Annotated in this window: 51 protein-coding genes, 2 tRNA genes and 2 pseudogenes (2 of these 55 cut by a window edge); 27 read left to right on the top strand and 28 right to left on the bottom strand. The window is 59.3% G+C overall.

Annotated features, from left to right (window positions below; all coding sequences use genetic code 11):
- On the bottom strand, window positions 1–247 hold the 5' end (the start) of the coding sequence (locus tag ACSBP4_RS14670) for an O-methyltransferase (RefSeq protein WP_435552625.1). 419 nt of this gene lie to the left of the window's left edge; only the first 247 of its 666 coding nucleotides appear in the window; it begins with the start codon at window positions 245–247; its stop codon lies beyond the left edge, outside the window.
- Window positions 248–317: 70 nt separating this feature from the next.
- The gene (locus tag ACSBP4_RS14665; RefSeq protein WP_373630792.1) at window positions 318–1007 is read right to left on the bottom strand and encodes a phosphatase PAP2 family protein; all 690 of its coding nucleotides are present in this window, start codon (window positions 1005–1007) and stop codon (window positions 318–320) included.
- A 178-nt stretch (window positions 1008–1185) separates the two neighbouring features.
- Here ACSBP4_RS14665 and ACSBP4_RS14660 point away from each other — a divergent pair, with 178 nt between their 5' ends.
- Window positions 1186–1638 (top strand): hypothetical protein, encoded by a 453-nt coding sequence (locus tag ACSBP4_RS14660; RefSeq protein WP_006648970.1) that lies wholly within the window; start codon window positions 1186–1188, stop codon window positions 1636–1638.
- A 33-nt stretch (window positions 1639–1671) separates the two neighbouring features.
- Here ACSBP4_RS14660 and ACSBP4_RS14655 read toward each other — a convergent pair whose 3' ends face one another.
- On the bottom strand, window positions 1672–2472 hold the full coding sequence (locus tag ACSBP4_RS14655; RefSeq protein WP_006648969.1) for an enoyl-CoA hydratase-related protein: 801 nt from the start codon (window positions 2470–2472) through the stop codon (window positions 1672–1674).
- On the bottom strand, window positions 2472–4040 hold the full coding sequence (locus ACSBP4_RS14650; protein ID WP_435552624.1) for a long-chain-fatty-acid--CoA ligase: 1569 nt from the start codon (window positions 4038–4040) through the stop codon (window positions 2472–2474). The genes ACSBP4_RS14655 and ACSBP4_RS14650 overlap by 1 nt, the downstream gene beginning before the upstream one ends.
- A gap of 219 nt (window positions 4041–4259) precedes the next feature.
- Here ACSBP4_RS14650 and ACSBP4_RS14645 point away from each other — a divergent pair, with 219 nt between their 5' ends.
- On the top strand, window positions 4260–4880 hold the full coding sequence (locus ACSBP4_RS14645) for a universal stress protein (RefSeq protein ID WP_435552623.1): 621 nt from the start codon (window positions 4260–4262) through the stop codon (window positions 4878–4880).
- A 40-nt stretch (window positions 4881–4920) separates the two neighbouring features.
- Here the strand turns inward: ACSBP4_RS14645 and ACSBP4_RS14640 are convergent.
- Window positions 4921–6485 (bottom strand): annotated as a pseudogene (locus ACSBP4_RS14640) (HTTM domain-containing protein).
- Window positions 6486–6631: 146 nt separating this feature from the next.
- On the opposite strand from ACSBP4_RS14640, the gene ACSBP4_RS14635 reads away from it, so the two are divergent.
- Window positions 6632–7048: a thiol-disulfide oxidoreductase DCC family protein gene (locus ACSBP4_RS14635; protein ID WP_049964563.1), complete on the top strand. Its 417-nt coding sequence runs from the start codon at window positions 6632–6634 to the stop codon at window positions 7046–7048.
- A gap of 70 nt (window positions 7049–7118) precedes the next feature.
- Complete coding sequence (locus tag ACSBP4_RS14630) at window positions 7119–7289, top strand: hypothetical protein (RefSeq protein ID WP_158413747.1); 171 nt, start codon at window positions 7119–7121, stop codon at window positions 7287–7289.
- 260 nt (window positions 7290–7549) lie between these two features.
- Here ACSBP4_RS14630 and ACSBP4_RS14625 read toward each other — a convergent pair.
- The 8 genes from ACSBP4_RS14625 to ACSBP4_RS14590 form a co-directional block, all read right to left on the bottom strand.
- Window positions 7550–7623 (bottom strand) — tRNA-Thr (locus ACSBP4_RS14625).
- 12 nt (window positions 7624–7635) lie between these two features.
- Entirely contained in the window at window positions 7636–8151 is a 516-nt protein-coding gene (locus ACSBP4_RS14620; RefSeq protein WP_435552622.1) for an N-acetyltransferase family protein, read from the bottom strand.
- Window positions 8120–9343 (bottom strand): phosphoglycerate kinase, encoded by a 1224-nt coding sequence (locus ACSBP4_RS14615; protein ID WP_049964460.1) that lies wholly within the window; start codon window positions 9341–9343, stop codon window positions 8120–8122. Before ACSBP4_RS14615 ends, ACSBP4_RS14620 begins: the two co-directional genes overlap by 32 nt.
- A gap of 102 nt (window positions 9344–9445) precedes the next feature.
- Complete coding sequence (locus tag ACSBP4_RS14610) at window positions 9446–10054, bottom strand: CBS domain-containing protein (protein WP_006648961.1); 609 nt, start codon at window positions 10052–10054, stop codon at window positions 9446–9448.
- Between the two features lie 84 nt (window positions 10055–10138).
- A complete protein-coding gene (locus ACSBP4_RS14605) occupies window positions 10139–10909 on the bottom strand; it encodes a GTP cyclohydrolase III (protein ID WP_006648960.1) in 771 nt (256 codons plus the stop codon).
- Between the two features lie 72 nt (window positions 10910–10981).
- A complete protein-coding gene (locus tag ACSBP4_RS14600; RefSeq protein WP_006181792.1) occupies window positions 10982–11308 on the bottom strand; it encodes a DUF5785 family protein in 327 nt (108 codons plus the stop codon).
- Window positions 11309–11356: 48 nt separating this feature from the next.
- The gene (locus ACSBP4_RS14595) at window positions 11357–13579 is read right to left on the bottom strand and encodes a PAS domain S-box protein (protein ID WP_435552621.1); all 2223 of its coding nucleotides are present in this window, start codon (window positions 13577–13579) and stop codon (window positions 11357–11359) included.
- A 219-nt stretch (window positions 13580–13798) separates the two neighbouring features.
- Window positions 13799–15127 carry a PKD domain-containing protein gene (locus ACSBP4_RS14590; RefSeq protein ID WP_435552620.1) on the bottom strand — a complete coding sequence of 443 codons (1329 nt, stop codon included), beginning with the start codon at window positions 15125–15127 and terminating at the stop codon, window positions 13799–13801.
- Between the two features lie 487 nt (window positions 15128–15614).
- Here ACSBP4_RS14590 and ACSBP4_RS14585 point away from each other — a divergent pair, with 487 nt between their 5' ends.
- Window positions 15615–15785, top strand: coding sequence for a hypothetical protein (locus ACSBP4_RS14585; protein WP_435552619.1), 171 nt, complete (start codon window positions 15615–15617; stop codon window positions 15783–15785).
- 137 nt (window positions 15786–15922) lie between these two features.
- On the opposite strand, the gene ACSBP4_RS14580 is transcribed toward ACSBP4_RS14585, so the two are convergent.
- Window positions 15923–16663 (bottom strand): hypothetical protein, encoded by a 741-nt coding sequence (locus ACSBP4_RS14580; protein WP_435552618.1) that lies wholly within the window; start codon window positions 16661–16663, stop codon window positions 15923–15925.
- Window positions 16664–16971: 308 nt separating this feature from the next.
- Here ACSBP4_RS14580 and ACSBP4_RS14575 point away from each other — a divergent pair, with 308 nt between their 5' ends.
- Genes ACSBP4_RS14575 through ACSBP4_RS14565 form a run of 3 tightly spaced genes read left to right on the top strand, consistent with a single transcriptional unit; the run spans window position 16972 to window position 23106 of the window.
- Window positions 16972–20607, top strand: a complete 3636-nt coding sequence (locus tag ACSBP4_RS14575) for an Eco57I restriction-modification methylase domain-containing protein (RefSeq protein WP_435552617.1) — start codon at window positions 16972–16974, stop codon at window positions 20605–20607.
- 18 nt (window positions 20608–20625) lie between these two features.
- Complete coding sequence (locus ACSBP4_RS14570) at window positions 20626–22488, top strand: pentapeptide repeat-containing protein (RefSeq protein WP_435552616.1); 1863 nt, start codon at window positions 20626–20628, stop codon at window positions 22486–22488.
- A gap of 48 nt (window positions 22489–22536) precedes the next feature.
- Window positions 22537–23106, top strand: coding sequence for a hypothetical protein (locus ACSBP4_RS14565; RefSeq protein WP_435552615.1), 570 nt, complete (start codon window positions 22537–22539; stop codon window positions 23104–23106).
- A gap of 246 nt (window positions 23107–23352) precedes the next feature.
- On the opposite strand, the gene ACSBP4_RS14560 is transcribed toward ACSBP4_RS14565, so the two are convergent.
- From ACSBP4_RS14560 to mct, 3 genes and pseudogenes are all read right to left on the bottom strand, one after another.
- Window positions 23353–27147, bottom strand: coding sequence for a helicase-related protein (locus tag ACSBP4_RS14560; RefSeq protein WP_435552614.1), 3795 nt, complete (start codon window positions 27145–27147; stop codon window positions 23353–23355).
- A gap of 98 nt (window positions 27148–27245) precedes the next feature.
- A pseudogene (locus ACSBP4_RS14555) lies at window positions 27246–27395 on the bottom strand (restriction endonuclease); the annotation flags it as partial.
- A gap of 229 nt (window positions 27396–27624) precedes the next feature.
- Window positions 27625–28797, bottom strand: coding sequence for a succinyl-CoA:mesaconate CoA-transferase (gene mct / locus ACSBP4_RS14550; RefSeq protein ID WP_373630772.1), 1173 nt, complete (start codon window positions 28795–28797; stop codon window positions 27625–27627).
- 163 nt (window positions 28798–28960) lie between these two features.
- On the opposite strand from mct, the gene glmS reads away from it, so the two are divergent.
- The 10 genes from glmS to ACSBP4_RS14500 all read left to right on the top strand — a co-directional run bounded on the left by glmS (window position 28961) and on the right by ACSBP4_RS14500 (window position 40074).
- Complete coding sequence (glmS, locus tag ACSBP4_RS14545; RefSeq protein WP_006648954.1) at window positions 28961–29416, top strand: methylaspartate mutase subunit S; 456 nt, start codon at window positions 28961–28963, stop codon at window positions 29414–29416.
- Window positions 29417–30862 carry a methylaspartate mutase subunit E gene (locus ACSBP4_RS14540; protein ID WP_006181785.1) on the top strand — a complete coding sequence of 482 codons (1446 nt, stop codon included), beginning with the start codon at window positions 29417–29419 and terminating at the stop codon, window positions 30860–30862.
- Entirely contained in the window at window positions 30863–32140 is a 1278-nt protein-coding gene (locus tag ACSBP4_RS14535) for a methylaspartate ammonia-lyase (RefSeq protein WP_049964456.1), read from the top strand. It begins immediately after the preceding gene.
- Window positions 32133–33194, top strand: a complete 1062-nt coding sequence (gene mch / locus ACSBP4_RS14530; protein ID WP_006181783.1) for a 2-methylfumaryl-CoA hydratase — start codon at window positions 32133–32135, stop codon at window positions 33192–33194. The genes ACSBP4_RS14535 and mch overlap by 8 nt, the downstream gene beginning before the upstream one ends.
- 54 nt (window positions 33195–33248) lie before the next feature.
- Window positions 33249–34292 carry an L-malyl-CoA/beta-methylmalyl-CoA lyase gene (citE, locus tag ACSBP4_RS14525; RefSeq protein ID WP_435552613.1) on the top strand — a complete coding sequence of 348 codons (1044 nt, stop codon included), beginning with the start codon at window positions 33249–33251 and terminating at the stop codon, window positions 34290–34292.
- A gap of 267 nt (window positions 34293–34559) precedes the next feature.
- Window positions 34560–35591, top strand: a complete 1032-nt coding sequence (locus ACSBP4_RS14520; protein ID WP_435552612.1) for a glycerophosphodiester phosphodiesterase — start codon at window positions 34560–34562, stop codon at window positions 35589–35591.
- A 334-nt stretch (window positions 35592–35925) separates the two neighbouring features.
- Window positions 35926–37113 (top strand): ABC transporter substrate-binding protein, encoded by a 1188-nt coding sequence (locus tag ACSBP4_RS14515; protein WP_076145975.1) that lies wholly within the window; start codon window positions 35926–35928, stop codon window positions 37111–37113.
- 18 nt (window positions 37114–37131) lie between these two features.
- Complete coding sequence (locus ACSBP4_RS14510) at window positions 37132–38016, top strand: carbohydrate ABC transporter permease (RefSeq protein ID WP_076145974.1); 885 nt, start codon at window positions 37132–37134, stop codon at window positions 38014–38016.
- A gap of 1 nt (window position 38017) precedes the next feature.
- The gene (locus ACSBP4_RS14505; protein WP_435552611.1) at window positions 38018–38902 is read left to right on the top strand and encodes a carbohydrate ABC transporter permease; all 885 of its coding nucleotides are present in this window, start codon (window positions 38018–38020) and stop codon (window positions 38900–38902) included.
- A gap of 2 nt (window positions 38903–38904) precedes the next feature.
- Window positions 38905–40074: an ABC transporter ATP-binding protein gene (locus tag ACSBP4_RS14500; protein WP_435552610.1), complete on the top strand. Its 1170-nt coding sequence runs from the start codon at window positions 38905–38907 to the stop codon at window positions 40072–40074.
- Between the two features lie 533 nt (window positions 40075–40607).
- Here the strand turns inward: ACSBP4_RS14500 and ACSBP4_RS14495 are convergent.
- Window positions 40608–40691: transfer RNA gene (locus tag ACSBP4_RS14495), tRNA-Ser, on the bottom strand.
- 141 nt (window positions 40692–40832) lie between these two features.
- Here ACSBP4_RS14495 and ACSBP4_RS14490 point away from each other — a divergent pair.
- Together ACSBP4_RS14490 and ACSBP4_RS14485 are read left to right on the top strand one after the other, a co-directional pair.
- Window positions 40833–41936, top strand: a complete 1104-nt coding sequence (locus ACSBP4_RS14490; protein ID WP_435552609.1) for a tyrosine-type recombinase/integrase — start codon at window positions 40833–40835, stop codon at window positions 41934–41936.
- A 55-nt stretch (window positions 41937–41991) separates the two neighbouring features.
- Entirely contained in the window at window positions 41992–42666 is a 675-nt protein-coding gene (locus tag ACSBP4_RS14485; RefSeq protein WP_435552608.1) for a hypothetical protein, read from the top strand.
- Here the strand turns inward: ACSBP4_RS14485 and ACSBP4_RS14480 are convergent.
- Window positions 42660–43457, bottom strand: a complete 798-nt coding sequence (locus tag ACSBP4_RS14480; RefSeq protein ID WP_435552607.1) for a hypothetical protein — start codon at window positions 43455–43457, stop codon at window positions 42660–42662. The two genes, ACSBP4_RS14485 and ACSBP4_RS14480, sit on opposite strands and share 7 nt — an antisense overlap.
- Before the next feature lie 53 nt (window positions 43458–43510).
- Here ACSBP4_RS14480 and ACSBP4_RS14475 point away from each other — a divergent pair, with 53 nt between their 5' ends.
- Together ACSBP4_RS14475 and ACSBP4_RS14470 are read left to right on the top strand one after the other, a co-directional pair.
- Window positions 43511–44209, top strand: a complete 699-nt coding sequence (locus tag ACSBP4_RS14475) for a hypothetical protein (RefSeq protein ID WP_435552606.1) — start codon at window positions 43511–43513, stop codon at window positions 44207–44209.
- Between the two features lie 85 nt (window positions 44210–44294).
- Window positions 44295–44981 carry a hypothetical protein gene (locus ACSBP4_RS14470; protein ID WP_435552605.1) on the top strand — a complete coding sequence of 229 codons (687 nt, stop codon included), beginning with the start codon at window positions 44295–44297 and terminating at the stop codon, window positions 44979–44981.
- Here the strand turns inward: ACSBP4_RS14470 and ACSBP4_RS14465 are convergent.
- Window positions 44978–45760 carry a hypothetical protein gene (locus ACSBP4_RS14465; protein WP_435552604.1) on the bottom strand — a complete coding sequence of 261 codons (783 nt, stop codon included), beginning with the start codon at window positions 45758–45760 and terminating at the stop codon, window positions 44978–44980. The genes ACSBP4_RS14470 and ACSBP4_RS14465 overlap by 4 nt on opposite strands.
- 900 nt (window positions 45761–46660) lie before the next feature.
- Between ACSBP4_RS14465 and ACSBP4_RS14460 the strand changes: the two genes are divergently transcribed.
- Window positions 46661–47146 (top strand): hypothetical protein, encoded by a 486-nt coding sequence (locus tag ACSBP4_RS14460; protein ID WP_435552603.1) that lies wholly within the window; start codon window positions 46661–46663, stop codon window positions 47144–47146.
- A gap of 48 nt (window positions 47147–47194) precedes the next feature.
- Here the strand turns inward: ACSBP4_RS14460 and ACSBP4_RS14455 are convergent, their stop codons facing one another.
- The 3 genes from ACSBP4_RS14455 to ACSBP4_RS14445 all read right to left on the bottom strand — a co-directional run bounded on the left by ACSBP4_RS14455 (window position 47195) and on the right by ACSBP4_RS14445 (window position 51878).
- Window positions 47195–50200: a phage/plasmid primase, P4 family gene (locus tag ACSBP4_RS14455; protein ID WP_435552602.1), complete on the bottom strand. Its 3006-nt coding sequence runs from the start codon at window positions 50198–50200 to the stop codon at window positions 47195–47197.
- A 356-nt stretch (window positions 50201–50556) separates the two neighbouring features.
- Window positions 50557–50733: an AbrB/MazE/SpoVT family DNA-binding domain-containing protein gene (locus tag ACSBP4_RS14450; protein ID WP_435552601.1), complete on the bottom strand. Its 177-nt coding sequence runs from the start codon at window positions 50731–50733 to the stop codon at window positions 50557–50559.
- Between the two features lie 404 nt (window positions 50734–51137).
- Window positions 51138–51878 carry a hypothetical protein gene (locus ACSBP4_RS14445; RefSeq protein WP_435552600.1) on the bottom strand — a complete coding sequence of 247 codons (741 nt, stop codon included), beginning with the start codon at window positions 51876–51878 and terminating at the stop codon, window positions 51138–51140.
- Between the two features lie 104 nt (window positions 51879–51982).
- On the opposite strand from ACSBP4_RS14445, the gene ACSBP4_RS14440 reads away from it, so the two are divergent.
- Window positions 51983–52201: a hypothetical protein gene (locus ACSBP4_RS14440; RefSeq protein WP_435552599.1), complete on the top strand. Its 219-nt coding sequence runs from the start codon at window positions 51983–51985 to the stop codon at window positions 52199–52201.
- Between the two features lie 24 nt (window positions 52202–52225).
- Here ACSBP4_RS14440 and ACSBP4_RS14435 read toward each other — a convergent pair whose 3' ends face one another.
- From ACSBP4_RS14435 to ACSBP4_RS14415, 5 genes are all read right to left on the bottom strand, one after another.
- Window positions 52226–52828, bottom strand: coding sequence for a uracil-DNA glycosylase (locus tag ACSBP4_RS14435; RefSeq protein WP_435552630.1), 603 nt, complete (start codon window positions 52826–52828; stop codon window positions 52226–52228).
- Window positions 52829–52935: 107 nt separating this feature from the next.
- Window positions 52936–53184 (bottom strand): hypothetical protein, encoded by a 249-nt coding sequence (locus ACSBP4_RS14430; RefSeq protein WP_435552598.1) that lies wholly within the window; start codon window positions 53182–53184, stop codon window positions 52936–52938.
- Window positions 53181–54257: an Mrp/NBP35 family ATP-binding protein gene (locus tag ACSBP4_RS14425; protein WP_049964448.1), complete on the bottom strand. Its 1077-nt coding sequence runs from the start codon at window positions 54255–54257 to the stop codon at window positions 53181–53183. Before ACSBP4_RS14425 ends, ACSBP4_RS14430 begins: the two co-directional genes overlap by 4 nt.
- A gap of 111 nt (window positions 54258–54368) precedes the next feature.
- Complete coding sequence (locus ACSBP4_RS14420) at window positions 54369–55184, bottom strand: aminoglycoside N(3)-acetyltransferase (protein ID WP_435552597.1); 816 nt, start codon at window positions 55182–55184, stop codon at window positions 54369–54371.
- A 70-nt stretch (window positions 55185–55254) separates the two neighbouring features.
- Window positions 55255–55578: a hypothetical protein gene (locus ACSBP4_RS14415; RefSeq protein ID WP_049964446.1), complete on the bottom strand. Its 324-nt coding sequence runs from the start codon at window positions 55576–55578 to the stop codon at window positions 55255–55257.
- Between the two features lie 93 nt (window positions 55579–55671).
- On the opposite strand from ACSBP4_RS14415, the gene ACSBP4_RS14410 reads away from it, so the two are divergent.
- The 3 genes from ACSBP4_RS14410 to ACSBP4_RS14400 form a co-directional block, all read left to right on the top strand.
- A complete protein-coding gene (locus ACSBP4_RS14410) occupies window positions 55672–55995 on the top strand; it encodes a DUF5783 family protein (RefSeq protein WP_049964445.1) in 324 nt (107 codons plus the stop codon).
- A 67-nt stretch (window positions 55996–56062) separates the two neighbouring features.
- Window positions 56063–56914 carry a translation initiation factor eIF-2B gene (locus ACSBP4_RS14405; RefSeq protein WP_373630756.1) on the top strand — a complete coding sequence of 284 codons (852 nt, stop codon included), beginning with the start codon at window positions 56063–56065 and terminating at the stop codon, window positions 56912–56914.
- Window positions 56915–57026: 112 nt separating this feature from the next.
- A protein-coding gene (locus ACSBP4_RS14400) for a TIGR00341 family protein (RefSeq protein WP_435552596.1) crosses the window boundary here: on the top strand, window positions 57027–57458 show its 5' end (the start). 861 nt of this gene lie beyond the right edge of the window; 432 of the gene's 1293 nt are visible here — the first part of the coding sequence; the start codon lies at window positions 57027–57029; its stop codon lies off the right edge, out of view.

Here is a 57458-nt window from a genome sequence, read left to right as displayed (position 1 = left end):
TCTCGCCGTCCGCTGGCAGGGCCTCGGCGAACCAGTAGGCCGAGTAGCCATAGCCCGAGCCGAACTCGAAGACCCGCTCGGCGTCGGTCAGTCGGGCCAGCAGTCGGAGAAACGCGCCGACTTCGGGGCCGACGTGGGGAAAGCCCTCGGCGGCGGCGTACTCGTCCATCTCGAGCAGCGTTTCGTCGGGGTCGGGACCGACCGCGCGGACGAACCGGGCGATCTCATCGGAGAGGACGTCGGTCATACACGCGAATACGACCGCCGGACACTATAGTAACCACTGACAGTCTCCGAGAAGGCGACACGCGACGCGGTCAGTCGTCGGTGACGGTGACCGGTTCCGGCCGCGGCTCGACGCGTTCGAGGAAGGCCCGGATCGTCGGCGTGGCGAGGTAGCAGCCGTACGCCAGAGCGAGGCCGACGACGAGGTCCGTGAGCCAGTGGACGCCGAGGTATACCGTGGCGGCGAGGATGGCACCGGTGGCCGCCCAACTGAGCCGTTTGTAGCCGCTGGGTGCGTAGAGGGCCGCAGTTCCGGCGAGGCCAGCGTGCAGGCTCGGGAACGCCTTTTCGAGGGTGTCGACGTTTTTCATGACGGTCTGAATCGGGCCGGTCGATTCGTACAGTACCGGTTCGACGCCGTCCAGGTAGTAGCCGGTGACGCCGACGGGCACGAAGTAGAAGAACGGCATGGACACGACGAGGACGGTCGTGTACGTGGTGACGTAATCGAGTGCCCGGGTGCGGCCGTGGCGGTGTTTCAAACTAATATAGGTGGCGAGAAGCAGCGCTGGGTACACGAGAAGATAGACGATGACGAACAGCGCGGTCAGGAGAAGGTTCGGGTCAGGTTGGAGTACTGCGACGGCGTTTCCCTCAACGGCGTACATGAGGTCTGTACGGAGCGGGTAGGGTGACTGTTCCGATGCCATACCGACGATGCTCGAAACGACGAGTACCATCGCGATGTAACAGACATCGCGGCGGTCGAGTGGAGGGCGCATCGACATGTGTGTTGAAAACCATTTCTCAAATAACTATTGATGAGTTATCAGTATTTTATTCATATATTTATATATTGCAATCTATATGGAGTCTAGTTTACTGGGTTCGGGCAGCCCCGCGACTCGAGCGACGCTGACAGTATCCTTTTTGACGTTCGGCACCGTCAGCTCACCCAACATGTCCGCCGACCATCCCCTCGCAGACGCCGTCGACAACCTCGTCTACGAACCGGTACAGGTCGATGAGAACGGGATCGAGCTGACGGTGAGTGCCGTCTACGAGGTGGCCACACCGGGCCGGCTCGACTTCGGCGGCGACGAACTCGCAGACGCCGACCTCGAGCCCGTCCCCACGGAACTCGAGGCCCCCGACGACGAGTACGGCTGGTGGCACCTCGATGGGGGCCAGTACGTCATCCAGCACAACGAGTTCCTGACCGACCTCACGGAGCCGGTACAGCTCCAGCCGCGCAACGAACTGCTCGCCCGGGGCGGCTCGCATCCGTCGATGCAGGTCCGGGATCACCTGCCCCTGATCCCGCTGACGGTGGCCGGCGGCGGCCTCCGGCTCAAGGAGAACGCGCGGGTCTCGAGGCTGGTTCCGCTGGGCGGGTCAGCCCGAGGCGAGTGACTCGAGGGGGAACTAAAACCCGAAGCCGACTCCCTACTGTCCGTCGAACTCGGGCTCGCGGTCCTCGAGGAAGGCGGAGACGCCCTCGGCGTGATCCTCCGTCTCGAAGACGATGCCCTGTGCGACGGCCTCGTCGGTCAGGGCCTGCTCGAGCGATTTGTTCAGCCCTTCACCGACGAGTCGGTTAGCATGGCGCAGGGCGATCGGTGGCCCGGAGACGATTTTTTCGACGAACGCGTCGGCCCGGTCGTCGAACTCGTCGGCGTCGTAGACGTGGTTGACCAGCCCGAGATCCGCCGCGCGCTCGGGGCCGAAGATGTCGCCGGTCAGGACGAGTTCCTTGGCGACGTTCTCGCCGACGATCCGGGGCAGCAGATAGGAGGTTCCGGCGTCGACGCTCAGGCCGACCTGTCGGAAGACAAAACCGAAGGCGGCGTCCTCGCTGGCCAGTTGGATGTCACACGCGATCGCGAGGTTCGCGCCGGCACCGACGGCGGCCCCGTCGATCAGCGCCACCGTCGGAATCGGGAACTCGACCAGTCGCCCGATCAGTTCGTTCGTCGACCGCTCGAGGCGGCGTACCCGATCGTCCGCGGGGACGTCGTCCTCGATGGCCTCGGTCATCCGCTCGATGTCGCCGCCGGCGGAGAACGAGCCGCCGGAGCCCTGTAAGACGACGACGCGGGCGTCGCTGCCCTCGATCTCGTCGAGGGCTTCGGAGATCCCGGTGCTGATCTCCTCGGAGAGCGCGTTTCGTCGGTCGGGCTGGTTGAGCGTGATCGTCGCGGCTCCGTCCGCCTCGAGATCGAGGAGGACCGCGTCACCGAGCGCCATCAGTTCTCACCCTCCTGCTCGCGAAGTTTGAACTTCTGGACCTTCCCGGTGGTCGTTCGGGGGAGTTCGTCGACGAACTCGACCTCGCGGGGGTGTTTGTACTCCGCGAGGTTAGTCAGACAGTACTGCTTGATCTCCTCCTCGGTCACGTCGCCGTCGGGCGTGCGGACGACGAACGCTTTCACGGTCTCGCCGCGGCGCTCGTCGGGGATGCCGGCGACGGCGGCGTCGGCGACGTCCTCGTGTTCGAAGAGGAGTTCCTCGACTTCACGCGGGTAGACGTTGTACCCGCCCGTGACGATCATGTGTTTCTCGCGATCAACGACGTAGAAGAAGTCGTCCTCGTCGTGGTAGCCGATGTCACCGGTGTGGAACCACGTCCGGCCGCCCTCCTCGGTGAATGCTTCCTCGTTGGCTTCCGGCAGGCCGTAGTAGCCTTTCATGACGTTCGGCCCGGCGACGACGATCTCGCCGGTGATCTCGCGCAGATCGGCCTCTTCCTCGTCGATCGGTCCCTCCTCGACCGGTGGGATCTCCTCGAAGTCCTCATCGACGACCTTCGAGTCGACGCCGGGGACGGTCTTTCCGATGCTGCCGACGCGTCGGCCGTCGATCGGGCTGTTGAAGTGGGTAATCGGACTGGTTTCGGTCAGGCCGTACCCCTCGTAGATCTTCGGCTCGTAGAGTTCCTCGAACTGGCGCAGGACCTCGACCGGAATGCCCGAGCCGCCGACGCCACAGAGCCGTACCGACGACAGGTCGAACTCCTCGGCGTTGGGTTGGTTGATGACGTCGTTGTACATCGCCGGCACGCCGTGCATAATCGTCAACTGCTCGTCCTCGATCAGCGAGACGGCGTCCTGTGCGTCCCACTCGGGCATCGGGTAGAAGGCACCGCCGTTGAACAGCGTCGCGTTCATCGTGACGGTCATCCCGTAGATGTGAAACAGCGGGAGGACGCCGAGTCCTTTGTCGTCGGCGCGGATCCCATCGGGAATGAGCTTCGCGGCCGAGTTCGCGTTCGACGCGAGGTTGTTGTGTGTGAGCTGGACGCCCTTCGGCTGGCCCGTCGTCCCGGAGGTGTACGGCTGGACCGCCACATCGTCGTCGGCCCGGTCCACGATATCGGGATCGCCCGGCTCGAGGAACTCCTCGAGCGTGACCGCGCCCTCGGCCTCGCCGCCGATGCTGACGACGTGTTCGACGCTCGTCTCGTCTTGGACCTCGTTGACGAAGGGGACGAGGTCGGCGAGCGCGACGACGACCTTGGCCTCGCTGTCGCCGAGCAGGTGGCCGATCTCGCGGGACTTGTACTGCGGGTTCATCGGGACGACGACCCCGCCGGCTCGCAGCGTCCCGTGGAACCCGATCAGGAACGGCGGCACGTTCGGCAGATAGAGCGCGACACGGTCGCCCGCGCCCAGTCCGCGCTCCTCGAGCGCGGTCGCGAAGGCACCCGTCTGCCCCCAGAACTCCTCGTAGCTCGTTTCCGTCCCCTGATAGCCGATCGCGGTGTTGTCGCCGTGTTCCTCGACGGCGGCCGCGAGATTAGTGACAAGATTTGTCATAGTCCGTGCGGTACGTTCGCGCGTACCGTAAAAAAGATTTACATCGTTCGGAGAGCGCGCCGGGATCGCTTACCATCGATAATCGATCTGAGTACTCCCGATCGCTGATACGCCCTCGTCGTTTCGAGGGGGCAACCAGCGGCCCGTGTGGACCGTCACCGGCCCGTGAGCATCGACTCGAGGGTATTTAGGGCCGCGTTCCCTACCCTCGCGGTGTCGATGTATCAGGACATCCTCGTTCCGACGGACGGGAGCGACGGTACCCGCCGGTCGATCACCCACGGGCTGGCGATCGCCGACCGGTTCGATGCGACGGTCCACGCGCTATCGATCGTCCCCGAGGGCCCGCTCGGAACGCTACAGACCGACGAGGCGATTCCCGCGGCCGAGCGCGCGGTCGAGCGCGTCGCGGCCGAGGCCGACCGCGAGGGCGTAGCGGCCGTGACGGCCGTCGAACAGGGGGTCCCCCACGAGACGATCCTCGAGTACGCCGACGAGAACGACATTGACATGATCGTGATGGGGACGCAGGGCCGGACCGGGCTCGACCGGGTCCTGGTCGGGAGCGTCACCGAACGGATCGTCCGCATGGCCGACGCCCCCGTGGTGACCGTCCGACTGACCGACGACATCCGTATCGACGACGCCGAGGAGGCCGCGGACATCGCCCGCAAGACCGCCGCGAACGAGGGATACGACGGTATCGCGCTGGCCGACCAGCCCCACCGGACCAGCGCCTCGTGGATCGTGCCGCTCGAGACTGACGCGGGACCGGTTCACGTCCACGTCGACGCCGTCTCCGGCGAGGCCCGCGTCGCGACGGGACCGGTCGACGAGTAGCGTCGGCGTCCCCACTGGACCACCGGTACAGCGACCCGTCTCAGTCCTGAACGAACGCGCCGTCGCAGTCGTACTCGCGCAGTTTGATGCTGGTGACCGGTTCGGTCTCGTTGTACGGTTCCGACTCCTGGGCCATGTAGTAGAGTTCGAGACGCTCGATGTCCGTCCGATGGTCGTCGTTCCACCGCTCACAGAGGTAGTTCGATACGTACGACTGGTGGTTCTCGTTGTCCCCGCTCTCCATGTTCGCGAGGTATTTCCGCCACCGCGTGGTCGGGTAGACGTCCTCGTGGCTCGGAGGTGGGTTCCAGTTGACCGCAGACCGGTGCATGGCGTCGACTCGAGAGCCGTTCTCGAGGTCGGCCGGCGCGTGGAACCAGCCGTCGGTCCGAAGCGGTTCCGGGGCGAACATCCGCCACGACTGGTCGGTCTCGGTGGCCTCGAGGGCCGTTTCGCCGGCGTCGGGCACCTGCGTGTATCCCAGTGCCTGGGCGTTCGAGAGAACGACGAGGACGAGAAAGACCGCTGGAACGGCCGTCGATAGCAGCGACCGGCCGCGGACGATGCCGGCGGTGAGGAACCGATGCGACGGCACGACGGCGGCCCCGACCACGTCGGCCATCGACCGCTCGGGACGGCACCGCCGCAGTCGTTCCACCGCGTTTCGGAGCGGCCCGGCAAGGCCGGCTCGGACGACCGCCGCCGTCAACCGATCCCAGACGCCGGCGGGAAGAAGGGCACGAGCGCGGCGACGACGACCAGGGGAAACAGCCCGATCCGCATCGTCACGAGCATTCCGAGGTGCATTCCGGCGAATGCACCAGCCAGCGCCGCTCGCGGCCATCCGGTCAGGAGGAGCAACAGCGGCGTACAGACGAGCAACGCCACCCACAGATACGTCATGAGCCGCAACAGTTCGGGATAGGCCGTGAGGACGTCGCCGAGCAGGTACGTGAACATGTAGTCGAGGCTGAAGACGTAGGCGACTGCCTCCCCGTCGAACCACAGCTCCCCCCGGCTCTTGTGGATGGCGTTCGAGACGTACATGACGACGACCTGGAGCAACAGCGCCATCGTCGCCACGTTCGCGACGGTCGCCCGGGCCGCCTCGGGACGGCGCGCGTCGACGGCCCAGCGCTCGCTCAGCGGGAGGAACATCGCCCAGAACACGAGGAGCCGAAGCAGCACATCCCCGCCGTTGAGGACCATCGGGTTCCGGGCGTGCAGGGAGACGAGCAACAGCCACGAGCAGACCGTCGCGAGCCGTGTCCGGTAGCCGACGGTCATCGCGAGGGCGACGCCGCCCGCTAGAACGAACAACAGCGCGATCGCCCACGCCTCGCCGGAGAGGGCGTGCAGCGAGTACACCTGCGAGTAGTCCGAGAACAGGGCCCGGCGCGGAAGGACGCCGGCGTCGGTGTAGAACGCCTCGAGGTTTCGAGCCCGGAGCGCGAGGTCGGCGAGCAACAGGAGTCCGAGCGCGATCCGAAACGCTGCCAGCGCTCGCGCGTCGATCGCGAACCGGCGTTCGATCCCGGCGGCGACTCGATCGGCACCGCTCGAGAGTCGCCGGCGGACGGCAGTGATGGAGGGGTGTCGGGACATCGTCGTGGAGAGACGTCCGGGCGTCTCGTCCGGCACGGAATATGCTTCGTGCAAGCTGAAACAGCTATTTGTGCGATTACTTCTCGTTCGAAGACGGGGCCGATCGGAACGCTGAACTGGCCCCGCTGCCTACTGCGTTCCGTCCGATGAGTACCGAGGTCCCGGACGAGAGTCCGATCGTCCTGTTCGATGGGGTCTGTAACCTCTGTAACGGGGTCGTCCAGTTCATCGTCCCCCGGGATCCGGCGGGGAAGATCCACTTCGCGTCCCTCCAGTCCGACGTCGGTCAGGACCTGCTCGCGGCTCACGACCTGCCGACGGACGCGCTGGAGTCGATCGTCCTGGTCGAGGGCGACGACTGTTACGTCAAGTCCGCGGCCGTGGCTCGGATCGCGGCCCACCTCGGCGGCGTCTACGCCCTCCTGTCGGCACTGCGGTATCTCCCGCGCCCGATCCGGGACCGCGCCTACGACTTCGTCGCGGCCCGTCGCTATCGCTGGTTCGGGCAGAAAGAACAGTGTCTGCTGCCGACCGGTGACGTTCGAACCCGGTTCCTCGAGTAGTCCGTCGGGGCGTCGCCGACCGCCGCGTCCCGCGGACAGCTTTTAGTCGTCCCCGCCCGTACCCGCGTGTGTGTCACCCGACGAGCGGGCCGATTGGCGCCTCGATCGGACGACCGGTCGTCCGACTCGAGTCGCTCGGGCCCTGGTCACCGCCGTCTCGGCGGAAGCGCTGGTTTTGATCCTGCTCGGACTGGCGATGTTCGCGGTCCTCGCGACCGGTCGCGCGCTCGGACTGTGGTAGGCCGCCGGCGGAACCGACGGCCGAGACGCCGCGAGACGGCCGTCTCTCGGCTCCGTGGGGCACTGCTCGGTCGCGTCTCGAGCGCGTGACATTCGACGGGAGCCGATAGCAACCGACGGTCCGAACCGGGTCGGTGGCGGGGTTTGAACGCGAGGTAGAAAGCCAGGCCGGGGATTTGAACCACGGTCGCAGCAGCGCAGCTCCCTGCTTCAAATCCCAGTCGACGTGGCTGCTGCTCACGAAATCGTTCGCAGCAGCCAAGCCAGGGCGGGGATTTGAACCCCGGAAGTCTCGATTACAAGTCGAGTGCATGAACCGCCCATGCTCCCCTGGCGCAGGCCGTGGGTTAGCCGTCCTCCTTTGAGTGTGTATCGTTTTCGTCGCGGTCCGCGAGCGAGCGCGTCATCGACACGCGGAACGGATCGTAGCCGTGACGGCGGTAGAATCGGCGGGCGGCCTCGTTGTCGGCCATCACCTCGAGCAGCAGTTCGTCGACGCCGCGGTCGGCGAGCGACGCCTCGGCGGCCTCGAGCAGGGCGGTGCCGATCCCCTGCCCCCGATAGGCCGGCCGGACGTAGATGTTCGAGAGCAGGCCGCGCGTGGTGTCGAGTTCGAGGGTGCCGCGTTCGACCGTCACCGAGACGAAGCCGACGATCGCGCCCTTGAGGCGGGCGACGAACAGGCCGTCGCTGACCAGATAGGCCCCGAGCGTCTCCCGCATGGCCTCGCGGTTGGCCTCGGGGCGGACCGCCGACTGGTACCGGCGCTGGTCGTGGGCGAGGTCGACCCAGAGGTCCGTGAGAGCGTCGAGGTCGGCCCGCGTGGCGAGTTCAATCGTCGGCCGCTGGTTGTTGGGGGGCATTCTCGAGTGCGGTCACGGCGGGCAGCGATTCGGCGGTGAGCATCCGGAGGGCCGCGCCGCCGCCGGTGCTGACGTGTGAAAAGCCCTCGACGCCGAGTTGGCGAAGCGCCGAGGCGGTGTCGCCGCCGCCGACGATACTCGTGGGAATGTCGGTCGCGGCGTCGTAGAGCTGTCGTGTCCCGGTCTCGAAGCGGTCGTCCTCGAAGACGCCGGCGGGGCCGTTGAGGATGACGGTTTCGGCGTCCTCGAGGACGCGCCGGTAGTACTCCAGGGTCGACCCGCCGATGTCCATGGCGGATTCGCCGTCGCCCGGCGGAAGGGCGTTGACGCCGAGTTCGTGGCGGCCGCCGTCCCGGTCGACGGCGACGTCGCGGGGCAGCGCGATCCGGTCGCCGTGGGCGTCGAGCAGATCCGCGGCGCGGTCGATCTCGTCCCAGTAGCCCTGGTCGTAGATGAAATCGGAGCTGGCGTCGCCCAGGTCGACGCCGTCGGCGATGAGAAAGACGTTGCCGACGACGCCGGCCGTGAGGACGTGATCGGCCAACCCCTTCTCGAGGACCGACCAGGCGACGTCGATGGAGTCGGAGACTTTCGCGCCGCCGAGGACGTAGACGCGGGGTTCGTCGGTCTCCTCGATCGAGCCCAGTACGTCGAGTTCGGACTCCATGACCCGGCCGGCGTAGCTCGGCAGGACCGTTGGGAGCCCGACCAGCGAGGGCTGGGAGCGATGTGCCGCCGCGAAGGCGTCGTTGACGTAGGCGTCCAAGACCGGCTCGAGGCCCTCGACCAGATGGGTCCGGGCGGCCCGCTCCGGCTCGAACTCCATGTACTCCTCGCTGTAGAAGCGGGTGTTCTCGAGGACGACGCAGTCGCCGTCCTCGAGGTCCCTGACGGCCTCGCGGGCGGCGTCGGTGAAGGTGGCGTCCACGTAGTCGACCGGCTGTCCGAGCAACTCCGAGAGCCGTTCGGCGTGGGACTCGAGGGAGACGAACTCGTCGCCGCCGGGTCGGCCCTGATGGGCGAGGACGGCGACCCGACCGTCCCGCTCGAGCAGTTCCGCGAGGGTATCGACGTGGGCGCGCAGGCGGGCGTCGTCCGCGAGCGTGTCATCGTCGTCGATCGGACTATTGACGTCGACGCGAACACCGACGGTAGTCCCTTCGACGTCCAGGTCGTCGAGGGTCGCGATCATTACCGGTCAGTCCACTGCGGCACCCGAAAGGTCTTTCTATCGGAGAGATAGTCTGCGTTGACTGATGACACACCACACGCAGTTGTGAATTCCGAGAGCGGCCTACACCGTCCGACAGTCCGAACAGACCAGTTGGCCGTTGGCGTCCCACAGCGCGTCCGCGAGCGAGCCACAGGCCTCGCAGACGCCCTGGGTGGTGTACTCGTCGCCGCCGTTGGGGAGGACGGCAGCCTCGCCCTCCCCGGCGGGGGGCGCGGTCGCGGGCTCGGCGATGCCGCGGTCGCGATCGATCGGCGGCTCGCTCGAGCGGGCGGGGGTCATCGTCGCCTGGAAGGAGCTGGCGGCCGCGATGACGTCGCGCTGGGTGACGAGCCCGACGATCCCGTCCGGGCCGTCGACGACGACGTTACGGATGTTCTGGCGGGCCATCGTGGTGGCGACGTCGGTCAGCGATCGGGCGGGGTCGACCGTAATGACCGGCGTCGTCATCACCTCGTCGACGGTCGTCGCGGACGGTTCGCCTTCCCCGGCGATCAGTTCCAGGACGTCCCACTCGGTCACGATGCCGACGGGCTCGGAGCCCCGGACGACCAGCGCACAGCTGGTCCGTTCCTCGCGCATGAGCCGCACCACGTCGAGTACGGTATCCGATTCGCTGACGCCGACGTACTCGCTCGTCAGCACGTCCCTGACGGACAGTTCCGATTCCATACGTGTATGGATCACACGGACGGGCTAAAAGCTACCTCCACCACACTTAAGAAAATCGGGAGCGAAGTTCTCTAACTCCCGAACTCAGGCGTTCTCCCACTCGAGTTCGACCCGCGTCCCGTCGGCCCGACAGGTCTCGAGGGCGTGTTTGGCGTCGTAGCCGGCCTCGTGGGCGCTCTTCCCGCGACCGACGCCGACCTGCATCTCGACGCCGACGGCGTCCGCGACGTGTGTGACCGCCTCCTCGTAGTCGGCGGTCCCGAGATCGGGGCAGACGACGATGACGTTGTCGCCGCCGACGAAGAAGGAGAGGCTGTCGTGGGCGTGGCGCATGTGGCGCATGAGTTCCGCATAGCCCTGCTCGATCTCGATGAAGGTGTCGAAGGCGTTGAGTTCGTCCGTGTAGTTGCCGGTCGCGTTGATCACGTCGAAGTGGGCGATCTGGACGTCCTCGTCGGCCCGGAACTCCTCGTCAATGGCCCGTCCCTCGAGACACTCCCGACGGTCCTCGTCCTGTGCGCTGCCGGCGTCTTGCAGGCGTTCGGTCGCGTCCGACAGCGCCTGGACGGGACTGCGGCCGGTCGCGACGCCGAGACTGAGCGTCACGGGGTATCGGTTGCCGACCGACTCCTGGAGGAGCGCGTGGTCCTCCATCGAGCAGCCGTTCGTGACGGCGATGATGTTGTCGAACCGGGTGAAGAAGGTGTAGCCGTCGCGGTTGCCGACGAACTGGGAGATGTCGGCATACAGTCGGGATTGCATGGTCTGGAGGTCCGCTTCCCGGCGGGGCTCCGGGGTCACGGTCCAGGGGCCGTAGTTGTCGATCTGAACGAGCGTTACCTGCGTGTTAGTCACTGTGAACGTTCCTTTCGAACGCCGTCGTATAAGTGATACGTAATCCAGATTCGTGATGGCTCGGGCGCCCGATCAGGCGTGGACCTTCTCCGGGTCCTTGCCGTGTGGGTGGTACTTCCAGAAACCGCCCTCGCGCATCGCCGCGCCGACGGCCTTGTGCATGTCGACCATCGTCTCGAACTCCGCGGGTTCGACGTACTCGAAGATGTCGCTGAGCGCGACGACCGTCTCGTGGTTGATTCGGACGGGATAGTCGCCGTACTCCTCGACGAACTCGTCGCGCACCATCGGGAAGTCCTCCTCCTCGTCGACCTTGTCCGCGATGATTCGCATGTCGAACTTGCGCATCCCCTCGCTGCCCTCCTCGCCGTCGGGATCGACTGGCCAATCGTTGCTCATACCTCGACGTGTGTGGGGGTCCCGCAAAAGGATTTCTCCTCGTCGCCGTCACCGGCCGACCGAGTCGACATCGACCAGCTCGAACCGTGCGCCGCCGGCCACGCTCTCGGTCGCCGTCGCCGTCCAGCCGTGGGCCGCCGCGATCCGCTCGACGATCGCGAGCCCGAGGCCGGTCCCGTCCCCGTCGCTCGAGTAGCCGCTCTCGAAGACCCGCTCGCGTTCGTCGGGCGGGATTCCCGGGCCGTCGTCCGCGACGTAGAAGCCGTCCCCGCCCGCGAGGTCGCCGACCGTGATCGTGACGCCGGAGCGGTCCCCGTCGCCGTCGGGGCCCGCGGGGCCGACGTCGCTGTGATCCACGGCGTTGCGAAGCAGGTTCTCGAGCAACTGCTTGAGCCGCGCCCGATCGGCCCGAACGACGGCGTCGGTGTCGACCCGCAACGCGGCCGTCCCGGTGTCGACGTGGTCCCAGCAGTCGTCGACGATCGCCGCGAGATCGATCGGCTCCGGGTCGGGCTGTGGATCCCGATCGCGCGCGATCGTCAGGATGTTCTCGATCAACACGCCCATCCGGTCGTGGGCCCACGCGACCTCCTCGAGGTGGGTCTCGTCACAGTCGCAGGTCCGGCGGGCCTGCTCGAGGCGGCCCTGCGCGACGTTTAGGGGGTTCCGGAGGTCGTGGGAGACGATGCTGGCGAAACGCTCGAGGCGCTCGTTCTGGGCTTTCAGTTCGCGCTCGCGTTCCTTGCGGTCGCTGATGTCCCGCAGGACGCCGACGGTCCCCTGAAAGCGGCCGTCCTCGTCGGAGGGCAGGATCGAGATGTGGTTCTCGTTGGGGCGTCGCCTGCCGTCTCTCGTGACCGTCTCCATCTCGAAGGAGGCGTGATTGCGGTCCGGATCGGCCAGCAGGGCCCTGATCTCCGCTTCGGCGGTGGCGATGTCGTCTTCGTCCATGATCAGCGAGACGTGTTCCCCAACCAGTTCCTCGGGTCGGTAGCCGGTCGTCGTCACCTCGCCGTTGCTCGGCGGGACGACCTTCGTGATGTAGCCCTCGGCGTCGAGTTGATAGGCCTCGTCCGGGATCGTCTCGAGGATCGTCTCGTACTCCTCGAGTTCGCGTTTGCGCTCGGTGCGGGCGGTGATATCGCGGACGACGCCGGCGACGCCGCGGTACGCGCCGTCCGCGAGGGGCAACAGCGAGACGTTGTCCTCACACCGAATCCGCTCGCCGTCGCTCGTCTCGATGGTGATCTCGTAGGTACACTGGCGGCCCTCGGTATCGGCGGACAGCAGCGAGCCGACGGTCGCTTCCCCGCGCTCGACGGACTCGTCGTCGAGCAGGAACGAGATCGGCTCGCCGACGATCTCGTCTTTCTCGTAGCCGGTCATCTCGGCGTAGGCGTCGTTGACGTAGGTGTAGCGCCCGTCGTCGCCGACCGTGTAGACCGGATCGCCAAGCGCCTCGATGATCGTCTCGTAGCGCTCGAGATCGCGTTCGCGTTCCTTGCGGTCCGTGATGTCCCGAACCGTACAGATGAGATCGCCGTTGCCCGTCGTCGACAGCGAGTGGGCCTCGACGAAGGTGGTGCCGTCGGCCCGGAGCCCGGTCGTTTCCCCATACCACTCGCCCTCGGCCATCACCGTCGGGATGATCTCCTCGTGGGCGGTCGCGACCTCGTCGTCCGGGTAAATCAGTTCCCAGTGTTCGCCGATCAGCTCCGCCGGCTCGTAGCCATAGAGGTCGGCGTAGGCCCGGTTTACGTAGACGAATCGGCCGCTCGAGTCGAGGATGCTGACCCCTTCCTGTGCGGTTTCGACGGCGTGGAGTTGTCGCTCGCGTTCCCGGCGGCGCTGGGCCGCCTCGACGGCGTCGACGACCGCGTCGGCGAGGGCTGCGTCCCGCTCCGGGTCGTCGGCCTTCCGCACGTAGTCGGTGACGCCGGCCGAAATCGCCTCGCTCGCGATCGCTTCCGAGCCCGAGCCCGTAACCAGCAGAAAGGGGATCGAGTCGACTTCCGAACGGGCGTCCTCGAGCAGCGCCAGCCCGTCGGCGTCGGGCAGGTCGTATTCGGAGACGATACAGTCGATCTCGCGGTCGACAAGGTACTCGAGGGCCTCGCTGGCGCTGGTGGCACTGAGCGTGTCGATGGCGACGTCGCGTCGGTCCAGCAACTCGGCGATCTTCACGGCCCACTGGGGTTCGTCGTCCACGTAGAGAACGCGAATTCCGTCCATCGAGACGCTCCCGTTCCGGGATTCGTCTCGAGCGTTCATCCACTGTCTCTGGGGCGACGACTCTGATATAGATTCTGGTAGATTCGCGGACATCCCATCGGTCGCGACGGGCCACGTAGCCGTTCGTCTTCCGGGGGATCGCTCGAGCCCTGCCGTCCGGACTCCGTCCCGGTGGTACGCACTACCCTCCCGGAACTCGCTTCCACCCACCGCTCCGACTTCCGCCCGCGGTTTCGGAGCAGCGTGACTGCGGGGTCGTTACTCGAACACGTACGCCGACCCACCGCCAGCGAGATCACCGTCACCGTTCGGGTCCTCGTCGCCGGCGGCACCGATGAGGGCGGTCCCACCGCGGTTTGCCAACGCTGCTGCGAGCCCGAACCGGTCGTTTTTGTCGCCGTCGTCGGCAGCGAGTTTTACCTGTTGCGACCACGATCCGCCGGCGTCAGTGAAGACGTACGCCGAGCCGGCACGTTCGCCGTTGGGGTCCGCGTCGGGGTCGGCACCCGCCAGCGCGATCCTGCCGTCGGACGACAGCGCGACGCTGTGAGCGAACTGATCGTTCTTGTCGCCGTCGTCGGCGGCGAACTTCGCCCGTTGGGTCCAGGAGTCCCCATCGGCGGTAAACACGTACGCCGACCCCGCTTTTTCGCCGTTCGGTTCCGCGTCGACGAACGCGCCGATCAGTGCGGTCGTCCCCTCGTCGTCGATCGCCAGCGAACTCCCGAATCCGGTGCGGTCGTCGCTCTCGTCGGTCGCGAACTTCGTCTGCTGTTCCCACGACCCGTCCCCTCCGGTGAACACGTACGTGGCGTCCCTTCTGAGACAGCCGACGAGGGCAGTCGCCGCGTCGTCAGCGATCGCGACCGACCAGCCGAACCCGTCGCCGCCGGCACCGTCGTCGGCAGCGAGTTTCGCTTGCTGGCTCCAGTCGCCGTCGCTCCGGGCGAACACGTACGCCGAGCCAGCACCGTCGTTGTACCTGTTCGTGCCGTTCGGATCCTCGTCACCGTAGGCGCCGATGAGCGCCGTTCCACCGTCGCCGGTCAACGCCACTGCGCGTCCGAACTTGTCGTTTTCGTCGCCGTCGTCGGCGACGAGTTTCGCCCGTTGGGTCCACTCGCCGTCGGCTTGCGTGAAGACGTACGCCGCCCCGACGCCATGTCCCACGAGGTCGGCTCCGATGAGCGCCGTCGATCCGTCGTCGGACAGCGCCGTCGAGATACCGAAGAGATCCCCTTCGGCCCCGTCCTCGGCGGCCAATTTCGCCTGTTGTGACCAGTCGCCGTCGCTTCGGGTGAACACGTATGCCGCTCCCCCTCGCTGGCCATTGGGTTCCTCCTCCCCCGACGCTCCGATGAGCGCCGTCTGTCCATCGGCGGCCAGCGCGACCGCCCCGCCGAACCCGTCGCGGCTATCACCGTCGTCAGCGGCGAGTTTCGCCTGCTGTGACTCGGGCGGCGACGCGGGCTCGGCCTGTCCCGTCGGTCCGTCCTCATTACTTTGCTCTCCCCCATTGCAGCCAGCAACGACGGGAATACTGACCGCACCTGCCAGTTGCAGTATCCGTCGTCGGTCCCAACTCATGGCTCGCATTCGTCAATAGCTTCTCAAAAAAGTGTGGAAAGACCAAATACTCTCCCCAAGCGACCTGTTTCCCTTCTCACGGCGGCTGGGTCCACACACGCCTCCGGGAAGTGTCGGTCCCGCCAGTCCGGCCCCGGTCGAGGGAGCGGGGTCGACAGCGACCTCGAGACCCGCAGCCGTTGCGTCGACCTGTCATCTCGAGCGACCGACTCGAGTCCGTCGGCGCGTCTCAGACCACCTTCGCTTTCACACAGTTAGCAGTAGATATAAGTCCGAACAGCTAAACGTACTAACTGGAAGTCAGGCTCCGAAACAGGGGGCGCATCGAAATGCCCCGGGTGTCACAGCACCCGAGACTGGCTTCCAAACCCGCAAGGGTCCGAAGCCATGATTACGTTACTACTTCCGGGATATAAACGTCCCGCACGACGCACAAATCGCCCGACGCAAGGAGCCTCTGCCACGCGCGCCGCACGCGGTGATCACGATGGCTAGGGACCGCTCGAGCGACCGGGAGTCGGACGACGACTGGTCGCTGCCGGACTGTCCCCGCTGTGGCGAGCCGGTGACGGTGTCGGTCGTCACCGGCCCCGACTCGAGTACCCTCCAGCCCTGTGGCTGTTCGGTGCCGCCGGCGACGTTCGCGGGCTTCGAGTAGCGGGTCGGCTCGAGCCTCGGCGGTCAGCCGGCCGGTCGGCCGTCGCGGGCGAATCCACCATTCGACACACCACCTCTCCGTCGGCATCGTCGGTCGGCCGGTCGGTCCGTAAGCGGGGCTCGAGACGACTACGATCTTTAGTCGAACTGCATTTGTACGTAGTCAGGAAGCGACCGTGCAGCAAACGGTGGAATGAACTCGTTCGTAAGAAAGCGGCGTATCTCGGCAGTCGTTCGATCCGGTTCGCCTTCGATTACGGTCGCTCGTTTCGCGGTGGCACTGATGGCGTCTTCCAGATCGACCTCGGCGATAGCGTCTTTCGTTTCACCGGTTCGAACGTCTTTCGCCCAGAGAACCCACCGAAATCCGTCCGTTCCAATCGCGACGAGGTACCGCTTCTCCCGGCTCTCGAGATACTTCGCGAACGTATTCGATTCGACGTATTCCTCGATATCGCTCGTCGCGTTTCGCTTCGCACCGCTCGCTTGCTCCTCGTTCGCAGCTTTCGCCTCGAGAATACAGTCGATCTTCGGCGAGACGTTTTTCAGCAGATAGTCCGGCCGTTTAATCTCGATCTTGTGGTAGGTACTCGGCCGCCGAACGAAGTGGGGTCCAGTTCCGGTATACTTCTCGGAGATCGGGTTCCAGTACCCGAGCCCGTGGAGCAGTGGCTCGATGAGGTACTGTTCCGTGAAGTCTTCGGGGGATTGCTGTACCTTCGGACCCGATAGGGTCGTCGGCTTCCGACAGAGCTTCCGCAGCTCGCCGCCTTCACCCAATTCTCGAAATTTCTCGGGGAACCTCTCGAGTTGTTGCCGGACGCGTTCGGCGAGAACCGTGTCCGCGTCGAGCCCCATCGACGAACGGTCGTCGGTCATTCGTCTCTGACTCCCTCGATAGGTACCGAATCGCTCATTCCGTTCGGGTACGAATGGGTCGTGTCCGCATGCAGTGGCCCCAGTCCTGTTTGTCGGATCATATTACTCATCGTCTGAATTGTCGCACCACTAAAACGGTGTGAAAACGCGTCCGGATCGGTCCCTTCCTGTGACCTCGATCAGGGGAGATACGAACGTCACAGACGAGCATCAACTCTCCGTACCTCGGTGGCCGTCAGTTCTCCGTGAATCCATCGATCGAGTTGGGGGACAGTACTTTCATATGACCCTACTGTTTCCATTGGCGTATGACTATCCAGCCAATTACCGCGACGGACATCGCGGGCTGGGATTCTCTCGAGGATATCGCTGCAACCTTCGAGAAACGGAATCTGAAGCCGCAGCCGGATCTCGGCGACGATAACACGCTCGTCCTCCAACTCGCCGACGACGAGTTCATCACGCTGGTCGAAGCCGGCCCCGGGGAATCTGCGACTGATTTCAAGCCGAAAGACGTCGATCGCCGGCACACGAATCTCGTCGCGACGAACGACTTCGAGGAGTTCACGTTTCTCACGCGTGTGCGGACGTTCGGTCAGCAACACGGCCAGATCAAACACCAGAAGCTCTCGTTCGCCAAGTCCCAGTTCTCCAGTGACGGTGGCGAAAAGAACACCATCCTGCAGAAGCTGAACGAGATCGAGTACGGCTCCTCGACGGCTATCTACGGCGACCTTTACGACACCCAGCAGATCGTCGAGCAGTTCTACGAGCAGTTCGAGAGCCTTCGGACTGATCTCGTCCAAGAGGTCGCGAACGTTCCCGAGGACCGCGGGGATGCGAAGCAGCGATACGTGCAGGTGATGCTCGATCGGATGATCTTTCTCTACTTTATCCAGGAGAAGCGACTGCTCGATCGGGATCCCGAGTATCTCCACGAGCATCACGACCGGATCGTCGCCGACGGCGAGGACGTCTACGAGGAGTTTTACCACCCGCTCTTTTTCGAACTGCTCGCGGAGGGGAAACAGGATCCCGAGTTCGGGAGCCTCCCGTACCTGAACGGTGGGCTGTTCAGTACGAATCCGGTCGAAGAGGAGTTCCCGGACGCGAAGCTCGGTGATTCAACCGAGGAGACCAACGACCTGTTCGGTCGCATCCTCGAGTTCCTCTCGGACTGGAACTGGAACGTCGACGAGCGGTTGGACATCGTCGATCCGAAGAACCTCTCGCCGGCCGTATTGGGCCACATCTTCGAGCAGACGGTCAACCAGAAGGAGATGGGCGCGTACTACACGCCGGAGGAGATCACCGGGTTCATGGCCCGGCGCTCGATCCATCCCTATCTGCTCGATCAGTTGAACGAAGCCGTCGACGCCGAGTACGAGGAAATCGACGAGGTGTTCGGCCTCTCGAGCCCCGCAACCGAAGCGGCGCAGGGCGAAGCCGTCGCTGACGGCGGGACGATCACTCAACAGGCTCCGACGGAACAGGTCCAGACCGACCACGTCGAGACGCTGTACTTCGACATCCTGCAGGACGCCCGTGTCCTCGATCCGGCCGTCGGCAGCGGTGCGTTCCTGCTCGCTGCCCAGGACGTATTGCTGGACATCTACCTGCAGTGTCTCGAGTACTTCGAGGAACTCGAGGCCGACGGCATGGGTTGGGAGTTAGCCAGTCAGACGCGCGACGAACTCGAGGCCATCCAGGACCGGCAGGGGAGCAAGTCGCTGTACGCAAAGCGCGAGATCATCCTGCACAACCTGTATGGGGTGGACATCGACGACGGCGCGGTCGAGATCTGCAAGCTCCGGCTGTGGCTCTCGATGGTGGCCGACATCGAGGACGAGCCCCACGAGGTCGAGCCGCTGCCGAACACCGACTTCAACATTCGGCAGGGGAACTCGCTGATCGGCTTTACCGAGGTCCAAGAAGTCGCGAACGAGGACGGTGACGCGGCGCTGTCGAACTACGGCGGTGGTGTCGGAACGAACGTCAAGGAACTGTACGACGACGTGATCGATGCGATCGAGCGCCATCAGGACGCTACGAGTGCGAAAGAAGCGACGAACGCGCGGAAACTGGCGGAATCACGGATCGACACGCACAGCGAAACGCTAGACGAGAAGGTACTCGAGCAGTTCCACGAGGCCGGACTCGAAGATGTCGATCTCGAGGATCTAGCGGAGTTTCATCCGTTTCATTGGGTACTCGAGTTCGCACCCGTGTATCAGGATGGCGGATTCGACATAGTGATCGGTAATCCACCGTGGGATGTACTTACCGTAGATCGGGAGCATTTCTTCCCAAAATACGATGAGTTGTTTCGGACGCGGCCACCAAAAGAGAAGGACGAAATGCAGGAGAACCTGCTCGAAGATCCAGAGATACAAGCAGCATGGGAGAAGTTCCAACAGGAGATGGAGGTTAGGGCAGAATACTACAATTCGTCTACTCAGTATGAGTTACAAGAACCTACCGTCGGTGGGCAAACAGTTGCCACTGAGAATGAACTCTCCTTATTCTTCTTTGAAAGAGCAACGCAATTAGCAGGAGGTAGCTCGTATGTAACGCAGATTATGCCAGGCAGTTTTTTCCTTGGGGCAACTGGGAAAGACCTTCGTCAATACCTAATAAACGAGTCAAGATTAGAGCATTTTATTCAGTTCCAGAATAAGCAGATATTTGATGGACTCGATGATCGATACCGTTTCTCAATCTGTACATTTAAGAATAGTGGATCGACCGATGTGGTTAACGGTGTATATAGCACTGGGGATACATCGATATTAAGCGAGTTCAATAAGAGATCAGTTAATATACCGGGAAGGGTGTTGAAAAACTATTCACCGGAAGCAGGGATCTTCCCTTATTTCCGGTCACAAGAACTGATTGATGCACTATCAAAGATTACTCAGTATCCACCTATCGGAGAGCAAGTAGATGATACTTGGTTTGCCTCTCTCTACATGAAGGAACTTGACCGGGCTAATGACTCTGATCGTCTCATTGAAACGCCTGAAGAAGGAGACTATCCAATCTATGAAGGGAAGAACATCCATCAATTCGCATATGATAACACGATCGAGGATGATTTAACTCCTATTTCATTCTGGGGTGTTTCTGAACACGAACCTGAGCGAAGTGCCAAGCACAGAGTCCGAATGAAGAATTTCAGATCCCGTGATTCGGCTACTAGCCTTAAGAAATCAATATATAATGAATTTGGTGGGTCAGGCTCTCAAAAGTCGTTTGTAAATAATCTTCTTGAACAGCACAGTCGTTGTGAACTATCAAAGGAAGACGTGCTTCTAGATTGCACTGAATACCGGATCGGCGTTCGGAATATCGCAAGAGCAGATGACGAACGATCGCTAATAGCAACTGTTCTCCCAAAAGATATCGTGACAGTCCATACTATCTGCACAATACGGCCATATATTATAGATGTCTCTGAGGACGATCTCAGTAACTATCCGATGCATAGTGCCTACAAACGGGCTTTCAGTGATAAAGAGCTATTCGTGTTAGTCGGACTTCTGAACAGCGTTCCATTCGACTACTTGATGAGAACTAAAGTGGATAGTCATATCGTCCAGTACAAATTCAATGAATCGCAGATGCCTCGCCTCACGGACGGCGACGACTGGTTCCACTACATTTCCTCCCGCGCCGCCCGCCTCAACTGCTACGGCGAGGCGTTCGCCGAAATGCGTGAGCGCCTCGGTGGGATCGACCCCGCGACCGACGAGGCCGAGCGCCGCGAGCTGCAAGCCGAGATCGATGCGGCCGCGTTCCACGCCTACGGCCTCGAGCGCGAGGACACGAAGTTCGTGCTGGACGACTTCCACCGCGTCGAGAACCCCCGGCTGATGGACGAGGCGTATTTCGAGATGGTCCTCGAGAAGTACGACGAACTGGCTAAAAAGGGCCCGTACTCATAGCTCTCGAGGGACTTGAACATGAATCCAGACAATGATCAGTGTCAATTCGTGTTCGAACTTGAGGACTCAGAGAAATCAGAACACGATGTCGACGGGTGGGAATGTCCTCATGAAGTAGCAGAGGCGAGTAAAGACCGCTGTCTGTTTCATCTCCGGGAGAATAACCGAGAAAAGGTGGATGAAAAGCAAGTGGCTGATGCGTTTCTCGAGTGTACGTCATCAGCTGGTCGCCGATCGAAAGAATTCGTCGGAGCACGGATTGACTTGCTCAATATCGACTTCCAACAAATAGATTCTCCAGATAACTATCCAATTGACCTTCGACATGCAGTGATAGATACGTTCCAAGCCAATCATACGCGGTTTGAGCAACCTCTTCTTCTTTCGGACGCCTATGTATATGTCGCTGACTTCTCACATGCAGAATTTAGCGGTCCGTGGGATATTTCCTCGTCGTGGTTCGGTGCGCTAACTTGTATTCAAAGCCTGTTCAATCAACGGGTGAGAGTTAGAGACTCTACATGTATCTTTGCGCTATTTGACGATGCGACTTTTCAACGAGGAGCTACATTCCAGCAGACTCGATTTTACTCAGGTGCGAGTTTCCAGTCATGCAAATTTGCAGACACAGTTAATTTCGAGTCATCTAGTTTTGAGAGTCTTTACACCAATGTCGACACTACCGAATCTGAAGATGCTTATCGGAATGTACGCAATCTCTCAATCTTCCCTTTGATGCTCGGTCGCAGGTCGGTAGACCCAAAAAACCAGACCGACCAATCTACTATCAAAGAACAAACAACACAGGAACAACGAATATACTTCTCTGAGCGGGATTTCGTTAGGGAAGATTTCACTCATATTAATGATAAGACATTCAATGGTGGTGATTTTCGATCAGCACAATTCCAGAGTCGAGCAAGTTTTGACGGGGCGGAGTTTGATCATGCAGACTTTGGGAACGCAGTCTTTGATCAACGGGTGTCTTTTATAGAAACCCAAATTTTTGCCACAATTAATTTCCACTCTGTGGATTTTCATACTGTAGATATGAAATTCGATCCGATTAATGTTCTCAGTGTATTGGGTGATTCAGCCTCACGTACATTTTCTGATCTAGAAAATAAAGCACGAGTATACCTGGATTCGAGTACAGTTAGACGAGGGCAGTTCCGACAGCCTTCGTTAGGAGATGTGTATTTCGATATCAGTAACGGCTGTATTGGTGATGTTGATACGGTTTCTGACGAAAATTCGTTCAAGTATCTAATCGTCAACCGAACCGATTTCGATGGGTTCGATTTCACTGCGTACCGAGACGATCTTGAAGAGATTGATTGGGAAATTGATCGCAGTTCTGTTACAACAGTCGTCGATGCTATCGACCAAGATCAAACAGTGCGTGAAATCACCTACCTAAAAGCTAAACAGGGTGCGTCTCAGATCGGAGATAGCAAAGCCAAATCTGAATTTTTCCAACGAGAAATGAATTTCCGATGTTCACAATACGCGATCAGTCCTAATTCTCTTGATTCAGAGTTGGACTTTTTCTTGGAATCTTTACGTTCGGCCCCACACATTTTATCAAATCAAATATATCGTGTGACATGCGGATATGGGGAAAAACCACATAGGGTTGTTCTCTCGTATGTAGTCCTCTTAATTTGGTTATCTATGTTCCTAATGATACCAAACCTAGCTGAAGGAAAACCCGCGCTGTTCGTTGAAGGAGTTCAGACTGTAGGGTACATGTTAACTTTCGGAACCTCGGGATCAGTTCCCAGTTCGATCAGCCCACTGGTTGCGATTTTCCAAACGTTTGTAGTCCCATCGTTCGTCGCACTTTTGGTGTTCACACTCTCACGATCTATCCAACGGTGAAGTAACTAATATATGAAAGACAAATGAGAATGAAATACAAGTCATAATATGGTCTCTAACGCCCAAATCGGCGAACTCATCGTCGGAGCCTACCACAAACTCGTCACCGATGCCGAGGTCGTCAGCTACAACTCGAGGTCCAAGAAGGACGGCGCGCAGATGGAGATCGACGTCGTCGCGATCGACTCCAGCGACGGCACACAGGCCGTCTACGCCTGCGAGGTCATCACCCACCTCAACGGCTCGGCGTACTCGGGCACGCCCGAGACGGACAAGTGGAGCGACTTCGGCAACGACAGCTACCAGTACTCGCTCGAGAAACTCGAGTCCAAGTTCCGGTCGGACTACGACTACGTAACGCGGGTGTTCGACGACGCCGACGAGTACGTCCTCCAGCTCTGGGCCCCGTACCTCTCGGACGGCTATCTCACCGACGGACTCGAACAGCTCTCCGCCGAGTTCGAGGAGGAGCCTGGAATCGAAACCGGAATCGACCTTGTGGTCAACGAAACCTACACCGAACGCGTCGACGAACTCCGTGCGCTCGCGTCCGAGGAGACGAAGTCCTACGGCGAACCCGCGTTTCGGTTCCTGCAGATCCTCGAACACTTGCGGTAACGAAAGTCGAGCGTTTGCTGGAGGTCCCTACTCATCATCTCTCGGAATTAGCCGAGGTATTTTGTTCACCATCGTTCTATGGAAGGATGAACGATGGACCTCGACGAACTCCGCCGTGAAATCGACCGTCGAATCGAGGAGCGATCAGAACTCAGTGAGGGTGCTTACGAGGTCGGGGCAGATTTAGCCCATCTTCCCGACTGAGAAGCGCCCTCTTCTCGGGCATCGTTTGGACGAGTTCGTTCGTCAGCGGCCGACGACACCCCAACACATCAACCGCGCCCGAACCTCGCTCTCGGCGACGAGCGTCTCCTGATACTCCGTCGACCCCTCGACGTACTCCTCCAGGAACTCCTCGACCGTCTCGAGGAACTCGTCTACTGGCCAATCGGGCAACGATTCGTACCCGGCGTTATCCCGGAACCAGTCGCGGAGGACGCGGTCCTCGTCGGCATTCTTGAGTCCGACATCGCTGAGGCGATCGCGGAGGTCCCGCGATCGTTCCTCGATCGTCTCGTACTCGCCGCTTGGGTCCCGCTCGTCACCGTGTTGTGGTTCGACGTATTGCTTACAGAAGCTGATGATCGTCTCCTGTTCCTTCGAGTGCTGGCCACCCTGCAGGTACGCGCCTTCGACCTGACTCTCGCGAATGTCGTCCAATCGGTCCGCAACGAGGTCCTCGATCCGGTCGCGATCGGAGAGAATCCGCGAGGTCTCCGCGTCGGCGATCGGTTCACCCTCGACGTCGGGCGTGAGTTTGAGCGTCCCGACGAACCGTTCGTTCACCTCGCCACCGAACGGCTTGTAGTAGAACCCGCGCTGGACCCGACCCAAGGGAGCGTCTTCGCCTTCGAACCAGAGGTGTGCGAGTCCGAACACGCCCGGTCGCGGTCCCTTCTCGTGATCGGTGGCGTTCGTATAGAGCAGGTCCCGTTCGCCGGGCGCGGTTTCGAAGTACTCCTCCGCGAATTCGAAGTCGTCGGCCTCGAGATCGAACTCCTCGTTCAGTTCGTTCTTTAGCAGGTACCGTTCGTACGCTGCTCGTTCGTCGCTCCCGGCGTTGCGCAACAGCGGGTTCTTACTCGTGTCGTCGAGTTCGTTGATATCGTTCACTTCGCGGGAGCGCTTCAGTGATTGCTCGATCTCTTCGACCTCGAGTTCGCCGATCGTCTTCTCGGTCTCGACACCCGCCTGCTCGAGGATCTGATCTTCGTTCGGATCGAGAATGTTGTTCTCCTTGCCGACGATCAATGCGATGTCGTTGATCTTCGCCTGTAATCGCTCGAGGAGCTTGATCGCCGCTTCGATGTCGCCGTCGGGATAGAAGTTGTGGACGTACTTCTCCGCAGTACTCCCGATCCGGTCGACGCGCCCGACTCGCTGGACGATCCGCATCGGATTCCACGGCAGATCGTAATTCACGACGACGCTGACGTCCTGCAGGTTCACGCCTTCGCTCAGCGTATCGGTCGCAATCACGTACTGGAGTTCGGTCTCGTCGGACTCCGAGAGCGTCTGCTGATAACCGGCCGCCTCGGGTGCAAACCGTTTTATGATCGCCTGCTTGTTCTCGTCTCCACCTTTGATGACCGCGCTGTTCCGTTCTGTCAGTGGCGAGTTTGGATCGTCCCGTAACGTCCGGTAGACGTAATCGGCTGTCGCCCGATACTGGGTAAAGACGAGGACTTTCTTGTCGTACTCGTTCAAAATCTCTCCCAGCCGATCGATCTTCGGATCCCGGAACTCGCGAAGGCCGAAGACGCTCTCGTAGAACTCTCGAGTCGCTTCGTCGACGGTACTCAGATCGCTATCCGGATAGAGGATCGGATTGAGATCGTCCTCCGGAACGTCGGGGAGTACGCTGGCGTCGTGATCGTGAAGCCAGCCCCTCGCTTCGACGGCGTGGTCCCGCACGATGTCCGCGTCCCGGGCAACGTCACCGATGAACTGTGCGAGGAAGTACGCGAGGAGCGTCAGATCCTCCTCGATGTACGTTTTCACTTCGCCGACCGTGGCGTTGGCGAGTTCGTCTTCCGTGGTTCCATCGTCGTCCCGAACGACGCCGGTATCGAAGCCGAACTCTTCGAGCGTCTGCTCGAGTTCCGCCGCTGCGTCTTCTCCCTCGACGAAGTCGTCGAGTGTCGCGCTGTTATCGCCCTCTTTGAACGTCCGAAGTGCGCTGATGTCTTCGTCTTCGGGAAGTTCCTCAAGCAGTCCGAGCAGTCTTCGTTCGCTTTGATGGAGGGTTTCGAGCGACTGGACGAACGCGTAGGTAGACGATTCGAGTCGTTTCAGTAGATTGAGTTTGTAGAGTGCTTTGAGAGTACTCCCTGATTGCGGGTTTTTGACGGTAATGTGGGGCAGATGGAGTACGTCCATTACGTCGGGGAGCATTCGATAGATCGGTTGATAGGCTGCCGGGAGCGAGTACTCTTCCTTCGAAAGCTGCGGTGGTTTGAAACTCATCTCGAAGTCCTCTTCGTCCAGAATTTCGTCTTTGACGTGTTTCCGTGTGCGGAGGACCATCACTTCGTTCAGTATCTTCGAGATCTCGAGTGACTGGCGCTGCAGGTTTTCAGTCAGCTGTTGTTGGCGCTCTTCGTCGACTTCCTCTTTCCCTGCAGCGATCCGTTTTCGTTCCGCTGCGAGATCGATGTATTCGTCGAACGAATCGAAATCGAGACTCGCCTTGTTTCGTAGTTCTTCGGTACTCGTGAACAGACTGATGAGATTCTTGAGATCGGTCGCGGAGTTGTTGATCGGCGTTGCCGTCAGCATGATCATCGTCTTCCCGCGTAGTTGACGGAGATTGGCGTGCCGTCTCGTCCCCTTGTAATCGTTGTCGTGATCGGGATCGGGCCGCCACTTCCCGTAGTTACGGAACCGATGAGCTTCGTCGATCAGAACGACGTCGAACTCGTCCCGAAGCGTCTGGACTTCTTCGTAGGGGAGGTTCTGGAACTTGGTAATACTCATCACGTCGAGATAGGTACCGTCGACCTCGAGACCGAAGAACGAACTACCGTCCTCGTCCGTTGCGTTCTGAAGCAAATCCGTCCACTGTTCCGTGAGGTTTGCAGGAACGATCAGCAGACATCGGTCGCCACGCTGCCGGTAATCGTAGAGTAGCTCCGAACCGATAAACGACTTGCCGAGACCGACACTGTCGCTGATGATACAGCCGTTGTATGTCGAGAGTTTCTCCTTCGCACTCTCGTAGCCGAGCCGCTGGAAGTAGTAGAGGGGGCTATCACGCGTGCTAACGTTACCGTTGAGTTCGTCGTACGCGAGGAGTTTATAGAGTTCAAAGGGCTCGAGATAGGTTCCGAGTTCGCCAGTATTTTGCGCAGCCTCCGACTCGGTTTCCTGCTTTTCTTGCCACTCTTGATACTTTTCGCTCGATTCGATGATCTCGAGGATGTCCTCACTGAATTCCTCAGCGTTGGCCCACTGGTTGTCGTACCACTCCTCGAACGCTTCCGCTTCCCGCCGATCCTGACTCGTCATGTTCAGTTCGACGTTTCTTCGCTGCCCGCTCGCTGAAAAATTCGAGGATCCGACAATCGTCACTGCCCCTCGTTTGTCTTCCACTTGATCTCTCGCTTTCTCGGATTCAGGTGGCGCTCTGAAACAGGCCCCCTTCGCATGGAAATACCCCGATTCGGGAATACGGACTCGAACATTGATGAGATCTTTCGCAATGAAGTCCCGAAGTCGATCTAACCGTTCGATCTGAGCCCGATTCAGACTCTCGATGTCTTCTCTGAGTTCGTCTTTAAACTGATCTCGAAGCGAAAATCCTTCCTCAAGTTCTGAGGCGGTCTGTTGATCCGTCTTTCGTCCCATCAGAATACGCATCGGGGATCGGCCGAGCGTTTCGGGATCGGCGAGTTGTTCGAGATCTTCCGAAACCAGATCGAAGCCGGAGAGGTAGAAGTATCCCGTCGAAATTCGAATCTCTTCGCTCAATGGAACGACCTTCTTGTACGTCTCCTCGAGAGTCGAATCGGTATTGTCGACGATTGGATCCAAAGAGAGCATCTACTGATCCCGTATCGTTATCCCATATTGATAAAACATTCTGCAGATCTGAACTACTATATTTCGAGGAATAAGGCACTAAGACTACTCGATTAATCGTCGTACAGGTCCTGCAGTTCCTCGAGGGCCTCGCTCGCGGCGTCGTCGCAGTCCCACTCCTCGCGGTCTTCGATCCGCTCGTCGAGATAGTAGCCGGAGAAGAGATTCGAGTTCGCGTACGGGCGGTCCGACAGCGTCGCCTGACTCATGGCTGTCCCCTTGAATTGTCACCTGAAGAAACCTCCGGTCGCTGGAGTCGCTCGAGCGCCACCGGTCGCGAACGGCGAGTCAGACACGGACGAACTCGAGGGGGAGTACACCCGGAACTGGACGGAAGCGATGACCATGGGAAACGGCTGACGAACACGCAGCCCGACGGAATGCGAGTAGTAGCGACGTATCCGACTACGTCAGAAACGGATCGATCGGTGTGCGGCCTCAGTCGTCGGCCGTCTCTTCTGCCTGCTCGCCCAGCACGTCCTCGCGGTGTTCGTCCAGCAGCGGCGCGCGACCGCGGGGCTCGGGCTCGGTCTCGCTCATCTTGATCGGATTGCCCGCGATCTCGACGTCGGTGTCGGCCCCGGGCTGTTCGACGGGCACGAGCATGTCGCGTGCGTGGACGTGGTCGTCTTCGAAGATCTCCTCGGTGGTCTGGACGGGCGCGGCCGGGACCCGGCCCTCGAGCTGGCCGACGAGTTCGTCGTTGGTCTGCTCAAGTGCCCACTCCGAGATCTCGCCGCGGAGGTGATCGCGGCTCTCGAGGCGTTCGGCGGTCGTGGGGTACTCCTCGGCCAAATCCTCGCGACCCATGATGTCACAGAGTTCGGCCCAGTGGTTGTTGTTGAACGCGGCGATGACGGCGTAGCCGTCGTCGGTCTCGAAAGCGTTGTAGGGAAAGAGCGTGGGATGGGAGTTGCCCCGTCGGGTGGGGGCCTCGCCGGTGTAGGACTGCTGGTAGATGGCGCGCTCGGTGAAGCTGAGCATCGAGTCGTACATCGCGGTGTCGACGTACTGGCCCTCGCCGGTCTGTTCGCGGTGGTTCACGGCGGCGAGAATCCCGATGCAGTTCAGCGTCGCGGTGAAGAGGTCGCCGACGCCGGGACCGGTCTTGGTCGGCGGGCCGTCGGGCTGGCCGGTGGTTTCCATGACGCCGCCAAGCGCCTGCGCGATGAGGTCGAAGGAGGGCTGGCCCTGGCGGTGGGTTTCGCCGGTCCGCGGGTCGCCGAAGCCCCGAATCGAGGAGTAGATGATGTCCTCGTTGTACTCTGTGAGGGTCTCGTAGCCCAGATCGTACTTCTCCATCGTCCCGGAGCGGTAGTTCTCGACGACGATGTCGGCCTCCTCGACCAACGAGAGGAAGTCCGCACGATCCTCTTCGTCGCCTAAGTTCAGCTCGATACTCTTCTTGCCGCGGTTGACGCTCTGGAAGTAGCCCCCGTAGGCTTCCTCGTCGGGGTCGTCGACGAACGGCGGGTTCGACCGGATCATGTCGCCGCCCGGCCGCTCGATCTTGACCACGTCCGCGCCCATGTCCGCGAGCAACATCGTGCAGTACGGCCCAGCCAGCACCTGGGTCAGATCCAGCACGCGAAGGTTCGAGAGTGCGCCCATGTCTGTACGCCCCCCTTTCCAAACCAGTACCAAAACCCTTACCATCGATTATGTAGTTGGTGGCAGGTACCGAGGGCTGAGTGAGCATCACCCATTGGGACGGTCTTAGGATCTTTAAGGAGTATTATCATGGAAGATCATTAGGTTTATACACCGGTCGCTCATGAGTCCGAGTACGATGTCCCAAACGGTCGTCCTCGGCGTGATCGGCTCCGATGCCCACGTCGTTGGCATCACAATCCTAGAGCAAGCCTTCAGCGCAGCCGGCTTCGATGTCGTGAACCTCGGTGTCCAGACCTCCCAGGAGGAGTTCGCCGAGGCCGCTAAAGCCCACGACGCCAGCGCTGTACTCGTCTCCTCGCTCTACGGACACGCCGAGCAGGACTGTCAGGGATTCCAAGGCGTTCTCGAGGACGCGGGCGTCGACGCGGTCACCTACATCGGCGGCAACCTCGCCGTCGGGCAAGACGAGTTCGAGGAAACCCGTCGGACCTTCCGCGAACTCGGTTTCGACCGCGTCTTCGATTCGGAAACCGATCCCGAGGACGCGATTGCCGCGCTGCGCGAAGACCTCCAGATCACACCGACGGAGTCGGAACGCGCTACTATTAGTTCCTAGATGATACGAGACGAACGTATTCCGTCCGACGAGCTACGGCGTATCGACGAGGAAATTCGATCTAACTGGCCGACGGGCGAAGACGTCGACTTCGAGGAGGCCATCGAGTACCACGAATCGCTGCCCGACCACAAGCGATTCGCCGACGTCCTCGAGTCGGCCGACAAGCCACTTCTGCAGCCACGAGCCGGCGTCCCCCGGCTCGACGATCAGATCGAACTCCTGCGATACCTCCACGAGGAGGGACAGGCGGATCTCCTACCGACCACGATCGACTCCTACACCCGGGACAACGAGTACGAGAAGGCCCAACAGGGGCTGGACAAGGCCCTCGAGACGGGCGACGACACGCTCAACGGGTTCCCCGCCGTCAATCACGGCGTCGACGGCTGTCGACAGCTGATCGACGCGGTCGACGCGCCGATCGAGGTGCGCCACGGGACGCCCGATGCCCGCCTGCTGGCGGCGATCACCTTCGCCGGCGGCTTCCAGAGCTTCGAGGGCGGCCCGATTTCCTACAACATTCCGTACACGAAGCGCCACGGGCTCGAGGAGACCATCGAGAAGTGGCAGTTCGTCGATCGACTCGCGGGAGCCTACACCGAACGGGGCGTGCGGATCAACCGCGAGCCGTTCGGCCCCCTTACCGGTACCTTGGTCCCGCCGTCGATCGCGATCGCGGTCATGCTGGTCGAGGGGAAACTCGCCGCCACGCAGGGCGTGCGCTCGATCACCCTCGGCTACGGGCAGGTCGGTAACGTCGTGCAGGACGTTGCCGCCCTGAACGCCTTGAAGAAGCTGGGCAACGAGTATCTGCCCGACGAGGTCGTCGTCACGACGGTCTTCCACGAGTGGATGGGCGGCTTCCCGCCGGACGAGGCTCGCGCCAACGGCGTGATCAGCCTCGGCGGCATGACCGCCGCCATCGCCCAGCCCGACAAGGTCATCACCAAGTCCCCACAGGAGTTCCAGGGCGTCCCGACCAAGGAGGCCAACTCGGCCGGCCTGCGCACCACGCGGCAGGTCATCGACATGGCCATCGAGCAGAAAATCGACATCGATGGCATCGAGGAGGAACAGGACCTCATCGAGCGCGAGACCCGCTGTCTGATGGACACCATCTTCGAACACGGCGACGGCGACGTCGTTCAGGGGACGCTCAAGGCCTTCGACTCGGGCGCACTCGACGTGCCGTTCGCACCCAGCGACAGCGCGAAAGGAGCCGTCCTCCCCGCACGCGACGATGACGGTCGCGTCCGCATCTTCGAGTGGGCCGACCTCGAGATGGACGAGGACATCAAGGAGATTCACAAGGCCCGACTCTCCCGACGTGCCGACACCGAGGGCCGCGATCAGTCGTTCCGCATGGTCGCGGACGACGTCGACGCGATCAGCGACGGAAAGCTCATCGGCCGACCGCAGTCACAGCCACAGGGTGACGTCTAAATGGAGATTACAGGAATCCACGCCACGCCCGGCTACTCCGGGTTCTTCTTCGACGATCAGCGCGCGATCAAGCAAGGTGCCGAACACGACGGGTTCACCTACGAGGGCGAGCCCGTTACCGACGGCTTCGACGAGATTCGCCAGGCCGGCGAGTCGATCATCGTCGACATCGAACTCGCCGACGGGACCGTTGTCCGGGGCGACTGCGCCGCGGTCCAGTACTCCGGTGCCGGCGGGCGCGACCCGCTGTTCAAAGCCGAAGAGTACGCCCCCGTCATCGAGGGCCCCGTCGCCGACGCACTCGAGGGCCGGGACGCCACCGACTTCCTCGACAACGCCGAGTCCCTCGAGCAGTTGGAGGTCGACGGTGACCGGCTCCACACCGCGATCCGCTACGGCGTCTCGCAGGCCTTACTCGCCGCCGCGGGGTCGGCCACGGGGAAGACAAAGACGGACGTGATGGCCGACGCACTGGGCACCGAGCCCGCCACGGAGCCGGTGCCGGTCTTCGGCCAGTCCGGTGACGACCGGTACAACAACACCGAGAAGATGTTCGTCAAGGGCGTCCCCGTCCTGCCCCACGCCCTGATCAACAGCGTCGAGAAGATCGGCGAGGACGGCGAAGTGCTGCTCGAGTACGTCGAGTGGCTGGTCGAGCGCTCCCAGGAACTCGGCCCGGAGGGCTACGACCCCCGCTTCCACATCGACGTCTACGGCATGATCGGCGAGATCTTCGGCGCGCCCTACGACCGCGACGAGGTCGTCGACTACTTCGCCGACCTCGAGGCAGCCGCCGCGCCCTACCCGATCCAGATCGAGGGGCCGATGGACGTCGGCAACCGTGCCGACCAGATCGACGCGATGGTCGAACTCCGCGAGGGACTGAAAGATGCCGGCGTCGACGTCGACATCGTCGCCGACGAGTGGTGTAACACCTTCGAGGACGTGCAGGCGTTCGTCGATTCGGGGGCCGCCGACCTCGTGCAGGTCAAGACCCCCGACCTCGGGGGCATCCACCGCAGCGGGCAGGCGGTCCGCTACTGCGAGGGAACCGATACCCGCGCCTACCTCGGTGGGACCTGCAACGAGACCGAAACCTCGGCGCGAGCCTGCGCCCACGTCGCGCTCGCGACCAACGCCGCACAGGTGCTGGCAAAGCCCGGCATGGGCTTCGACGAGGGCTACATGATCGTCGAAAACGAGATGCGACGGACGATCGCCCGCCGGGAACGCGAACAGTTAGCGACCGACACTGACGAGGTGACTGCAGATGACTGACTGGACAGATCCGGACACGTTCGCACAGGCGCTCGAGGAAGTCGAGACCAAGGAGAAGGGCAACTGCTTCGAGGACTTCGAGGAGGGCGATATCATCGAACACGACCCCGGCCTCACGCTCACCCAGTTCGGCAACGAACAGTGGATGAGCCAGACCCTGAACCACGACCCCGCCTACTGGCGCAGCGACGCCGCCGCGGCGCGTGGTTTCGACGAACCGCCGGTCCACCCGGACTATCTGACCGCCGCGACACTGGGGATCACCGTCGAGGACCTCAGTGAGAAGGGCGGCTACTTCCTCGGGCGGACCGACGTTCGATTCCCCGAGGCACCCGTCTACACGGGCACCGAACTCCACGTCGAGAGCGAGGTCGTCAACACGGCGACCTCGAGTTCCCGACCGGAGTACGGCATCGTCTCCTGGCGCACCCGCGGTACGGACGCCGAGACCGGTGACGTTCTCTGTTCCTACGAGCGGACGAACATGATTCCGCGCCGCGAGCCGATGGCCACGGACGGGAGCGGCGCTGCGGCCGCCGAAGACGAGGACGAACCCACACTTCCCGACGAGTTCATCGCACCCGAAGGAGGCTACTTCGAGGACTTCGTCGCGGCCCTCGAGGACGCCGACGACGAGAACGCCGCCGTCGCCTACCGCCACGAGCGCGGTCGCACGCAGGACGACGTGACCGTCGCCTCGCTGCCGTTGTCGACGCTCAACACTGCCAAACAGCATCACAACGTCGACGTCATGTCCGACTCGCCGTCGGGCAACATCGTCACCTACGGCGACGTGACCCGGTCGACGGCACTCGGCCATGCTCGCTCGGACGAGCAAACGTGGCGCGAGGTCGGCTTCGACGACGAATCCTTCCACACGTTCGTCGCCGTCGGCGACACCGTCTACGCCTTCACGCGCGTTCTCGAGGCCGAAGACGACGCCTCGAGCGACGCGGCCGGCACCGTCCGGTTCCAGCACATCGCGTTCAACCAGAACGACGAACCCGTCTACTCGGGGACGCGGACGGCCGAGATCCGAAAGCGTTCTAACTAACACGATCGATTATCACAAACGACCGCGGACAATCACGAACTCAGATACGAACACATGACTGACGACATCCGACTCTGCCGTACGTTCCAGACTGCACCGGCCGCCGTTCCAAAAGACGACTCCGCGAAGTACCTCGTCTCCGCGCTCGAGGCCGAGGGCTTCCAGGCACCCGACTGGCTCGTCCCCGACATGGAGGACGGCACCGCGCCGAACATGAAAGCCGAGGGGCTCGAGAACACCATCGAGAAGGTTCCCGAGTACGACTTCCCCGGCGAGATCTGGCCCCGCGTCGAGTGGAGCTACGAGGACGCGGAGTACCGCGAGAAGGGCCGCGACCAGATCGACCAGCTCGTCGCCGAGATCGGCGACGAGATCGACGGCGTCGTCGTCCCCAAGGTCGGCCGCCTCGAGGACGTCGAGCGCGCCGCCGAGGTCGTCGCCGAGGCCGAGTCCGAGTACGGCTACGAGGACGGCTCCATCGGCCTCTCGATCATCATCGAGACCGGCCGCGCCCGCTCGGATCTGCGTGAGATCGCCAAGTTCGGCGAGGACTCCCGGCTCACTGGACTGGTCTTCGGTCCCGTCGACTACGCCGCCGAACTCGGCGGCCGCGACCTCGGCGACGGCATGCCCCGCTGGGACGGCCTGCTCGAGGCGCTCTCGAACGAGGCCAGCGCCGCCGGTCTCGTCTCGATCGGCGGCCCCTTCGACGACCTGTTCAAGGAACGGGCCGGCCTGACGTTCTACAACGCCGACGACTACGCGGATCAGGTCGAACACGAGGCCCAGCTCGGGCTCGACGGCTCCTGGTCGCTCTATCCCAAACAGACCCTGCAGGCAAACACCGTCCACATGCCCACGCCCGAGGAACTCGAGCGCGACGTGAGCAAGATCGAGCGCTTCAACGCGGCCAAGGCCGAGGGGACCGGTGCGGTCACCCTCGACGGCCAGATGGTCGACGAGGCCACGTTCAAGAACTTCCGTAACACGGTCCAGCAGGTCCGCGCGATCCACGAGATGCGCCCCGGCCAGACCGAGGAGTACTACGACGAGGACCTCCTCGAGCGCACGCTCGATCTCGAGCTGTCCTATAACTGACCGGTTCAGTAGCACCGTCGGTCGGCGACTAACGCCCACCGGACGCTACCAACGCCGACCGCGAACCGTTCGTCGTCGCTGGTATCGACCCGAGCGGCCGCTGTCTTCCGTTTTGTCTCGACTTGAGTTGCCCTGCAAGGCGACACGGGGCCTAGCCCAAGAGACGACTACATACCGCTCTGTAGCCCACATAGCAGCCGCTATACTCGAACCGTAGGATGACAGGCTATGGTCGAACGCGTCGGGACGGACCGATTGTCATGTCGGATGTCAATTCCCGATCGGATGCACGGTGCCAACGATCGAACGGACCCACCGGTCCGAACGGGGAGTTCGACGACACCGGCTTCTCGAAGCCGGCGTCGGTCGGTCCTGATCGGGACGGCGGGAATCGCTGCCGCAGCTGGGGTCGGTATTGCGTATGCGCTGAGTGGGCTGACTGATGACGATCACGAGACGGACAGTCTCTCGTGGGAGAGCGATCCGAATCTCATTGCCCACCGCGGATTCGCCGGGGAGAACCCCGAGAACACGATCGCGGCCGTTGACGCTGCGACAACCGACACCGAAGCAACCGGGCAGCGGGCGGATCTCATCGAAATCGACGTCGTCCCGACGGCCAACGACGATGTGGTCGTATTCCACGATGACGGGCTGTCCGAACGCGACGACGGCGACGGCCTCACCGATGCGAGCGGCATCGTCTGGGAAACCGACACTGAGACCGTTACCAGTGCGGAGGTACTCGACAGCGGTGAGACGGTCCCGCTCCTCACGGAGATTCTCGATGCGATCCCGTCGACCGTCGGCGTGAACATCGAACTGAAAAATCCCGGCAGTACGGAGCTTCGGTTCGCTGAAAAACTCCCCAGTAGCGAACTTGCCGAACAGAAAGAGATCTGGCGACCGTTCGTCGACCGCGTCCTCGAGATCGCTGACGAGTACGACAACGAGATCCTCCTCTCGTCGTTCTACGAGGCCGCGCTTGCGATAAGCCATGAGCTATCTACCTATCCGATTGCACCGCTGTTTTGGGGCTCGATGGACGACGGCCTCGAGATCGCTCGCACCTACGACGCGTCGGCAATTCACCCTCCGATATCGATGATTCAGGGGACGCCGTTTTTCGATAAATCGAATCTGCCGGACATCGATCTGGTTGCACTCGCCCACGAGGACGGACGAGACGTGAACGTCTGGACGGTCGACTCGACACAGCAGGCCAAACACCTCGCAGCCGCCGGCGTGGACGGCATCATCGCCGATTACTCGGATCTGCTCGCGGGGGAGTTCAATTGACTGAGACGGGTTCAACTCGTCGTGTCCGGGAGACGCTCTCGAAGTGGGTTGCAAAATATGGGGAGGTTGTTCTTTCCGGAATAGAGATCTACGTAGTTATACCACTAGTTCATATCAGATAATAGTACTCTTAGCAGGACCTATTAGAGTACTTTCACCTACGTTCTCTCGGATGAACGATACTGAGGACGCGACAGATGGGATTTCACGTCGGGGCACGCTCGTCAAGAGCGGACTTGCACTGGGTGCCCTTTCCAGCCTGGCAGGCTGTCTGAGCGGAGGCGGAAATCAAGAGATCACACCGATTGCCGACGAACTGACCGTCTGGCACGCGATGGGCGGGACGAACGGAGAGACGCTCGACGGAATCGCCGCCGATTTCGAGAGCGAATACGGGACATCGGTGAACATGGAGTTTCAGGATTCCTACGAGAACGTACTCACGAACACGCTCGCAGGGTTCGACTCCGGAAGTGTCTCGGACATGTTGCAAGTCGACAGCCTGTTCGCTCAGCAAGTGCTCGATACTGGAAGGGTACGACCGGTTGAGAACATTCTCCCGGATGATTTTGATACGGACGATTTCCTCGATAACGTCGCGGAGTTCTTCACCGTCGATGGCGAACTCGCGTCGCTGCCGTTCAACAACTCGAACGCGATCATGTACATCAACCGTGATGCCTTCGAGGAAGCCGGGCTCGACCCTGACGACCCACCGCGCACGCTCGCAGAGGTGCGGTCTGCCTCCGAGCAACTCGTCGATCAGGATGTCACCCAGTACGGGATCACTTGGCCGAACCACGTCTGGTTCGTCGAAACGTGGTACGGCTTCGAAGGCGAACTCATGACCGACGCCGAAAACGGGCACGCGGGCGACCCTTCGACGTTCCGAACGCCGGACTCGATCCACGATCTCTTCGACTGGTGGAAGGGGATGGCCGACGACGGTCTCTATACGAACCCGGGAATCGAGGCGTGGGGCGAGGCAACGTCGCTGTTCATCGAACAGGAGACCGCGATGGTCCTGACGAGTACCGCGTCGGTCTCGGGATTGATCGCCGACTCCGAGGACTTCGAGGTCGATGCAGCCCCCTATCCGAGTATCAGTGAGACTCGCGTCGGACCGGTTATCGGCGGTGCGTCGTTTTACGTCCCCGAGGGACTCCCCGAGGATCGCTACGAGGAAATCGGACAGTTGCTCCAGTACATGGCCCAACCCGAGGTACAGACCGAGTGGCACAAAGGGTCTGGCTACTACCCGATTACCCAAAGCTCGGTCGACTCGCTCAGAGCGGACGGCTGGTTCGAGGAGAACCCGATGTACAACGTCGCACTCGAGCAACTCCAGAACGGTGACGCTGATGATCCGGCGACGAAACGGGCCCTGCTCGGACCGGCACGGAACGTCCAGACTACCATTCAGGACAAATCGGTCGACATCATCAACGCCGACGATATCGGGTCGGAGATCGGCGCCATGAAAGACGAGGTCGAAACGATTCTCGACGACTACTACAACTGATCAGCGGGTCCCATTATCATGTCCACGCGAGAAATATTCGATGGGCGGCTCGAGGCAGCGCTGTTGCTCTTGCCGACGATCATCGTGTCGGTCGTGTTCCTGTATTATCCGACGGCACTGGCGGTCCGAACCAGTTTCTTCGACTCTGGGTTCGGTCGACAGGACGAGTTCGTCGGCTTCGAAAATTACACCACGCTGCTTACCAGCTCGGACTATCACTCGAGTATCCTGCTGTCGGTACTGTTCGCCGCGATCGTTGTCGTCGGCGTGATCTCGTTTTCGCTGTACGTGACGTTTCTCATCCACGAGGTGGAGTACGGCCAGACTGCGTATTTGCTCTCCGTCATTTGGCCGTACGCGCTCCCGCCGGCAGTCGGTGCGCTCGTGTTCTTGTTCATGTTACATCCGACGCTAGGCGTCTTAACCGGGCCAATCGAGGCGCTCGGGATCGACCTCGACTGGTTCAGTAACGGGTCGCAAGCGTTCGTCGTCGTGGCCCTCGCGGCGATCTGGAAGCAGATCGGCTACAACGTGATCTTCATGATTGCTTCGATGAACACGATTCCCGACGCACTCACCGAAACCGCTCGACTCGATGGAGTGAGTCGGTTTCGTCGTCTCGTCTCCGTCTACGTCCCGATAATGACCCCCACGCTGTTCTTCCTCGTGATCATCAACACGATTTACGCGTTCTTTAGTACGTTCGCGCTCGTCGATCTGCTGACCAGCGGTGGTCCCTCGGGCGCGACGAACATCCTGATCTTCGATCTGTATCAGGAGGGGTTCTCGTTCTTCAATTTCGGCATCGCATCCACGAAATCGGTCGTCCTCTTTCTGGTCGTTGGCATCCTCATGTACGTCCAATTTCGTGTGACTGACAAGTACTCGTACTACGGTGGGTAGAATGGACGGAGTCATCCAATACACGAAACGCCGAATCGATGCAGTGATCGGACGATCCCCCGAGCAGACGGAACAGGGGAGCAACGCTGGCGTCCATCTACAACTCTGGGTGTTGGTGTTGCTGGTGGTGTTTCCCATCGCCGTCGCCCTCATCGTGAGTACGAAACAACAGGGGATCGTCACGAGCCTCGGCAATCTCGCTCCCGGAACGTACGCGCTCGAGAACTATCGGGAGGCGATCGTCGACTACAACTTCGGCCGGTTCATGTGGAACTCGCTGGTGATGTCGACCGTCGTCGTCGCTGGGAAGCTCGTCATCTCAGTCTGTGCGGCGATGGCGATCGTCTACTATCGGGTTCCCTACAAGGACCTCGTGTTCTTGTTCATCCTATTTACGCTCCTGCTACCCGTCCCGGTTCGGTTTATTCCGCTGTATCAGTTGATCAACGACTTCGGGTGGGGAAACAGTTTGCTCGCGATCACCGTTCCGTATCTCGCCAGCGCGACGGCGGTGTTCATCCTTCGACAGCACTTCCTCTCGATTCCGACGTCGATCGTCGAAACCGCCAAATTAGACGGCGTCGGACCGATAAAATTCATGGTCTACGTGCTGATCCCGATGTCGAAAGGCGTCCTCGTCGGCGTCTCCATCATCATGTTCGTCTACGCGTGGAATCAGTACCTCTGGCCCCTGGTAATTATCAACTCGGAGGCCAATCAGGTTGCACAGGTCGGCTTGCAGTTGCTTCAGGGCGACGTTCAGGGTGGCCAACTCTCCTGGTCACTGGTAATGGCGGGATCGATTCTAACCCTGATTCCGCCGCTGGTCTTGATGATCATCTTCCGGAAACCGCTCCTCGAAACGTTCACCATCCAACAGAAATAACAATGACAACAATCAAACTACGGAATCTCCGTAAGGAGTTCGACGATGTCGTCGCCGTCAACGGAATCGACCTCACCATCGAAGACGGGGAGTTCCTCGTGATCGTCGGTCCGAGTGGCTGTGGCAAGAGTACGACGCTCCGGCTCCTCGCCGGGCTCGAGCAGGCAACGGACGGCCGGATCGGTATGAACGGCCGGGACGTCACCGATACCGAGCCGAAAAACAGGAACGTCGCGATGGTGTTCCAGAACTACGCGCTCTATCCACACATGACGGGGCGACGGAACATCACCTTCGGAATGAAGTCGACCGGATCGTTCACCGACGAGGATATCGACCGGCGAGTCGAGGAGGTCGCGGAGACGCTCGACATTACGAATCTCCTCGATCGAAAACCCCAAGCCATGTCCGGCGGCGAACGCCAGCGGATCGCACTCGGTCGCGCGATCGTCCGCGATCCGGACGCGTTTTTGATGGACGAGCCGCTCTCGAATCTGGACGCGAAACTCCGGATTCAGATGCGCGCCGAGCTAACGAGACTCCACGCGGAACTCCAGACGACGACGATTTACGTCACACACGACCAGACGGAGGCCATGACGCTCGGCGAACGAGTCGTCGTCATGAACGACGGGCAGATCATGCAGGTCGACTCGCCACAGGTGCTGTACGATTTCCCGGAGAATCGCTTCGTCGCCGAGTTCATCGGCGATCCGGCGATGAATATGATCGATGTCACGGTCGAACACGGGACCGCGGTCCACGACGCCTTCGAACTGCCACTTCCCAGCGATGGTGGCGAAGACGGGATCACCGAAACGAGCCCTGCCGCTCGGCAATCGAAAGAGCAGCGGGCCGCGATTCTCGGTATTCGCCCGGAGGACTTCTATCTGGCACGGGAGTACCCAAATCTCGGCGACGAGAGGTTCACAGCGACGGTCGACGTCACCGAACCGCTCGGAGATAGCCTCCTCATACACTGTTCGGTTGGCGACGCCGCTTTCAAAATCCAGGCCGAACCGCGAACGTCGCTGCAGACGGGTGACGAGATTACGGTCACGTACGATCCGGAGCGACTCCACCTCTTCGACCTGGAGACCGGTGAGGCAGTCTATCACTCGGCGAACGCTCCCGCGTCACCCGAGCGAGTCGAACAGGCCCCTCGAGGGTAGACGGCCTGTGAGTCGCCCGTTCGGAGTACCCGTACACCGACTACAGTTCAGTTCAATACCGTGGTTGACCGCGATTTTCGATGGAGAGTACGGTTGGACTGGCCGCGACCTCGACGGATCGGACACTCCTCACGAAACGACGATGGGGATGGGATTTACCGCTCGCGACGTTGCTCGCGGCAAAATATGGCGGGGATGGGATTCGAACCACGCCCGAGAACCTGCTCGCTACGCTCGCAGAACCTCGGTCTGATTCAAATCCCACCGTTTCGTTTTCCGCTCGCGAGCTCCTCGTGGTTCGAAAGACGCTGGGCGTCTTTCGTCATCACGAAACGGCTTCGCTCGTCGTATCGTACTCGTGCGAAGACGGTGGGGATGGGATTTGAACCACGCCCGAGAACCTGCTCACTACGCTCGCAGAACCTCGGTCTAATTCAAATCCATCTTGACGCTTTGCTCCTCACGTCCGTTCATCTTGAGAACGGAGTTCTCACGGGCGTTCGCTCGCATTACTCGCGAACGCGTCGCAAAAGCGGTGGGGATGGGATTTGAACCCATGAGGCTTGACAGCCACCTGCTCTCAAGGCAGGCGCGTTGGGCCGCTCTGCCACCCCACCGGGTTGACACTTTCCGAACCCCGTCACGTCCTGCGATTTCACCGGCTTCGACCGACGAAACCATGACGACCACTCAGACCATCGCAGTTCGATTGAACCGACCTGTAAATGCCGGAATCGCCGTCATCGGGGTGTGTACCGATGTCTAACCCCGAGAAAGTTGAAGGTGTCGTTCTTATTCCCGGTCCCTCGCGCAAATACCTCAACGAACGGCAATTAATCGCCTACAAGGGGTTTCGGCAGAAGTACATCAAATGGCTCGCTCGGATGGGTAACGACCCGGAAAAGCTCGAGGGTTACGCTCACGACACCGCGAGAAACTACGCGAGTATCACCGACAAGTTCCACCGATGGGCTTGGGAGAATCGAGGTGGTTACACTCTCGATCTCGAGCATGATGACGCCGACGAATACCTACAGGAACAGGTATTCTCTGATAAGGAATACTCCGGATCACATCTACATAACGTAAAGCTCGCTCTCAAAGCGTACTTCCGATTCCGAAATGACACCGATGAGTGGCAGTCTGAAATCTCTATCAGTTCCCCATCAGGTGCTACTCAACCGAAGGATTATGTGACAATGGACGAACGGAAAGCACTTCGTGAAGCTGCTCTCGAATTCGGAACTGTTCCCGCCTACGCTGCTCTATCGCCGGAAAAACGGTCGGAATGGAAAAGATTCCTTGCACGTCGATACGGGAAACCGATCAACAAGATATCACAAGACGATTGGGACCGTGCAAACGGATTCAAGTATCCCAGTATCGTCCACACGTCTCTCGATGCAGGGTTACGGCCCGTTGAAGTCGGGCGGGCCAAAACGTACTGGGTAGACGTAGAGAACGCCGCACTCCGAATCCCTGAGAGCGAATCCTCGAAGAACGAAGACAACTGGACTGTTAGCCTCCGGCATGAAACAGCAGAATATCTGGCACGATGGCTTGAAGAGCGTGAAATGTACGATAAGTATAACGAAACGGACCAGCTGTGGCTCACTCGCCATGAGAATCCCTACAGTTCGTCGTCACTCACTTACTTGATCAATAGCCTCTGTGAAATCGCCGAGATCGATCGAAATCTATCGTGGTACGCTATCCGCCATTCTACCGGGACATATATGGCTCGGGAAGAAGATCTCGCAGCAGCGCAATCTCAGCTTCGACACAAGCGAGCCGAGACGACGATGAAATACGATCAGGCTCCAGTGGAAGACCGACGTAACGCGCTTGACCGGATTGGATGATGTGACATCACACGAATATACAAGATTTAATTGGAGTCACAGATAGTACTATAATATGGAATCTCCTTACCATTTTGAGATATACGAAAGAACGAATGACCTACAACCGGGCTTTGTTACACAAAATTTCGGCCCTGAAAATGGTGTTTCTCGGGCTGGAAAAGCTAAGATCACCAAAGCTGGAGGATATAATGGAGATATTATTATTAGGGCTGAATGTGCCTTTGAAAGGTATGAGGAAGTGGGTATCCTTGATGAGGATGATAATAAAGTAGACGAATTCAAGATAGAAATAGGAGAATACCACAATCTGAGCTTGGAAGAAGTTGACAAATCAGATCGCTCGAGAAGAAGAATTGAAAAAGGGGATAAAAGAAAAACAGTTGTCTTTGCAATAGGCGACTATATACTATTTAACGCAGATAGTGACGTGGATGTAGATGATCTATTGTCTCTTTTGTCACAAGACTCGGAAAAAGTCCACCTAAAATCAGATGCTGAATTTTCGTCTGGATTAGAATCGGTCCAAAAAGATGCTGAACCCTTTGAAATGGAGTTAACAGGAGGACCTGACCAAACCCAACGACTTGAAGACTCCAAGGCGGTAGTCCCTTCTAAGAATAGGACTGATGTGTATATTAATCACGAAGAGGATACAATATCTGTGGACGGGAACTTAAGCGAGTTAGAAGCCGTGAAAGAGGCTATTGATGCTTTCCAGCATCAGTGATATGGATCACGTGACATCCGTGACTCCACAATTAAGTCTGCTTCTAACTCATACGTTTTGCAAACATTTGCTACTAATTTTTCGACCCATGGCTCCGCCTTGGGAGAGACTCTAATTGTGTCAATGACTGTTTCTAGATCAACATCAACTGTCCTCCCAGGATCATAGTGATCGCCGTCTAAATCCTCGCTTCGAATATCTTCTGCTGTTATCTCTCTCGATTTTCCCTCTTCTTGCCAAGGAAGATCTTGAATAATGGCTCGCACTTCAGATTCATGCCTAAAACTCCCTCTTTTATATATGAAAGGAGAAAGTGTATCGCCTAATCCTTGCCATCCTGGAATATCATCCTCTTCATAGTTAATGTAATCCACTTTACTAATATATACTTCTTCTTCAGTGTCTAGACCATCGATTAGGTCATCAATAGTAGATTGGATACATATTCCTTGGTTAGACCTAAGATAAATATCCCACATCGCTGCGGATTCTCCGCCATTAAGATGCCAACAATTCAAAAATGTATATTTTTTACAAAGTTTCCGAAATTTCGGTAATAATTGAACCGACCAATTTACCGACTTTTCATGAAATATGTCCTCCCGTACGTTTTCCTCATGTGTCTGGGGTAAAGAACCCTCAAAGGGATCATCGAAATTATCTGCTCTTGAAAAGAAAAAGTATTGGTTTTCCAACATTGATATGAACTGTGTGAAATCCATATATCTCCAAATTTTATTTGGGTCATCCGGACTTGGAAGAGTGCATTTTGGATGAGGAGTGTAGCCCATAGGTGCATCACATTATGCAACAGATATAACTATTTTCCAATCAAGGTGAAGCTATGAACTCTGGAGTAATCTACCTGGCCGAATCAGATAAGGAGCTTCCTGAAATCCGAGAGCAAGTCACTTTACCGGACAACCATGACTACGAGAATCTCTTAGAAGCAGTTGAAGTTGAAAGGAATGTAGAATTAGACTCTTATTCTCAAAATGCACAACAGGGAACGATAGCAGCAGAAAGAGTTATTGAAACGGACGATACTAGAATTAACGAAGACTCAATATCAGAATATACTATAGAAGAGAAGACAGTGGTGTCCACTGACTTTCTTCATTTCCCCGGGAAGTTTTTTGCAGTCTCGAGCAGCAGTGGGAACTTCGCCATTGACGTAGTCAATCAACACACAGGCGCATCTATAGCTAATTCTAAAGTGAATATTGAAGGATTCATTGAACAAAAACTGGATCAACAAATAGATATCGATCCTTGGAAAATTGGTTTCTACGGTAAACATGGGTCAATAGAAAATGGTGTTGTACACGGCGATTCTGTCCTTAAAGATGAGGACATAGGGGATGTGCTAGATATAGCAGACAAGAATCAGATTGGTCTTGATTACGAGTATTCAGGGGAGCAAATAAGAATGTTTGCCTCTGAGAGTGGGTACATAGAGGTTTATCAACCCAACGATTTTACATCTAGTCAGTTTTGCGAATATGTGGACAACGAGATCCTCCCAGTGTTAAAACGCGAATGATATCCAAAGGAAACAGAATAACATAAGAGTTATACTATCTGCGAATGATTTTCAAGCAGATTATTCCATGCCTGTCTCGACCGCGATGTATGAGATTGAGGGTGGATTTGACGGGGAGGACCTCAAATCCAATTTATCAGAAGTGCAACTAGAGCGGAGATCTGAACTTGCAGACGGACCTCTGCGCACACGGTTCATGGAAATAAATGAGACAACAAATGGAATTTCGTGTGTTATCCAGTATGAGATTGAAATTGAGCGATCTGGTTGGGATGGTGTTGAGTATGAACGTGAACGTCACCAGGCCCGAATTAGATTCACAGATGTGATTGGTGAGGGGGGTGTCCTAATTGTAGCAAAAGGTGATCATCAAAGTATAATCGCATCCCGTTTGATTGACTTCTTTGGGGTTGGGCCGAATCCATCTGCAGCTGGTACGGCAGATAGTCTGGGAATAGCAAGAGTGGAAATCTCAGAAGAGAATTTAAAGAACATTCTTAGTGATGATGGCAATGTAGAGTCCCGCGCAACATATGATTCAATTGATGAGAACACATCTAGCGCATCTTTAGCAGGAGCATTAGGTGACTCAAGTCCTGCTAGTGAATTCAATGAAAGAGGGAATAAACGATGGGTCATATTTGAGTCCCTTTCGTTTGAGAGAAAAGTTGGCATCACTGTGAAGAACGATGCAGTAGTCTTTTGGGGGGATTGGAATGATGCAGAGATGGAAAGGTACTGGTCTCGAATTGTTCTTCCCAATCTCGATTAGGAGTATAAGGTGACGAGTTTGTACGTCATGTCAATAATTTCGTCAACCTCCCCCTCCTCATAGTTTCTTACAGTAACCTTTTGATCATCATATTCCAATTCGATATTTTCATTGGAGGTCTTTAGTCTGTGAAAGTTCATATTGGAAAAAAGGTGGTTGAATTCCGGTGGTTCACCTGTATCACAGCTAAGGGAGTAGGTCCCTCCATCTAGATTCTGTGGGATAGAAGCCTCAATATCTCTCAATAAGTCGTACTCTCTAAATAGTAGATCTTTCAGCCGATGGTATGGCAGTTCTGCTGTTACCTCTACCCGGATAGTATTGACTATCCGTTCTGAGTTACCACTTCCATCTGGTCTATGATCAGAAGTGCTTGTAGGTTCTAGCGAAAAGTGTCCCTGCGAACTTTCTTCGTGGAATAATCTAACGTCAACATCAAAATCATTGTTACCGCGTGTCTTGGGAAATTCAAAATGGTCTTTCATTCCTGTAGCTTGAACTCCAAACTCTTCCCAGAGTTCATCACTCAGCTCCTGGAGTTCGACTTCTTTATCATTCACATCATATGCGCGTGTTAATTTTGAGTCGATAGTAAAATCTCCGTTAAAGAGGCGTTTTTTCACATGGTTTGCATAGTACTTAGTTTTTAGATTAGCATCATCTGGTAAAGCCCACTGTATAAATAAAGTTGCAATTGCACCAACTAGTGTCGCAATGAAGGTGGTGATAAGGCTAAAAAGCTGGAGAGCCGATTCAGATCCGATGATTTGAATTTGCATTACGTGTTTATACCGGAATCCACGGATGGCTTTTTGATTATTTGCGACCCTACCTAGCAGTAGGGAAGGGGACTCTATTCACCTTACTTTTATTGTTCGCCACTTAAGAAAGCTACCGATGTCCGGACTGAAAGTGAAAGTGGTCTTTAGAGACGCTCTGACATCGAAATCGTCTTTGAGACACTAGACTATCCCTCAAAACGAGGCTCCATAGCGTTCTAAGCTAATCAGTAACTAAATTCCGGCCCCTAATAATATATTTTAACTGCCAATATTCGATCACAGCTTCAAGGGTAATTTTGGGACTTTTGGGTTGCCATCGCTTGCGATATAGAGGGTTATTGTGGATCATTCTGGTAGAGGGAATTGACATTCCATCGAAATTGGAAACTCACCATGAGAAACTAAATGTCTGGGTTCAGCGAATGGTACCCGGACGTGTCGGGGGTAATCCCCGACATTAGAGAGATTATTATATCTCAGCGCTTGTAGGGTTGCGCCCTGTCCGGGATCATCCCTGACATCGTCGGAGATCTGTGAGCCGATCCCAGACAGGTGAAACCCTCGAAAACAGCACTTTTACCAACTAACTCTCGCTGTTGATGATGTGCGTCTGGGATGTCCGGGATAGATTTCTATTAGGGGAAAAAGAAGAATATAGTACTTAGAGAGTGATAGAGAAGTTTAATAGAGTGTTCGGATTTATCCCGGACATCCCCGACACACGTGATTAGGGAACGTGGATCTGAATCAGAGTATCTTAGCACTTCGTACAATGACTCGTAGTTATCTACAGCGAATATCCACTTAGACGACTGATAGAGGTAAGGTAGTAGTGTAGTGTGAGCAACCCGAGAGACCGATATGCCTCTAAGAAATAACCACCGATTAGATAGAAGAATGTTCATCAGTGCTGGCACTGTGACGACCATAACCGCTCTTGCTGGGTGTATAGGCGGATCAAGTAACAATGATGATGGGCCAAACTACGACGATGACCTTGACAAGTACCCCGATGCCAATGATATAGATGCCGAGACCGAACTGATTGACGATGACAGCGACGAGTATGACGTGGGATACACCAACCCGGATGAATCGGTGTTTGCCGGTTTAATCGTCGGTATCGGGGATACAGTTGACGAGGCAGAGGATTCTATGTCAGACATTGTGGAAGATATGATGGTTCGTGGAGCAAATGAGGTTGATATCGCTGACAATGGCCAAATCGGGGAACTTGACGGATTCACTGTCCTTGCATTCCGTGATTCGAACGCAGTCGGCACAGTCGTTGCTGGGCAACTTACCGGGTTCAGCCTTTCTCCGGCGGACACGCTCGCGATGGACGTGGCTGAATCTACCATCAACCATTGGAGAGATCAATGAGGACCACGTCAAATATCCAACGTTTGATCTGTTATGCCCTTCCGGAAGCTACAAATTCGGTTCCAGTGAATCACCTTGTCTGATAATATCTCCTGATTGAACTAATTTCTCGAGCAAATGTTCGACTCGGTCTGGTTCTATTCCCACTTGTGAAGTCACTCGTTTGGCAACTACTGATTTTCTCACAGGATCTTTCTCAAAGAGTTCTTCCAGCGTCTGCCGAATAGCTCGCTGTTCGTCAACCATGTCATGGGCGAGAATACCTCCATCGAGCGCTACTCGTTCTTCCCACTCCATGGAATCATCTTCTGGCTCGCTCAAAACCCTGTGATCCGTTACTCCGGAACTAAGCTCAGCGATAGGGTGATCATCTCGGTTAGTTTTGACCCAGACATTCTCGAATTCGTAGGTATATCCTTCGGTCAGCACGAAATCATCATCAGCTGGAATCTCATACCGGAGAAAGTTTCCTTCAGAATCCTCGAGCGTACCTTTTCCTGAGAGCCATTCTGGAGGTGTTTGCCGTTCCAGAACAGTTGCTTCGAACGAATTCCATCCTGGGGTGATATCCTCGAAACCTGAACCCACGCTCATAGGTCCATCTTTGAACTGCTCAGGAAGATCAGCGTAGTCATATGCTGCTGATTCACGATATATCTCCCGGATTGACTTCAGATGTACCTCTCCGATATAGTCGACTGCATCATCTGTGAAACGGATACCGTCAATCACATATGGTCGCTCATCACCAATCTTCGGCCGTCGCTGTTCATATTCACAGGTGCGCTTGAAGTTTCGCCAAAACACGTTAGCTTCGGCAGGATTTGGATCTCCGCCTGCTTTTGCGAATTTCGTGAACACGCCATGTACGGCATCCTTTGGAAGTACGCCTGTGACATCTTCCTCAATGCATCGCTGAGCGAATTTCAAAATGGGGTCAGCTTCGGCCATGTAATCCTTGAACCGCTCTTCCGCTGTCGTCCCCATTTCGCTCGAGAATTGACCACGACTTTCGACGTGATCTATGGCATTGAGGGCGTAATTAAGTAATCCAGACAATTCAGTTTCGTTAGTAAGCTCGTCAAGTAGTTCTTCTCGAGGACGACGATCACGATGTCCATCGTTCGGATCATCGGTGTATCTGTACGGCATCTCAATGTCGAGTAAGCGTCTCGCAATAGCACTGCTATTCTCGTAGAACCGCGGACGTTCGTTAGCTGCGAAAGCCAACTTTGCTTCATTCCCGAGATCGAACGCTGGCTCGTGTTTCTCTTCCACTTGGACGGGGTCTCCACCTGTGAGCTTCTTTATGTACTCAAGCTGTTCGGAATTAATAGAGCCGCCTGACACATCTCCGTCAAGATTCACCATCTTTCCCTCGAGCGAACTCATATGAAAACGCGAGCCAGATGTCATTGAGCGAAGCGAAACGCTTGAAGTATTATCTGAGCCAAAGAATGATCGGACTATCTCGAAATAGATTCCTTTACCATTCCCCCCCGGACCGTGTAGGAGCAAGAATCGGTGTGGATCGTAACCCGGTGTGAGACAGAAACCAAGCCATTCAATTAGAGTTTCTGCGTCCTCCTTCGATGCAGTCACCTCGTGAACGAACTGTTGAATGTTAGGGCAATCGGCATTTTCGTCCCATGATACGGCTACCCCACGTGTGAAATTGAATTCAGGACTATGTGGGAAGGTTTTTCGCGTATCAAGATCGAGGACACAGTCTTGAAGATTAACTAATCGCTGATCTTCTGCTCCGGCGTTTAGATCGTCACGCGATACCAGATTACACGATTTGACGATATCGATTACACGTCCTACCTTTGTCGGTCCGATATTGATCGGCTCATTCTGATTAACTTCTTCCTTGATAAGCGTTTCACCGCCCTTCTTATATATTCCAGAACTCTCGTGATAAACGAACATTGGCGTTTTATCTAGAGTATCACCTTCAGGACGAGGAATGAGAAACTCAAAGTCATCTTGGAGTAGCTCAGCAGCTTTTGCCACTTGAACATCAGGGCTCGGTCGATCATCTGCATTAATTTGTGGGAATATCCACCCATCAAATCGCACATGCCAAGGCGCATCGTCGGATAGAGAACTCCTATTTAGTGTGTAAAATTCAGTACGCCCTTCCAGCGACTTCTCGATTGTGTGCTCACCGTAAGTTTGAGAACCACGGTTCTCGTCCCATTTTGAGCGCATTAGATCTGACTGGCGGAATAATCGATCTATCTGAGTATCATCACCGCCTGTCCAAAACGCAAGCATTCCACAAAGAGCAAGGTCAGCTTCACTGTGACTTTCGTAACCCGATGTGTTGCCTTCCCATAGACTCTTGAACTTGCTGCTATTTTTAGAACTCCTTATCTTCTCAAGCACTTCCTCGTCAGTGAGCGAATTAGAAACATCAGAATCGGCATCTCTATCGCTTGTCTGCTCATCTTCGTTATCAGCGATGTATCTGGTGTGTATGTCGGCAATTTCGTCATTTACTTCGCATACCTCTTTAGGGGTTTCATTGATGTGATGGCCGGTTACAGTGAGAAATCGACTTTGATCATAGATTTCGATATGCCCGTCTGCATCATTGATCTCACCACGGTTTCCTCCGTCAGGAACGAACCCCAGGCCAAACAGACGTACTCCGGTACCTGAAGGTGATACTTCGGCGTAGGTTGAAACGCTGTCAACCAAATCTGTCGCCCATGATTCAATGTCGCCCGAAGTAGGATCACGGCAGTCGTCAAGATCGACGCCGACAAAGAGATCCTCCTCGTGAACCACGAACCCTATTCCATCCGTATTAGTGCCATCCTCCTCGTGATAGGCAAGAGCGTCACTGAATGAAGACCAAGTGTTATCGTCAGTCGAACTGGCATATCTACCGTTATCGACGTTGACCGGAACTTTCGTCCATTCACCACGTCCGTCATCAAGTTCGTAACGCCAGCAAACCCACTGTGACTGATCTGCAAGTACGTCAGGAATTGTCTCTGGTTTCAGCTCGAGCCCTATCGGTCGCTTTGGCTGGTCGTCACTCATAATCTATCGTCTCCCATTAGGTCGAATAATTCAGCCAATGTTGATGGTCGAAGGATAGCCGACAGAGCCTCCTCAACGTGAGAGTGACAGGCAAGACACGATGATCCCGCTGTATTTACTACGTGTACGCCATACCGGGCATCGTTATTGCAATTTGGCCAGGGGCATTCAAGGCCTTCGGGGGCTGCGAAGATATTCGCGTGTGGTTCGTTGTTCTTTGCTTCTTCTAATGTTCTGCTATTATTTTTCATATTATCTATATATCTAACCGAGACGTTCAATACCCCTGAACTCGTATAGAAGAGTACGGGATAGCATCTCGTCACTTTTTCACGTCCGCTGCAACGGACGTGATTTCAAACTTCAGTAATCACCTGCGCATTCTGTTCGTATTTCCTGACATACAATTCGAGAGAATCGCCTTTCTGAACGCTCAGATTCTCTCTTACATTCTTGGGTATTGTCACTTTTCCTCCATTAGTCAGGGTTACCGTACAACGCTTCGTTATCGCCTGATTGGCTCTTTCAGCCATATTATGCTTAAGAGTGGGATGGGTAAAAACCTATCGTTTAGATTACATATTTTTGCAAATACAAAACCTTCTCTGGAACCCTGTTCTGACCTCAAATACCCCCGTGAAACGTCGCTAACTACAGATGGTTCTCGAGAATTTGCATTCGAGAATTTGTTCGCGGTTAGTATTCACACAGGGGCTTGTTTCTGGAATAATCTATTCAGAATGGATTGGCATTCAATTATCCAACCACTGTGCTTATATCGGTGGCTAAAGAAAGCACAGATAGAAGTCGTGAATCGCCTGATTTCGGGGGGTTACTCCCGTCCTTGGCAATTCAGCCATCAATATAGGACGCGTGGGCCGCTCTGCCACCCCACCTCACCTATCGCTTCCGCACACGCTCAAAAAGGGTTGTCGGTCTACGCGCGCTCGAGTCCGCCGTCCTCGCCGACCCGAAGCCCCAGTTTGCCCACGAGCGCCGCGGTCGCCTCCGCACTCGGCCGACCGGCCGCGCGTCGTGCCTCGAGGCCGGCGATGGTCTCACGGAGTCCGGCCGGCGTCCGGATCGTCGGCAGCATCGGTGCGAACCCGACGCCGAGGCCGGCGTCGGCCCCTCGTCGAGCCAGCGTCGACAGTTCGGGCGGCGTGTGGGCGTCGGTGAAGTCGATCGGCTCGGAAAAGCCCGCGAAGTAGACGCTGCCGCCGGTCGAGGGGCCAAGGACGACGTCGTCCCGGCGCAGCGACATCGCCGCGCCGTCGATTTCCGTCCGGTTGACCAGCGGTGCCGTCGGTTCGAGGACGCCGACGCTCTGGGCCCCCTCCTGCTCGAGCAGGTGAGTGACCGTGTTGCCCACGCGAGCCGAACGGCTCGAGCCGACCTGTCGCTCGAACCGGACCGCGGCGTCCTCGCCGAGGTCCTCGACGACCAGCGCCCGGACCTCGGCCTCGAGGTCGCCGTCGGCGTGGGTCTCGGGGAGGGTCCCGGCGTCACGGTAATTGACCAGGAGGTCGCCCCCGCTCGAGGCGACGGCCCGGCAGACATCGGCGACGGCGGCTTCGTAGAGGGACGTGGCCTCGGAGTCGGTCAGCGGCGACTGGTCGGCGAGCGCGGACAGGACGAGTCCGTCCCGCGGCGGGTCGACCGGAACGACGACGATCATGGCCGGTACTCCACGGTCGCGGTCCTTGAACGCGGCGCTTCCCGAGGGTGGGTACCGGCGTCGAAAGACCACGAATTATAGTGGGGGAGTGCGTGCGAGTCGGTATGGACGAACGTTCGATCGCTGGACTGGTCGCGACGGCCGTCATCGCCGCGCTGGCGGTCTTCGGTCTGTACGGGTTCGGAACCGGCTATCTGATCGACTCGCCCGGCGAGTACCTCGCGCCGTCGATGGGCGTCCTCGCCGTCGCCGTCGTCGCCGTCGGCGCGCTGATCGCCTCGGGCATCGGCTCGGGCCGCTGGCGCGAGAACCCCTACTGGTAGCGCCGCTCGATCACCGCCGCTTCCTTACCGTTCCTGTCGCCCCTTCGTCTGCCGATAGTCCGACGCCATCAGCTCGACGAACGCCTCGAGCCAGTTCTGGGTCTGCTCGGCGGTCTGCTCGCGGGGCTCGATCATCGGGACGAGTTCGAAGCCCCGACCCCGGATCCGCCGCGCGTGAGCGTCCGGGAACCCGAGGTCCGCCGCGGGCGTCGTGGTGTACTCGCGGCCGAGTTCCGAGAGCGCGCGCTCGCCGACCGGAATCAGGATCTCGGGGTTTATCATCCGGATCTCGGCGCTGAGATACGGCTCGCAGGTGTCGATCTCCGCGTCGGTCGGTCGGCGGTCGGGGTCGCGACAGCGCGTGAGATGCGTCACGTAGACGTTCTCGAGGGCGGGCGCGTCGGCCGGCGAGTCGACGGCACAGAGGCCGAGTCGCTCGAGCATCCGTCGGAGCCCACCGTCGCCGTCGCTCCCGCCTGCGCCGGCGAAGGGGACGCCGACCTCGTCGGCCCGTGTGGTCGGCCGCTCGCCGACGAACAGGAAGTCCGCAGCCACGTCGCCGTAGCCGTGGACGACCCGCTCGCGCGTCTCACAGAGCGCCGGACAGTTCCGGCAGTCCTCGTCCATGCCGTAGGGGTTCGCTCGAGACCGTTGATTCGCGTCCACAGTGGCCCCTCGAGGCGGATCGACAAAAGCGCCGCGCCGAGCGATCGGCCGCGATCGCCGCTGTCCGCTCAGCGGCCGAGGCCGCCGCGCTCGTTGACCTCGAGAATGAACTTGACGTTGCGGACGATCTCCTCGGGCGAGGTCTCTTCGTCCTCGTCGTAGAGGTCGCTGGTCCGGTAGAGGATGTTCGCGAGCTGTTTGCTCTCGCTGGTCTCGCCGCGGACGTCGTCGGCGATCTCCCGCAGCCGCTCCACGCGTTCGGGGTCGGGCTCGAACTCGTCAGCCCCGGCGTCGTCCGCCTCACTGCCGTCGGTCATCGGTCGGGGGAGGCGGCCTCGTTGCGCCGGCTCTGGGAGATCGCCTGTCGGTGGACGATCCCGGTGTTGTTGGCGACGTTCTCGGTGATGGTCCGGACGGCGTCGCTGGTCGCGTCGTCGTCTTTCAGCACCGTCGGCTTGCCGCCGTCGCCGCCCTCGCGGACGGCCGGATCGAGCGGGATCGAACCGAGGAACGGCAGTTCGTGTTCCTCGGCGAAGTCCTCGCCGCCGCCGGAGCCGAAGATATCGTGTTCGCCGCCACAATCGGGACAGGCGAACGTCGACATGTTCTCGGCGATCCCCAACACGACGGTGTCGTGTTTGGCGAACATCTCGAGGCCCTTGCGGGCGTCGTCCAGCGCGACGTCCTGGGGCGTCGTGACGATGACCGCGCCGGTGACGGGCATGGTCTGGAGCATCGTCAGTTGGGTGTCGCCGGTCCCCGGCGGGAGGTCGACGACGAGGTAGTCGAGATGGCCCCACTCGACGTCTTCCGTGAGTTGGGTGATGACCTTGTGGACCATCGGACCGCGCCAGATGACGGGGTCGTCCTCGCCGGTCAGGAATGCCATGCTCATCAGCTTCACGCCGTACTTCTCGGGCGGGACGAGCGTCTCGTCCTCGGTGGCCATCGGCGGCTCGTCGGCGTCGACCATCCGCGGCACGTTCGGCCCGTAGACGTCGGCGTCGAAGAGGCCGACTCGAGCGCCGAGTTGCGAGAGTCCGGCCGCGAGGTTGACCGCGACGGTCGACTTGCCGACGCCACCTTTCCCGGAGGCGACGGCGATGACGTTCTTGACGTTCGGCAGCACCTGATCCTCGCTCGTGAGGTCGTCGCGGTCCGGGACGCTGGCGGTCAGGTCCGGCTCGAGGCCCTCGGCGGTCAGGACCTCGCGTACCTCGGCGGCGATGTCGCTCTCGCTCGGGGAGTAGGGAGCGCCGAGTGCGAGATCGATCGCGACCTCGTCGCCGTCGACCGTGATGTCGTTGACCAGTCCGAGCGACACGATATCGTCGCCGAGTTCCGGATCCTCGACCGTCCGGAGGCGGTCGCGAACGGCGGCTTCGTCCATGTCGGTAGGTTCGTCCGACGGTCGAAAAGGGTTGTGTTCACCGGAAGCGGCCGTCGCCGCCGGGTCGAGGGAGCGACGGCGACGTGGAGCGGTGGATCGCGAACGGGTCGCTTACTCTCGCATCGCCTCAAACCAGTCGACGGCGAAGTCGACGAGTGGACGCTGTTCGAGCAGTTTTGCGTCGCCAACACCCACCTCGCCGGTTTCGAACGCGTCCGGGTGGGCACGTTCGAAGGCCTCGCCGCAGTCCGGGAAGTCGCCGTCGTCGATATCGAGGTCCGCCCACTCGATCCACTCGCGTTCGCCGTCGACGACCACTGCGCTGGCGTGGCTCGTCTGCTCGAGGTCGACGTCGGCGCGATACTCGGCGAGGTGGAGCGAGGTGTTCGTCGCGTGGGTGGTGCCGAGAAACAGGACCCGGCCCTCGAGCTCGTAGAGCCGGGCGAGCGGCGACGATTCGCCGAGCGAGTCGTCGTACGGGTGCTCCCCGGTAACGAACTCGGCGTCGGCACCCCACGCGGCGAAGGAGTGTTGTGGGTGGGCGCTCCGGCGGACGCCGGGATACGAGCGGAAGCATTCGGCGATAGCGCCCATCCCCTGGGTCGGCGTCACGGCGGGTCGGTACGGCGGCATTTCCTCGCGGATCGTCTCGTACCAGGCGTCGGGCACCGGCGGGTGTCCCATGTTCGTGGGGTCCCTGTTGCCGGGCGAGTGCGTCGGCATCACGAGGGTACCGTCTTCGCCGATCACGCGCTGGAGGGCGTCGACTACGGCGGGGGCGCCGCCACAGACCCACCCCAGGGCGGACAGCGAGCCGTGGACCAGCACCGTCTCCCCCGCCGTCACGCCGAGATCGCGTAGATCCGTCGTCAGCGACTCGACCGTAATCGGCTCCGACGATCGCGCTTCGGGAAGCGGATCGCTCATGGATCGACGTGATCGGGTCGCGACATAAGTTTCGTGGCGGGACGGCCCTCGGGCGCGCCGTTCGACGCGGTCACCGCATGAAGTCGAACCGCGGCCCGCCGTAGGTCGGCGGCTCGGGCTCGAGTTCGACCCCCTGCTCGTAGCGGACGAAGTTCAGATAGAACGGGCGGCCACAGCCCGCGACCGGCTCGCCCTCGAGGTCGGTGACGGGGCCGTCCTCGCCGCAGACGAACTCGATCCCGTCGGCCGATTCGCGGTCGGGATCGTCCGGGCTCGCGTACTCCCAGCCCGGCTGGCGGACTTTGGTGACCGACCGGTCGGCCAGATCCGGCGGCCGCTCGAGGCTGACCATGGCGTTGCAGTGGGGACAGGTGTAGCGGACGGTGACGGTCATGGGGCGGGCTAGGGGCTGAGGCAACCTATACCGTTCGCCGGTGGCCGATATCGGTTCCGAACGGTTTCCCCGCTCGCGCTCCGATGCTCTGCTATGACCGAGTTCGACCCCGAGAAGTTCGAGGAAAAGTACGTCTACTACTTCGAGGAACTCGAGGCGGCCTACTCCGAGGCCTACCAGCAGCTTCACGGCCGGTACGACTCGACGATCCTCAAAGCGATCGACCGACAGGTGTTGAGCGAGAGCGAGCCGTTCTACGAAGGGAACGGTGAGTTCCGCGTCGAACTCCCGGAGAACCCGCGGGAGCGAGTCGGGCCGGCCGCCGACCACGAGCAGTTCGACGTCGTCCTCGAGACGCTCGTCGATCGGATCGAAGCCGAGCTGCGGAATCAGTTCGAGTTCGACGAGACCGAGTGACGGCGGGGCGAGCATCCAACTGAGAGTACCCGGAACACCTTTGCCGCTCACGGAAAACCGTGTAGGTATGATCGACGAGACGGCCGAGGAGATCCGGGAGATGCAGACCCACAGTTCCTCGGTGGTTGCGGTCCGTGCCGCCCAGGCCCTAGCAGAGTTGACCGAGCGCGAGTTCGCCACCGTCGAGGAGTACGTCCGCGCCCTCGAGCGCAACGGCTCCGTGCTGCGGGGGGCAAACCCCTCCCATGCCTCCCTGCAAAACGCCGTTCGGGACGTCGTCGACGCCGTGACCGACGCCGACCCGGACGACGTCGCGGCGGCCCAGCGCCTCACCAGCGAGCGGATCGACGCGGTCGTCTCGCGGATCGAGTCCGGCAAGCAACTGGCCGCCGAAAACGCCGTCGACGTCCTCGAAGACGGCGCGACGCTTTTGGTCCACGACTACTCCTCGACGGTCCAGGCGGCCCTCGAGCAAGCGACCGACGCGGGCAAGACCTTCGAGGTGTACGTCACCGAGGCCCGACCGCGGTATCTCGGACGCAAGACCGCGCGGGAACTGGCCGCCATGGACGGCGTCGACGCGACGCTGATAACCGACGGCGCACACGGGATCTACCTCGAGGAGTGTGACCGGGTCGTCGTCGGCATGGACTGTATCGTCGACGAGACGCTGTATAACCGGGTCGGGACCTTCCCGCTCGCGTCGACGGCCGACCGGCTCGACGTGCCGGTCACCGTCCTCGGGGCGTCCTCGAAGATCGTCGCCGAGGGGTTCGTCTTCGAGAACGAACACCGGCCCGGCAGCGAGGTAATGGCCGAACCAGCCGACGGGTTCGCCGTCGAGAACCCCGCCTACGACGCGACCCCGGTCGACTTACTCGAGAGCGTCGTCACCGACGAGGGCCGCCAGCAGTTCTGAGTCCGGACCACGTCGCCTCGCCCCCGGTACTACTCCCGCCAGAACCGTCGGTACAGCTGGTAGTCGTCACGGTGTGACAATAGCCTATGTCTTTCCTTGTCATACACCCCGTATGCGTCTCATACAGGTCTTCGTGCCGCAGGGCGAGTTGGATCTCGTCCTCGAGACGGCGGACGAAGCCGGTGTCGATTACAGCGTCTCCCGGGATACGGACCGCGGCGAGTTCGAGGCCGTCGTCTCGATTCCGCTTTCGCCGTCAGGTGTCGAACCGCTGCTGTCCGATCTCCGAGACGCGGGCCTCGACGAACGGTCGTACACGGTCGTCACGGCGGCCGAGGTGATCGTTTCGAGTCGAACCGACGCCGTCTCCGGGTCGGCTTCCGGGACGCGGATCTCCCGGGAAGAACTCCGGGCACGAGCGGCCGACCTCGCGCCCGCGGCGTCGACGTACTTCAGCCTGCTCGTCGTGAGTACGGCGATCGCGACGGCGGGACTGTTGCTGGACTCGGCGGCGACGATCATCGGCGCAATGGTCGTCGCCCCG

The organism is Natrinema sp. CGMCC1.2065 (assembly GCF_051225675.1).
Classification (GTDB): Archaea; Halobacteriota; Halobacteria; order Halobacteriales; family Natrialbaceae; genus Natrinema; species Natrinema thermotolerans.
This window is presented reverse-complemented; position numbering and strand designations above follow the sequence as displayed.

Coding starts and splice junctions, on each gene's coding strand:
- ACSBP4_RS14420 (WP_435552597.1), bottom strand. CDS start 55,184: ATGAGCGATCCGCTTCCCGAAGCGCGATCGTCGGAGCCGATTACGGTC.
- citE (WP_435552613.1), top strand. CDS start 33,249: ATGACTGACGACATCCGACTCTGCCGTACGTTCCAGACTGCACCGGCC.
- ACSBP4_RS14440 (WP_435552599.1), top strand. CDS start 51,983: ATGGACGAACGTTCGATCGCTGGACTGGTCGCGACGGCCGTCATCGCC.
- ACSBP4_RS14565 (WP_435552615.1), top strand. CDS start 22,537: ATGGTCTCTAACGCCCAAATCGGCGAACTCATCGTCGGAGCCTACCAC.
- ACSBP4_RS14435 (WP_435552630.1), bottom strand. CDS start 52,828: ATGGACGAGGACTGCCGGAACTGTCCGGCGCTCTGTGAGACGCGCGAG.
- ACSBP4_RS14510 (WP_076145974.1), top strand. CDS start 37,132: ATGTCCACGCGAGAAATATTCGATGGGCGGCTCGAGGCAGCGCTGTTG.
- ACSBP4_RS14635 (WP_049964563.1), top strand. CDS start 6,632: ATGAGTACCGAGGTCCCGGACGAGAGTCCGATCGTCCTGTTCGATGGG.
- ACSBP4_RS14410 (WP_049964445.1), top strand. CDS start 55,672: ATGACCGAGTTCGACCCCGAGAAGTTCGAGGAAAAGTACGTCTACTAC.
- ACSBP4_RS14425 (WP_049964448.1), bottom strand. CDS start 54,257: ATGGACGAAGCCGCCGTTCGCGACCGCCTCCGGACGGTCGAGGATCCG.
- glmS (WP_006648954.1), top strand. CDS start 28,961: ATGAGTCCGAGTACGATGTCCCAAACGGTCGTCCTCGGCGTGATCGGC.
- ACSBP4_RS14455 (WP_435552602.1), bottom strand. CDS start 50,200: ATGAGTGACGACCAGCCAAAGCGACCGATAGGGCTCGAGCTGAAACCA.
- ACSBP4_RS14475 (WP_435552606.1), top strand. CDS start 43,511: ATGAACTCTGGAGTAATCTACCTGGCCGAATCAGATAAGGAGCTTCCT.
- ACSBP4_RS14650 (WP_435552624.1), bottom strand. CDS start 4,040: ATGACAAATCTTGTCACTAATCTCGCGGCCGCCGTCGAGGAACACGGC.
- ACSBP4_RS14470 (WP_435552605.1), top strand. CDS start 44,295: ATGTATGAGATTGAGGGTGGATTTGACGGGGAGGACCTCAAATCCAAT.
- mct (WP_373630772.1), bottom strand. CDS start 28,797: ATGGGCGCACTCTCGAACCTTCGCGTGCTGGATCTGACCCAGGTGCTG.
- mch (WP_006181783.1), top strand. CDS start 32,133: ATGACTGACTGGACAGATCCGGACACGTTCGCACAGGCGCTCGAGGAA.
- ACSBP4_RS14580 (WP_435552618.1), bottom strand. CDS start 16,663: ATGACCGACGACCGTTCGTCGATGGGGCTCGACGCGGACACGGTTCTC.
- ACSBP4_RS14615 (WP_049964460.1), bottom strand. CDS start 9,343: ATGATCGCGACCCTCGACGACCTGGACGTCGAAGGGACTACCGTCGGT.
- ACSBP4_RS14485 (WP_435552608.1), top strand. CDS start 41,992: ATGGAATCTCCTTACCATTTTGAGATATACGAAAGAACGAATGACCTA.
- ACSBP4_RS14515 (WP_076145975.1), top strand. CDS start 35,926: ATGGGCGGGACGAACGGAGAGACGCTCGACGGAATCGCCGCCGATTTC.
- ACSBP4_RS14570 (WP_435552616.1), top strand. CDS start 20,626: ATGAATCCAGACAATGATCAGTGTCAATTCGTGTTCGAACTTGAGGAC.
- ACSBP4_RS14520 (WP_435552612.1), top strand. CDS start 34,560: ATGTCAATTCCCGATCGGATGCACGGTGCCAACGATCGAACGGACCCA.
- ACSBP4_RS14590 (WP_435552620.1), bottom strand. CDS start 15,127: ATGAGTTGGGACCGACGACGGATACTGCAACTGGCAGGTGCGGTCAGT.
- ACSBP4_RS14535 (WP_049964456.1), top strand. CDS start 30,863: ATGGAGATTACAGGAATCCACGCCACGCCCGGCTACTCCGGGTTCTTC.
- ACSBP4_RS14465 (WP_435552604.1), bottom strand. CDS start 45,760: ATGCAAATTCAAATCATCGGATCTGAATCGGCTCTCCAGCTTTTTAGC.
- ACSBP4_RS14600 (WP_006181792.1), bottom strand. CDS start 11,308: ATGAGCAACGATTGGCCAGTCGATCCCGACGGCGAGGAGGGCAGCGAG.
- ACSBP4_RS14430 (WP_435552598.1), bottom strand. CDS start 53,184: ATGACCGACGGCAGTGAGGCGGACGACGCCGGGGCTGACGAGTTCGAG.
- ACSBP4_RS14595 (WP_435552621.1), bottom strand. CDS start 13,579: ATGAACGCTCGAGACGAATCCCGGAACGGGAGCGTCTCGATGGACGGA.
- ACSBP4_RS14560 (WP_435552614.1), bottom strand. CDS start 27,147: ATGCTCTCTTTGGATCCAATCGTCGACAATACCGATTCGACTCTCGAG.
- ACSBP4_RS14445 (WP_435552600.1), bottom strand. CDS start 51,878: ATGATCGTCGTCGTTCCGGTCGACCCGCCGCGGGACGGACTCGTCCTG.
- ACSBP4_RS14405 (WP_373630756.1), top strand. CDS start 56,063: ATGATCGACGAGACGGCCGAGGAGATCCGGGAGATGCAGACCCACAGT.
- ACSBP4_RS14490 (WP_435552609.1), top strand. CDS start 40,833: ATGTCTAACCCCGAGAAAGTTGAAGGTGTCGTTCTTATTCCCGGTCCC.
- ACSBP4_RS14540 (WP_006181785.1), top strand. CDS start 29,417: ATGATACGAGACGAACGTATTCCGTCCGACGAGCTACGGCGTATCGAC.
- ACSBP4_RS14655 (WP_006648969.1), bottom strand. CDS start 2,472: ATGGCGCTCGGTGACGCGGTCCTCCTCGATCTCGAGGCGGACGGAGCC.
- ACSBP4_RS14500 (WP_435552610.1), top strand. CDS start 38,905: ATGACAACAATCAAACTACGGAATCTCCGTAAGGAGTTCGACGATGTC.
- ACSBP4_RS14460 (WP_435552603.1), top strand. CDS start 46,661: ATGTTCATCAGTGCTGGCACTGTGACGACCATAACCGCTCTTGCTGGG.
- ACSBP4_RS14585 (WP_435552619.1), top strand. CDS start 15,615: ATGGCTAGGGACCGCTCGAGCGACCGGGAGTCGGACGACGACTGGTCG.
- ACSBP4_RS14620 (WP_435552622.1), bottom strand. CDS start 8,151: ATGCCCCCCAACAACCAGCGGCCGACGATTGAACTCGCCACGCGGGCC.
- ACSBP4_RS14665 (WP_373630792.1), bottom strand. CDS start 1,007: ATGCGCCCTCCACTCGACCGCCGCGATGTCTGTTACATCGCGATGGTA.
- ACSBP4_RS14660 (WP_006648970.1), top strand. CDS start 1,186: ATGTCCGCCGACCATCCCCTCGCAGACGCCGTCGACAACCTCGTCTAC.
- ACSBP4_RS14645 (WP_435552623.1), top strand. CDS start 4,260: ATGTATCAGGACATCCTCGTTCCGACGGACGGGAGCGACGGTACCCGC.
- ACSBP4_RS14415 (WP_049964446.1), bottom strand. CDS start 55,578: ATGACCGTCACCGTCCGCTACACCTGTCCCCACTGCAACGCCATGGTC.
- ACSBP4_RS14505 (WP_435552611.1), top strand. CDS start 38,018: ATGGACGGAGTCATCCAATACACGAAACGCCGAATCGATGCAGTGATC.
- ACSBP4_RS14575 (WP_435552617.1), top strand. CDS start 16,972: ATGACTATCCAGCCAATTACCGCGACGGACATCGCGGGCTGGGATTCT.
- ACSBP4_RS14610 (WP_006648961.1), bottom strand. CDS start 10,054: ATGGAATCGGAACTGTCCGTCAGGGACGTGCTGACGAGCGAGTACGTC.
- ACSBP4_RS14480 (WP_435552607.1), bottom strand. CDS start 43,457: ATGGGCTACACTCCTCATCCAAAATGCACTCTTCCAAGTCCGGATGAC.
- ACSBP4_RS14450 (WP_435552601.1), bottom strand. CDS start 50,733: ATGGCTGAAAGAGCCAATCAGGCGATAACGAAGCGTTGTACGGTAACC.